General features: G+C 64.9%; 49 protein-coding genes and 1 tRNA gene (1 of these 50 running past the window's edge). 5 read left to right on the top strand and 45 right to left on the bottom strand.

Annotation, left to right across the window (positions count from 1 at the left end):
- Window positions 1–27, top strand: the end of a protein-coding gene (locus PO883_RS19785) for a GNAT family N-acetyltransferase (RefSeq protein WP_289311272.1). The gene continues 465 nt to the left of window position 1, outside the view; 27 of the gene's 492 nt are visible here — the last part of the coding sequence; the start codon falls outside the window, past its left edge; the stop codon is at window positions 25–27.
- Here PO883_RS19785 and PO883_RS19780 read toward each other — a convergent pair whose 3' ends face one another.
- Window positions 28–666: a glutathione S-transferase family protein gene (locus PO883_RS19780; RefSeq protein WP_289311271.1), complete on the bottom strand. Its 639-nt coding sequence runs from the start codon at window positions 664–666 to the stop codon at window positions 28–30.
- A gap of 133 nt (window positions 667–799) precedes the next feature.
- On the bottom strand, window positions 800–2,866 hold the full coding sequence (locus PO883_RS19775; RefSeq protein WP_289311270.1) for a S8 family serine peptidase: 2,067 nt from the start codon (window positions 2,864–2,866) through the stop codon (window positions 800–802).
- 269 nt (window positions 2,867–3,135) lie between these two features.
- Between PO883_RS19775 and PO883_RS19770 the strand changes: the two genes are divergently transcribed.
- A complete protein-coding gene (locus PO883_RS19770) occupies window positions 3,136–3,861 on the top strand; it encodes a sterol desaturase family protein (protein ID WP_289311269.1) in 726 nt (241 codons plus the stop codon).
- A gap of 127 nt (window positions 3,862–3,988) precedes the next feature.
- On the opposite strand, the gene icd is transcribed toward PO883_RS19770, so the two are convergent.
- Window positions 3,989–5,242, bottom strand: a complete 1,254-nt coding sequence (icd, locus tag PO883_RS19765; protein WP_289311268.1) for an NADP-dependent isocitrate dehydrogenase — start codon at window positions 5,240–5,242, stop codon at window positions 3,989–3,991.
- A gap of 233 nt (window positions 5,243–5,475) precedes the next feature.
- On the opposite strand from icd, the gene PO883_RS19760 reads away from it, so the two are divergent.
- Entirely contained in the window at window positions 5,476–6,039 is a 564-nt protein-coding gene (locus PO883_RS19760) for a pseudouridine synthase (RefSeq protein ID WP_289311267.1), read from the top strand.
- 225 nt (window positions 6,040–6,264) lie between these two features.
- On the opposite strand, the gene rpsT is transcribed toward PO883_RS19760, so the two are convergent.
- A complete protein-coding gene (gene rpsT / locus PO883_RS19755) occupies window positions 6,265–6,528 on the bottom strand; it encodes a 30S ribosomal protein S20 (protein WP_054267030.1) in 264 nt (87 codons plus the stop codon).
- A 233-nt stretch (window positions 6,529–6,761) separates the two neighbouring features.
- Between rpsT and murJ the strand changes: the two genes are divergently transcribed.
- Window positions 6,762–8,315 carry a murein biosynthesis integral membrane protein MurJ gene (gene murJ / locus PO883_RS19750; protein WP_289311266.1) on the top strand — a complete coding sequence of 518 codons (1,554 nt, stop codon included), beginning with the start codon at window positions 6,762–6,764 and terminating at the stop codon, window positions 8,313–8,315.
- Window position 8,316: 1 nt separating this feature from the next.
- On the opposite strand, the gene PO883_RS19745 is transcribed toward murJ, so the two are convergent.
- From PO883_RS19745 to PO883_RS19545, 41 genes are all read right to left on the bottom strand, one after another.
- Window positions 8,317–9,147, bottom strand: coding sequence for a type II secretion system protein (locus PO883_RS19745; protein WP_289311265.1), 831 nt, complete (start codon window positions 9,145–9,147; stop codon window positions 8,317–8,319).
- Window positions 9,113–9,502 (bottom strand): type II secretion system protein, encoded by a 390-nt coding sequence (locus tag PO883_RS19740; RefSeq protein WP_289311264.1) that lies wholly within the window; start codon window positions 9,500–9,502, stop codon window positions 9,113–9,115. The genes PO883_RS19745 and PO883_RS19740 overlap by 35 nt, the downstream gene beginning before the upstream one ends.
- Before the next feature lie 5 nt (window positions 9,503–9,507).
- Entirely contained in the window at window positions 9,508–9,990 is a 483-nt protein-coding gene (locus PO883_RS19735) for a type II secretion system protein (RefSeq protein ID WP_167085485.1), read from the bottom strand.
- Complete coding sequence (locus tag PO883_RS19730; protein WP_373890087.1) at window positions 9,987–11,900, bottom strand: secretin N-terminal domain-containing protein; 1,914 nt, start codon at window positions 11,898–11,900, stop codon at window positions 9,987–9,989. The genes PO883_RS19735 and PO883_RS19730 overlap by 4 nt, the downstream gene beginning before the upstream one ends.
- A 56-nt stretch (window positions 11,901–11,956) precedes the next feature.
- Window positions 11,957–12,499 (bottom strand): hypothetical protein, encoded by a 543-nt coding sequence (locus PO883_RS19725; RefSeq protein ID WP_289311263.1) that lies wholly within the window; start codon window positions 12,497–12,499, stop codon window positions 11,957–11,959.
- Window positions 12,496–13,062 carry a hypothetical protein gene (locus PO883_RS19720; RefSeq protein WP_289311262.1) on the bottom strand — a complete coding sequence of 189 codons (567 nt, stop codon included), beginning with the start codon at window positions 13,060–13,062 and terminating at the stop codon, window positions 12,496–12,498. Before PO883_RS19720 ends, PO883_RS19725 begins: the two co-directional genes overlap by 4 nt.
- On the bottom strand, window positions 13,059–13,604 hold the full coding sequence (locus PO883_RS19715; protein WP_289311261.1) for a hypothetical protein: 546 nt from the start codon (window positions 13,602–13,604) through the stop codon (window positions 13,059–13,061). The genes PO883_RS19720 and PO883_RS19715 overlap by 4 nt, the downstream gene beginning before the upstream one ends.
- A complete protein-coding gene (locus tag PO883_RS19710) occupies window positions 13,601–14,425 on the bottom strand; it encodes a hypothetical protein (protein ID WP_289311260.1) in 825 nt (274 codons plus the stop codon). Before PO883_RS19710 ends, PO883_RS19715 begins: the two co-directional genes overlap by 4 nt.
- Entirely contained in the window at window positions 14,418–16,091 is a 1,674-nt protein-coding gene (locus PO883_RS19705) for a GspE/PulE family protein (RefSeq protein ID WP_167085683.1), read from the bottom strand. Before PO883_RS19705 ends, PO883_RS19710 begins: the two co-directional genes overlap by 8 nt.
- A 20-nt stretch (window positions 16,092–16,111) precedes the next feature.
- Window positions 16,112–17,299, bottom strand: a complete 1,188-nt coding sequence (locus PO883_RS19700; protein WP_289311259.1) for a type II secretion system F family protein — start codon at window positions 17,297–17,299, stop codon at window positions 16,112–16,114.
- Between the two features lie 30 nt (window positions 17,300–17,329).
- Complete coding sequence (gspG, locus tag PO883_RS19695; RefSeq protein WP_289311258.1) at window positions 17,330–17,773, bottom strand: type II secretion system major pseudopilin GspG; 444 nt, start codon at window positions 17,771–17,773, stop codon at window positions 17,330–17,332.
- A 237-nt stretch (window positions 17,774–18,010) separates the two neighbouring features.
- A complete protein-coding gene (locus PO883_RS19690; RefSeq protein ID WP_289311257.1) occupies window positions 18,011–18,619 on the bottom strand; it encodes an NF038129 family PEP-CTERM protein in 609 nt (202 codons plus the stop codon).
- Between the two features lie 9 nt (window positions 18,620–18,628).
- Window positions 18,629–21,676, bottom strand: a complete 3,048-nt coding sequence (locus PO883_RS19685) for an ExeM/NucH family extracellular endonuclease (protein WP_289311256.1) — start codon at window positions 21,674–21,676, stop codon at window positions 18,629–18,631.
- 219 nt (window positions 21,677–21,895) lie between these two features.
- Window positions 21,896–22,918 (bottom strand): TIGR03790 family protein, encoded by a 1,023-nt coding sequence (locus PO883_RS19680; RefSeq protein ID WP_289311255.1) that lies wholly within the window; start codon window positions 22,916–22,918, stop codon window positions 21,896–21,898.
- 49 nt (window positions 22,919–22,967) lie between these two features.
- Window positions 22,968–23,393, bottom strand: a complete 426-nt coding sequence (locus PO883_RS19675) for a hypothetical protein (RefSeq protein WP_289311254.1) — start codon at window positions 23,391–23,393, stop codon at window positions 22,968–22,970.
- 397 nt (window positions 23,394–23,790) lie between these two features.
- Entirely contained in the window at window positions 23,791–25,209 is a 1,419-nt protein-coding gene (locus PO883_RS19670; RefSeq protein ID WP_289311253.1) for a mannose-1-phosphate guanylyltransferase/mannose-6-phosphate isomerase, read from the bottom strand.
- Window positions 25,210–25,277: 68 nt separating this feature from the next.
- Complete coding sequence (locus tag PO883_RS19665; protein ID WP_289311252.1) at window positions 25,278–26,423, bottom strand: NDP-sugar synthase; 1,146 nt, start codon at window positions 26,421–26,423, stop codon at window positions 25,278–25,280.
- Between the two features lie 33 nt (window positions 26,424–26,456).
- The gene (gene galE / locus PO883_RS19660) at window positions 26,457–27,455 is read right to left on the bottom strand and encodes a UDP-glucose 4-epimerase GalE (RefSeq protein WP_289311251.1); all 999 of its coding nucleotides are present in this window, start codon (window positions 27,453–27,455) and stop codon (window positions 26,457–26,459) included.
- 45 nt (window positions 27,456–27,500) lie between these two features.
- Complete coding sequence (locus PO883_RS19655; protein ID WP_289311250.1) at window positions 27,501–28,241, bottom strand: hypothetical protein; 741 nt, start codon at window positions 28,239–28,241, stop codon at window positions 27,501–27,503.
- Window positions 28,229–29,509: a nucleotide sugar dehydrogenase gene (locus PO883_RS19650; RefSeq protein ID WP_289311249.1), complete on the bottom strand. Its 1,281-nt coding sequence runs from the start codon at window positions 29,507–29,509 to the stop codon at window positions 28,229–28,231. Before PO883_RS19650 ends, PO883_RS19655 begins: the two co-directional genes overlap by 13 nt.
- Before the next feature lie 63 nt (window positions 29,510–29,572).
- Complete coding sequence (locus PO883_RS19645; RefSeq protein WP_289311248.1) at window positions 29,573–30,325, bottom strand: WecB/TagA/CpsF family glycosyltransferase; 753 nt, start codon at window positions 30,323–30,325, stop codon at window positions 29,573–29,575.
- Window positions 30,322–31,446, bottom strand: coding sequence for a non-hydrolyzing UDP-N-acetylglucosamine 2-epimerase (wecB, locus tag PO883_RS19640; protein WP_308605959.1), 1,125 nt, complete (start codon window positions 31,444–31,446; stop codon window positions 30,322–30,324). The genes PO883_RS19645 and wecB (PO883_RS19640) overlap by 4 nt, the downstream gene beginning before the upstream one ends.
- A gap of 82 nt (window positions 31,447–31,528) precedes the next feature.
- Window positions 31,529–32,833 (bottom strand): hypothetical protein, encoded by a 1,305-nt coding sequence (locus PO883_RS19635; RefSeq protein ID WP_289311246.1) that lies wholly within the window; start codon window positions 32,831–32,833, stop codon window positions 31,529–31,531.
- Between the two features lie 19 nt (window positions 32,834–32,852).
- On the bottom strand, window positions 32,853–34,847 hold the full coding sequence (locus tag PO883_RS19630; protein ID WP_289311245.1) for a heparinase II/III family protein: 1,995 nt from the start codon (window positions 34,845–34,847) through the stop codon (window positions 32,853–32,855).
- Window positions 34,844–35,881, bottom strand: coding sequence for a glycosyltransferase family 4 protein (locus PO883_RS19625; RefSeq protein WP_289311244.1), 1,038 nt, complete (start codon window positions 35,879–35,881; stop codon window positions 34,844–34,846). Before PO883_RS19625 ends, PO883_RS19630 begins: the two co-directional genes overlap by 4 nt.
- A gap of 14 nt (window positions 35,882–35,895) precedes the next feature.
- Window positions 35,896–37,371, bottom strand: a complete 1,476-nt coding sequence (locus tag PO883_RS19620; RefSeq protein WP_289311243.1) for a hypothetical protein — start codon at window positions 37,369–37,371, stop codon at window positions 35,896–35,898.
- The gene (locus PO883_RS19615; protein ID WP_289311242.1) at window positions 37,361–38,554 is read right to left on the bottom strand and encodes a glycosyltransferase; all 1,194 of its coding nucleotides are present in this window, start codon (window positions 38,552–38,554) and stop codon (window positions 37,361–37,363) included. The genes PO883_RS19620 and PO883_RS19615 overlap by 11 nt, the downstream gene beginning before the upstream one ends.
- Window positions 38,555–38,724: 170 nt before the next feature.
- The gene (locus PO883_RS19610; RefSeq protein WP_289311241.1) at window positions 38,725–39,993 is read right to left on the bottom strand and encodes a glycosyltransferase; all 1,269 of its coding nucleotides are present in this window, start codon (window positions 39,991–39,993) and stop codon (window positions 38,725–38,727) included.
- Window positions 39,990–41,147 (bottom strand): non-hydrolyzing UDP-N-acetylglucosamine 2-epimerase, encoded by a 1,158-nt coding sequence (wecB, locus tag PO883_RS19605; RefSeq protein WP_289311240.1) that lies wholly within the window; start codon window positions 41,145–41,147, stop codon window positions 39,990–39,992. The genes PO883_RS19610 and wecB (PO883_RS19605) overlap by 4 nt, the downstream gene beginning before the upstream one ends.
- Window positions 41,148–41,163: 16 nt before the next feature.
- Window positions 41,164–42,648: a lipopolysaccharide biosynthesis protein gene (locus PO883_RS19600; RefSeq protein WP_289311239.1), complete on the bottom strand. Its 1,485-nt coding sequence runs from the start codon at window positions 42,646–42,648 to the stop codon at window positions 41,164–41,166.
- Between the two features lie 97 nt (window positions 42,649–42,745).
- Window positions 42,746–43,840, bottom strand: coding sequence for a glycosyltransferase family 4 protein (locus PO883_RS19595; protein ID WP_289311238.1), 1,095 nt, complete (start codon window positions 43,838–43,840; stop codon window positions 42,746–42,748).
- 56 nt (window positions 43,841–43,896) lie between these two features.
- Complete coding sequence (locus PO883_RS19590) at window positions 43,897–45,414, bottom strand: O-antigen ligase (RefSeq protein ID WP_289311237.1); 1,518 nt, start codon at window positions 45,412–45,414, stop codon at window positions 43,897–43,899.
- Between the two features lie 31 nt (window positions 45,415–45,445).
- Window positions 45,446–47,053: an exosortase B gene (gene xrtB / locus PO883_RS19585; RefSeq protein ID WP_289311236.1), complete on the bottom strand. Its 1,608-nt coding sequence runs from the start codon at window positions 47,051–47,053 to the stop codon at window positions 45,446–45,448.
- Window positions 47,050–47,928, bottom strand: coding sequence for a chain length determinant protein tyrosine kinase EpsG (gene epsG, locus PO883_RS19580; RefSeq protein WP_289311235.1), 879 nt, complete (start codon window positions 47,926–47,928; stop codon window positions 47,050–47,052). The genes xrtB and epsG overlap by 4 nt, the downstream gene beginning before the upstream one ends.
- A gap of 34 nt (window positions 47,929–47,962) precedes the next feature.
- On the bottom strand, window positions 47,963–49,372 hold the full coding sequence (epsF, locus tag PO883_RS19575) for a chain length determinant protein EpsF (protein ID WP_167085430.1): 1,410 nt from the start codon (window positions 49,370–49,372) through the stop codon (window positions 47,963–47,965).
- Window positions 49,373–49,446: 74 nt separating this feature from the next.
- On the bottom strand, window positions 49,447–50,235 hold the full coding sequence (gene epsE, locus PO883_RS19570) for a polysaccharide export protein EpsE (protein ID WP_289311234.1): 789 nt from the start codon (window positions 50,233–50,235) through the stop codon (window positions 49,447–49,449).
- Window positions 50,236–50,284: 49 nt separating this feature from the next.
- A complete protein-coding gene (locus tag PO883_RS19565) occupies window positions 50,285–51,289 on the bottom strand; it encodes an EpsD family peptidyl-prolyl cis-trans isomerase (RefSeq protein ID WP_289311233.1) in 1,005 nt (334 codons plus the stop codon).
- 239 nt (window positions 51,290–51,528) lie between these two features.
- A complete protein-coding gene (locus tag PO883_RS19560; RefSeq protein ID WP_289311232.1) occupies window positions 51,529–52,911 on the bottom strand; it encodes an undecaprenyl-phosphate glucose phosphotransferase in 1,383 nt (460 codons plus the stop codon).
- A gap of 8 nt (window positions 52,912–52,919) precedes the next feature.
- Window positions 52,920–54,164: an XrtB/PEP-CTERM-associated polysaccharide biosynthesis outer membrane protein EpsL gene (gene epsL / locus PO883_RS19555; RefSeq protein WP_289311231.1), complete on the bottom strand. Its 1,245-nt coding sequence runs from the start codon at window positions 54,162–54,164 to the stop codon at window positions 52,920–52,922.
- A 40-nt stretch (window positions 54,165–54,204) separates the two neighbouring features.
- Window positions 54,205–54,924, bottom strand: coding sequence for a CAAX prenyl protease-related protein (locus PO883_RS19550; RefSeq protein WP_289311230.1), 720 nt, complete (start codon window positions 54,922–54,924; stop codon window positions 54,205–54,207).
- A 49-nt stretch (window positions 54,925–54,973) separates the two neighbouring features.
- A complete protein-coding gene (locus PO883_RS19545) occupies window positions 54,974–56,881 on the bottom strand; it encodes an ATP-binding cassette domain-containing protein (protein ID WP_289311229.1) in 1,908 nt (635 codons plus the stop codon).
- A 181-nt stretch (window positions 56,882–57,062) separates the two neighbouring features.
- On the opposite strand from PO883_RS19545, the gene PO883_RS19540 reads away from it, so the two are divergent.
- Window positions 57,063–57,137: transfer RNA gene (locus tag PO883_RS19540), tRNA-Arg, on the top strand.
- Window positions 57,138–57,671 lie beyond the last annotated feature (534 nt).

Genomic DNA, 57,671 nt, shown 5'->3' with positions numbered 1-57,671 from the left:
CAGTGGGTGCTCGGCAAACCTTCCTGATCAGGTTTTGTCAAACGCCGCCATCTGGTCGCGCAAGGCTTTCTGGAAGGCCGGACGCGCCTCGCAGCGCAGCTGGTAGGCCTTGAGCGTGGGATAGTCATCGACCATCGTGGTGTGGCGCAGAATGCGCAGCACCGTGGTCATCATCAGGTCGCCCGCGCTGAACGCGCCGTCCAGGTACTCGCGCTCGCCCAGCCACGCGGCCAGCTGCTTCAGACGCAGGTGGACCTCCTCCACCGCGCCCGCGCGGCGCAGCCTGGCCCACTCTTCATCGGCGAAGAACAGGTCGATCGCGGCCAGTTGCTGGATCGGCACCTCGACGGTATTGAGCGCCGCGAACATCCAGGTGGCCGCGCGCGCCCTGCCCGCTTCCTCCCTGGGAAACAGGGCGCCGCTGCGCTGCGCGATGTGCAGCACGATGGCGCCCGACTCGAACAGCGTCAGTTCGCCATCCTGCATCATCGGCACCTGCCCGAAGGGCTGCAGCGCGAGGTAGTCGGGCGATTGCTGGTCCGCTGGACCGATCAGGCGGGTTTCATACAGCAGGCCGGCCTCTTCCAGCGCCCAGCGCACGCGCAAATCGCGCACCACGCCCTGGGCAAAGGGCGGAACGTATTGAAAAGCACTGATCGTCAACATGGCGGCATTCTCCGAAAATAGGATCCAGTTCAAGATCATAAACCGTTGCGCGCCGCCATGCGCCACCGTTGCCCGGCAGCGCCCGTAGCCAGAGGCGCGCCGCCACCCGCAAGCGGCGCGCCCCCTCTACTCCTTATTCGCCGTAGATGAACTGGAACGCGCGCGACTCGGGTGCGCCAGGCGCATTGCGATTAACGCAAACGGCAGTCCAGTTGTACTGGGCGCCGCTCACCGGTTTCAGCGGCTCCCAGCGCAGGGAGGTGGGCGCGTTCTTGTTCGCGTACCACGTTTCCCAGAACTCCACCGGCAGCCGGCGCGCAGCCTCGACCGTGCACGAGGTCGCATTCGTGGCCTGGTACGACACGGTGACGGGGACATTGGCCGGCATGATGAGACTGCCTTCGGGAGGCATGGCCACGCCATCGACGCTGAAGGTGATGACCGGCTCCAATCCGCGTGGCACGCGGGCCGAGGCGCTGGCGCTATTGGTCTCGCCGTTGGCGCCACGGCATTCCAGATCCCAGCGGTGCAGGCCCGGACCACGCGTCACGCTGCCCCAGTTGAAGGTGGTCGGGCCAGCCAGCTTCTGCTCGACCAGATTGTTGTCGACGTAAGCGCGCAGGTCGCAGCTTTGGGCACCGAGCGCCTCGTAGCGCAGCTCGAAGGCGCTGGTGGCGCTGAGCACCGGGTTGGGCGCCACGCCGAGCATGGGTGGATTGGGCGACGAGGCCTGGCCGCCGATCTTGAATTCAACCGTCGGCTTGGCCTTGTAAGCGGCGCCGGAGATGCTCGCCACCCGCAGCGGCGTGCCCTGGGTCAGCGCACCGCCGCTGGCCAGGCGCGCGCGAATCGCGTTTTCCACCTCGCCCGGGGTGCGCAGGGTAGGCGTGGTTTCCATCAGGCGCGCCGCCAGCGCGCTGACGTGGGGCGCCGCCCACGAGGTGCCGGAACTGACCACATAGGTGGAAGCGTAGCTATTCATCCAGGTCGACCTGACCGACTTGCCAGGGGCCCAGGCATCGACGCAATTGCCGAAATTCGAACCCATCTCGACCAGCCCCTTGGGATCGAGCGGCAGGAAGGCGCCGCTGCCATTCAAGGGCTGGGCCGGCTGGCCATTGCTATCGATCGCGCCGACCACCAGCGCGCCGTCGGACGGCAGGCGGTCGTTGAAGCTGTAAGCGCAGGCGTCGCGGTAGTTGTTGCCGGCCGACTGCACGAACACCGCGCCGCGATAGCCGGTGGCGCTGTTGGGTGCGATCAGGGAGCGCACGCTGGCCAGGAACGCGGCGGCAATAGGCGCGCGCGCGGGCGGAAGATTAACCAGCTGCGAGTTACTCGACAGATTGACCACGCCCATGCGGCCCTCGGCCTGGATGCGGCGCTTGGCTTCGTCCAGGGCGGCGATCACATTGGCCAGGCTGCCGCTGCCCACCGCGCATGTCGGGTCACCGTAAGCGAGCGAGACCAGCTTGGCGCCGGCATTGACCCCGGTCACGCCAAGCTGATCGTTCCTGGCCGCGATGATGCCGGCGACGAAGGTTGCATGCGGATACTTGCCGATCGAGCAGGCACCAGGCGCATTCCAGCGCGCGCTGACCGGCACGTCCACGTGGTTGCCGATGCCGCTGTCGATCACATACACGCTGGTGGCGCCGTTGCTGTTCGCGCTGCCGCCCACGGCTTGCACGCCCCACGGCAAGGTGCTCGCGCCGACCTGCACGTCCTGCCACACGGCGCTCGCGCTGGCATCGGCCTTCATGTTGGGCGCCACCGCCTTGATGCGCGGATCGCGCCGCAGCGCCGCTACTTGCTGCTCGGTCAGATAGGCGGCGAAGCCTTGCAGGGTGTGGCTGTAGGCATGGGTGGCGGCGACCCGGTGCGCCGCTTCGACCTCGTGCAGCAGGCGCATCACCTTGCCATCGTGCTCGGCGCCAAAGCGCGGATCGCTGACTGCCTTGGCGGAATAGCTTTGCGCGGCCGTGTCGGCGAACAGCACGATGTAATGGATGGTGCCGGCTTCATTGCGGATCGGCGCCTGCAGGGCCGCTTCCGCTTTCTGCAGCGCCGCCATGTTGCTTGCCGGCGTGCCTGGCGCAGCGCCGCCATTCTGGGCGCCGGCGAGGCCGGGCAGCGCAGCCGCACCGAGCACACCGCTCACGACCATTGCACACACACGTTTGCTCATCATTTTTGTCATTTTTTTTCCTTGTAGTGGTCAGCAGATTCCATCAGGTGAATATGCAGGTTGAGTTGTTTAAATATCAACAACAAGGAAAGTATAAACCGATTGCTATTAAAGCATTCTTACATTTTAGGAAATATATTATCAACGCGCGGGCAAGTCCTCCCCCGCGGCACCGCCAGCCGCTACCAAAGGTACTGCGGGGCGCCACCCGGCCAGCGCCACCTTTACTCCTTGCGCGGGCGTGCCAGACTGATTTTCCGACACCGCCAAGGAGCGTTACCGTGCTACCCACCATCTTCGCCGTCTTCGCGGCCTGCTTCGTGCTCGAACGCGTCATACCGGGCTGGACATTGCCCAAGATTCGCAGCTGGCCCCTGCGCGTACTCCTGATCAACGCCGCCCAGCTGGGCATCGTCGTGCTGGCCGGATTCAGCTGGGAGCGCTGGCTATCGTCCGTCTCGCTATTCCATCTGTCGCACTACCTGGACCCGGTCGCGGGCGCTCTGCTGGCCTACTTCATCGCCACCTTCGTGTTTTATTGGTGGCACCGGTGGCGCCATGAAGTCGACTGGCTGTGGCTGCATTTTCACCAGATTCACCACAGCCCGCGCCGCATCGAAGTGATCACCTCGTTCTACAAGCATCCCGGCGAGATGCTGGTCAACTCGATCATCGGCAGCCTGCTGGTCTACACCACGCTGGGGCTATCGCCGGAAGCGGGCGCGTATTACACGCTGTGCACGGCGCTGGGGGAGTTCTTTTATCACACCAGCGTGCGCACGCCGCGCTGGATCGGCTACGTCTTCCAGCGCCCGGAAATGCACCGCATTCACCATCAGTACGGACGGCACAAGAACAACTACGGCGATATCGTGTGGTGGGACATGCTGTTCGGAACCTACGAGAACCCGGCGCGCTTCGAGGCGAGCTGCGGTTTTGATGCGGAAAAAGAGGAACGCCTGCTCGACATGCTGGCTTACCGCGACGTGCACCGGGACGCACCGTAGCGACCGGGCCCGGTACGTTGGGCACGGCGCACCATGCAATGCCCATGCAAGCGCGCCAAAAATTAAAAAAGCCCCGCCCTCTTGCGAGAACGGGGCCATCGCGCCGCGCCTGAGCGCAGCGGCAAGCTTACATCTGCTCGATCATCACATCGCCGAAACCGGAGCACGACACTTGGGTCGCGCCTTCCATCAGGCGGGCGAAGTCGTAGGTGACTTTTTTCGAGGCGATCGATTTCTGCATCGACGAGATGATCAGGTCAGCCGCTTCCAGCCAGCCCATGTGGCGCAGCATCATTTCAGCCGACAGGATCAGCGAACCCGGGTTCACATAGTCCTTGCCTGCGTACTTGGGCGCGGTGCCGTGGGTCGCTTCGAACATGGCCACCGAATCGGACAGGTTGGCGCCCGGAGCGATACCGATACCGCCCACTTGTGCGGCCAGCGCGTCGGAAATGTAGTCGCCGTTCAGGTTCAGGGTCGCGATGACGCTGTACTCTGCCGGACGCAACAGGATCTGCTGCAGGAACGCATCGGCGATCGAATCCTTGACGATGATGTCGCGGCCGGTCTTCGGATTCTTGAACTTGCACCATGGGCCGCCATCGATCAGCTCAGCGCCGAACTCTTTCTGTGCCAGTGCGTACGCCCAGTCGCGGAAGCCGCCTTCGGTGTACTTCATGATGTTACCTTTGTGAACGATCGTCACGGAAGGCTTGTCATTGTCGACCGCGTACTGGATCGCCTTGCGCACCAGGCGCTCGGTGCCTTCGATCGACACTGGCTTGATGCCCAGGCCGGACGTCTCAGGGAAGCGGATCTTGGTGACGCCCATTTCCTTGATCAGGAAATCCATCAGTTTCTTGGCGCCTTCGGAACCTTGCTGGTATTCGATACCGGCGTAGATATCTTCCGAGTTTTCGCGGAAGATGACCATGTCGGTCTTCTCTGGCTCACGCACTGGCGAAGGCACGCCGGTGAAGTAGCGCACTGGACGCAGGCAGACATACAGGTCGAGCTGCTGGCGCAGGGCGACGTTGAGCGAACGGATGCCGCCGCCGACCGGAGTCGTCAACGGACCCTTGATCGACACAACGTAGTCCTTCAGCACTTCCAGGGTTTCTTCCGGCAGCCACACGTCCGGGCGGTACACGGTGGTCGATTTCTCGCCGGCATAGATTTCCATCCAGCTGATCTTGCGCTTGCCGCCGTAGGCCTTGGCCACGGCTGCGTCGATAACCTTGATCATGACCGGGCTGATATCGACGCCGGTGCCATCGCCTTCGATGTAGGGAATGACTGGATTATCTGGTACATTCAGCGAAAAATCGGCATTGACCGAGATTTTTTGGCCGTCAGCAGGTACTTTGATATGTTGATACATCGTGATCTCCGAAGTGGACGCATAGCAGGCAGCAACATCGTTGCGTCTGTCAGGCATGGTCTGCAATCTGAATTGGTTACTATAAAAACGACGAGAGTTGTAGTCTTCTATAAGACATAAGACGCGCGTTTCACATTATGCACCAGTATTTTACTAGGCGCTACGATTTTGCGACACTAACAATTGGCACGCCAGCCGAACGGCGGGCCCAACTTCTTCCCAACCACGCAATTATGCCCCTCATTCTATTTAACAAGCCGTTCCAGGTGTTATGCCAGTTTTCGCCCCAGCCGGGACGCGCATCGCTGGCCGACTACCTGCGCACGCCCAACATCTACCCGGCCGGCCGGCTGGACGCCGACAGCGAGGGGCTGATGCTGCTCACCGACGATGGCCGCCTGCAGCACAGCATCGCCCATCCCGATCACAAGCAAGCCAAGACCTACCTGGTGCAGGTCGACGGTGCGCTCGATGCGGACGCGCTGGCGCGGCTGCGGGCGCCGCTCGACCTGGGCGACTTCGTGACCAAGCCCTGCCGCGCGGTACAGATTGCCGAACCGGGCTGGCTGTGGCCGCGCACGCCCCCGATCCGGGTGCGCGCCGACAAGCCGACCAGCTGGATCGCGATCACTTTACAGGAAGGGAAGAATCGCCAGGTGCGGCGCATGACGGCCGCGGTGGGATTGCCGACCCTGCGGCTGGTACGCAGCAGCATCGGGCCGTTTTCGCTGGCGACGCACCCCTTGATGCCCGGGGAATGGGTGGAAGTGCCAGCCGGCGACATGAAGAAAATCTGAAGATTTTCTAACCGGGGTCAGAGTGAGCTGCACCGTGTTGACCACTGACTTCATAGCCGTCGCCCCCGCGCCAAGGCGCGGGGGCGACAGTTTTCATGCAAGCGCACACGCGCCTTTCAGGCCGAAACACACGAGAAAAACCCGCCGTGGCCGAAGCCAGGCGGGTTTTTTGACATGCTCACAAGCTCAGCCGGCAGACCGAAGTCCGCGCGGCGGCACGGGCTATTAAGCCAGCGCTTTCAGAGCAGCAGCCAGACGGCTCTTGTGACGCGCTGCTTTGTTCTTGTGGATGATTTTCTTGTCGGCGATGCTGTCGATGGTCGACACGGATGCCTGGAAGATCGATGCTGCAGCCGCTTTGTCGCCAGCCTGGATAGCCTTGCGCACTGCTTTGATAGCGGTACGCAGGGTCGAACGCTGCGACGAATTGTGAGCGTTTTGCTTAACTGCTTGACGAGCGCGCTTGCGTGCTTGTGCGGTATTTGCCATGGAATTTCCTAAATCGGGGTCAAGTTGCGTTTGCAAACAATAGCGTCTGTCAAACCAGTGTTTTTTCTACACCTTGTGTGTCAAACCAGTGCCTGCCAAACATTAGTGTCTGCGTAACAGAATTCTGTACAGCCTTCGATTATAGCGAAAACTTTCGGCAAGGGCAATTCAAAAATCAACATTTGTCCGGCGCCCCCCTCCGCGCCACTCTTGCCGGGCTATAATCCCGGCCCATGAACTTGCTCAAAACCCTGGCTGCCATCTCCAGCATGACCATGCTGTCCCGCGTCACCGGCCTGCTGCGCGAAAGCCTTTTCGCGCGCGCCTTCGGCGCTTCGGAATATACCGATGCCTTCAACGTCGCCTTCCGCATTCCCAACCTGCTGCGCCGCATGTTCGCCGAGGGCGCCTTCGCCCAGGCCTTCGTGCCGATCCTGGCCGACGTCAAGGCCCAGCATGGCGACCAGGGTACGCGCCCGCTGATCGACAGCGTGGCCACGGTGCTGATCTGGTCGACCCTGCTGATCACCATCGCCGGCATCATTTCCACGCCGCTGCTGATCAAGTGGGTCATGGACACCTCCAAGCAGACGCCCCAGGCCGGGCAGGCGGCGATCTTCATGACGCGCGTGATGTTCCCCTACATTATCTGCATGGCCTTCGTCTCGCTGGCCAGCGGCATCCTCAATACCTGGCGCCAGTTCAAGATTCCCGCCTTCACCCCGGTGCTGCTGAATATTTCCTTCATCCTGGCCTCGCTGTTCCTGGCCCAGCGCCTCGAACAGCCGATCTACGCGATGGCGTTCGCGGTGGTGGTCGGCGGCCTGCTGCAGGTGGGCATCCAGATTCCCTCGCTGATGAAAATCGGCATGCTGCCGCGCATCTCGCTCAATCCCATCGCCGCCCTGCGCGACCCGGGCGTGCACCGCATGCTCAAGAAGATGGGGCCGGCCGTGTTCGCCGTCTCCGCCGCCCAGATCAGCCTGCTTGTAAATACCGGCATCGCCTCGCGCCTGGGCGCCGGCAGCGTCTCGGCCCTGACCTATGCCGACCGCCTGATGGAATTTCCCACGGCGATGCTGGGCGTGGCGCTGGGCACCATTTTGCTGCCCAGCCTGGCCAAGGCGAATACCGAGGGCGACACCTCCGAATACTCGGCCCTGCTCAACTGGGGCCTGCGCCTGACCTTCCTGCTGGCCCTGCCCGCCTCGGTCGGCCTGGCCGCGCTGGCCGAACCGATGATCGCCACCCTGTTCCATTACGGCGCCTTCAACGTCAAGGCCATCCACGCGGCGGCCATGCCGCTGATGGCGTACAGCGCGGGCCTGGTCGGGATCATCCTGGTCAAGACACTCACGCCCGCCTTTTACGCGCGCCAGGACGTGCGCACGCCGGTGCGCATCGCCATCGGGGTGCTGGTCGCGGTGCAGCTGATGAACCTGGTATTCGTGCCGCTGCTGGAAGGCGTGGCCGGACTGGCGCTGTCGATCGGCATGGGCGCCTGCCTGAACGCGGCCGTGCTGTACAGCATGCTGCGCAAGCGCGCCATTTACGTGCCGCAGCCGGGCTGGCTGATGTTCTTCGCCAAGCTCGTGATTGCCGTGGCGGTGATGGGCTTGATCGCCTGGTACGGCAAGATCCAGTTCGACTGGGCCGCACTGCAAGCGCAGCCATGGCTGCGCGCCGGCGCCCTGTTCGCCATCGTGGCTGGCAGTGCCACGGCGTATTTCGTGGTGCTGTTCGGCCTGGGCTTCCGCTTCAAGGATTTCAAGCGCAGCGGGCGCTGAACTAGCGCTCGCGCCGGGGCTCGTTGCGGCGGCCCTCGTCGCGCTGGCGTTCATCGCGGCGGCGCTCCTCTTCCTCCGCCTTGTCCCTGTCCTGTTTGTTGGTGCCCGAGGGATCGTCCTCTTCCACCGGTTCCGCCGCCTTGGCGTCCGCAGCGGGTGGCTCGGCCGGCGGCTCCTCGGGCGGCGCGGGGGCTTCCTGGGGTTCGGCCGCCGGCGGCATCGCCGCCGCCGGCTCCCCGGGCGGCTTCATGGCGCCGTCCGGCGCCGGCGCGGCCGGCGCAAACAGCGGCGGCTGAGTGGGCGCGGGCGACGCCGGCGCCTCCTGCGGCGGCATGGTCTGCGACGACAGCGTGAACTTCCAGTCCGAAAACCGGGTCTTGTTTTCCATGTTCAAGAAGCGCGCATCGAAATTGCCGACCTTGAGCGGCTGCGCGTTCGACAGGCTGTACACGCCCAGCACGCCCTGCTTGTCGGTCAAATACATGATGCCCCACTCGGCCTTGCCGGTGATCGGGTCGACGAAAATCTTGCGCAGGTGGCGGCGCGGGTTGGGAAAGCGCGGGTCCTTGAGCAATTCCTGCAAGCTGGGCGGCTGCTGCGGCTGGCCGGGCGGGGTCGCGGCGGCGTAGCTGCGCAGCGCATCGCTGAAGGCGGCGCCGATATCGAGCAATTCTTCCTCGGCGGCGGCGCGCTGCATGAGCGCGCCGACCTTGAGGCTGGCCGCGCCGACCAGCCCGACGATGGTGACCAGGATGATCAGGCCCAGATAGGTAAAGCCGCCGGCGCGCGGCGGCCGCCTACCAGTCGAGATACGGTTTGCCGTTGCGGTCATTGCCGGGCGCCCCACTCTTGATGCTGTACAGATTGCCCCGGGTGGTGTCTTCGGGCGGCACCAGGATCCAGCTGGTGCTGCTGTCGGCCACCGGGTCGACCGGAATCGCGCGCAGGTATTTTTTCTCGACCAGCTGTTCCAGCGAATCGGGATAGCGCCCGGTGTCGGCGTAATACTGGTCGATCACGGCGCGGACATTGCGCAGGTTGTCGGCCAAGATGGTGTCCTTGGTACTGTCGATGCTGGGAAAAAAGCGCGGCACCGCGAGCGTCAATAGCAGCGCGATAATGCCCAGCACCACCAGCAATTCGATCAGGGTGAAGCCGCGCGCTGTGCGGCCAGGTTTCGCTTGCATCTTGTTCACCATTTGCGGTACGGCACATCATTGAGGCCAACCCGGTCCGAGGTCGAATACACATCGTACACGTCCTCGCCTTCGCGCGGGTCGCTGGCCTCGCTGGCGTAGCTGCGCTTGCCCCAGGTCTGGGCCCCGCTCAGGTCGCTGTTGGGATTGAAGGGATCGCGCGGCACGCGGCGCAGGAAAAAAATCTTGGCGCGCTTGGGGCTGCGCATGTCGGGCGCGCCTTCGACCAGCTGTTCGAGCGACTTGGGGTAGCCGTTGCTGTTGAGGGAGCGCGCGATGCGCCCTTCGTCGTAGGCACGCTTGTAGGCGTCGATGCCCTGGCGGATTTCGCGCAGCGAGCGGCGCAGTTCCTGCTCTTGCTGGCGTTGCATGGTCACTTGCGTCACCGGCACCACCAGGGTGCCGAGCAGGGCCAGAATCGCCAGTGTCACCAGCAATTCGATCAGCGTGAAGCCGCGGCCCCGCCCTTGCGCCATCATTGCTGCGGCACGGGCGTGGTTTCCGGGACCGGGATCGGGGTCACGGCGGCGCCAGGCGCCTCGGGTGCGGCCGAAACCGGGGCCGGGGCAGGAACCGGGGCCGCGGCCGGCACCGGTGGACGCGCACCCGGCGACGGCGGCATCAGCACCGGTGCGCGCGCCGCGCTGTCGGGACGGCGCCGGAAGCTGGTCTCGGTGCCGGCGCTGAACTCGGACGCGCCGGCGGGCGGACGCTGGATGTTGCGGATCAGGTGAGGCGTAATCGACAGCACGATCTCGGTGCGGTCGGCGCCATCGGCGACGCGGCCGAACAGGCGGCCCACGATCGGCAGGCTGCCCAGGCCGGGAATCTTGGTGCCGTTGCTGCGGTCTTCGTTGTTGATCAGGCCCGCCAGCACCTGGTTCTCGCCATCCTTCAACTGCAGCATGGTGGTCGCTTCGCGGTTGCCGATGCGGTAGGCGATATTGCCCGAGGCGGTAGTGATCGCCTCGCCCAGGGAGCTGACGGTGAGGCCGACGCGGATACCGATTTCATTATTCAGGTAAATGGTCGGCTCCACGTTGAGCGTCAGGCCGACGTCGAGATAGGTGATCGATTCCTGCGAAAAGCCGCTGGCCACGCCGCCGCCCGACAAGGTGGTGGTGATGTTCGGGATCTTGTCGCCGATGACGATCTTGGCTTTTTCCTTGTTGCGCACGCGGATGCGCGGATTGGCCAGGGTGTTCGAGTCGCCATCGGTCTTTTTCGCGGTGATCGTGGTCGACAGCGACGACAGGCCGATATCGGCGCGTCCCAGGCCGCGCACCGTGTCGAGCGTGAGCTGGCCGCCGTTGCTGCCGACCAGCGGCGCCAGCGTCAGCGAGGTAGGCCAGGCCACGCCCAGTTCCAGCAGGCGGCTGCGCTTGATCTCCAAAATCTCCACTTCGAGCATGACTTCCGGCTCGGCCACGTCTTGCAGCGCCACCAGCTTGGCGGCCAGCTTGATCGCTTCCGGGTTGTCGCGCACGATCACGAGATTGAGCTTTTCATCGATCACCACGTCGCGCGACTTGAGGATGGTCTTGAGCGTGTTGGCCACCACCTTCGCATCGGCGTTCGCCAGGAAGAAGGTCTTGACCGTCATCTCCTGGTATTCCTTGAGCTTGGCGGCGACGTTCTGGTACACCAGCAGGGTATTGCCGTCCATGACCTGGTAGTCCAGCTGGTTGGACACCATCAGGTAGTAGATGGCCGCTTCGACCGTGCTGTTTTTCAGGAAGATCGAGGTCTTCTGGTCGGTCTTGACGTCCTTGTCGAAGATGAAGTTCAGGTTCGAGCGGCGCGCGATCACGTCGAGCACCTGCTTGAGCGGGGCATCGCGGAACTCGATGCTGATCGGCGTCTTGTAGGCGGCGGCCAGGCCGGTTTCGGCGGCCGGGCCGGCGGTCTTCTCGGTCACTTGCAGCAGCAGCTGGCGCGCCGGCTCGTACTGCGGGCGCTCGACCAGGATCGCGGCGGCGCGCGCGCGCGCCACATCGTAGTCCTTGCGCTCGAAGGCGGCACTGGCGTCTTCCATCACCTTGGTGTGGCGCTCGTCCATCTCGATCAGGCGCAGGCCGGCGCGGGCGCGTTCGTTGGCCGGGTCGATCGCCAGCACGCGCTGGTAACCCTGCAGCGCGGGCGCGGCCTTGCCGGCCCCCAGCGCACGTTCGGCCTGCTCGACCAGGCGCGTGGTGGCGCGGTCGCGCGCGCGCAGGTAGGCCGCGCGGTAGACCGGGTTTTCGGGCTGGGCATCGATCGCCTGGCGGTACTTGAGCAGGCTGGCCTCGACCTGGTCCTTCTCGATCAGCGAATTGCCTTCGAGGTAGGCGGCCTGTCCGGCGCAGCCGGCCAGCACCAGCGCCATCAGCGGCAGCGCCGCGCCGCGCACAAGACGGCTCCAAAGTGGCAAATACAGGCAGCGTGTGCCAATCCGGTGACTAGCCATCAGTCGAAGACTCCAATGTTGAGCTGTTGAACCTGGTTCAAGGGCAGATAGGTAAGGGTCAGCGTGGGCGGCGCGATTGCGTCCACCCGGTAAGTGCCGTCGATTACCATCTTGTGACGTACGATATAGGTCTTGTCGCCGCGCGCGAGGAATACTTCCCACGCGCCCTCGCCCACCGCCTTGCCGATAAAGACAAACGGCAGCGGCGGCGCGCTGGGCGGCGGTGGCGGCGGCGGCGTGTTGTCGACCGGCGGCGGGGGCGGCGGCGGATTGAGGTTCTGGCTGCCGAAGACGGTGTTGGCGCCGAAGGCGTCGTCATCGTCGCCGATCAGCGTGTCGCGCGCGACCAGGCGCAGGATGGCCGGTTCGGCCGCTACGGCCGGCATGGTGCTGGTGGCGGCACTGGTGCGGGCGGCAGCCGCTTTCGGCGCGCTGCGTTCGACCGCTTCGCTCACGCCGGAATCAGGCGTCTTGTCGCCGAACACCAGCAGGCCGGCGGCGAGCAGCACGGCCGCGCCCATCACGAGGTGGCGCGGCGTCATTGCGCCACTCCCGGCTGGTCGGCCAGGTAGAAGGTCATGCGCACGCGCGCCTCCAGCGCAGGCTCGCCGATATTGTCGCGCTTGAAGCTGATTTCGTCGAGCGAGGCAAAGGGAATGGCGCGCAGCGACAGCATGGTGAACTTCCAGATGGCGTTGTAGCTGCCCTTGACCGGCAAGGTCACCTGGTAGGTATGCAGGCGCGCATTGCGGTCGAAAGCCCCCTTGTAGTCGCCCTGCGAGAGCGACAGGCCGCTCTTGGCGGCGATCCCGAACAGGGTCTTGACCTGCTGCTCGGCGTAGCGCTTCTCGCCCAGGGTGGCGTAGAACAGGGCCAGGTTTTGGTTGGCAATCACGGGAGCCGGCTTGTCGACGTGCGCCGGGGTGCGCGCCATCTGCAGCGCGACGGCGTGGTTCTTCGAGCGCAGCGCGGCCTGCGGCAGCAGCCAGGCCACGGCGGCGGCGGCGCCGGCCAGCAGCACGCAGGCGCCGCACAACAGCGGCCCGCGCGCGACCACGGCCAGGCGCGCGCGCAGCAGCAGCACGGAGAAGGCGGGCGCGTTCATGGCGCCACCCATTCGGCTTCGAGCTGGAAGCGGATCGGCTTGGCCGGGTCTTGTTCGTTGATTTCGTGACGGATCAGGGTTACTCCGGAAAACAGTTCCTCGTGCTTGAGCAGCTCGACGTATTCGATCATGGCGTCGCTGCTTTTCGCTTCGGCGGTGATTTTCATGGTGCGCTTGCGCGCGTCCGGTTCCAGCGCCAGCATGCCGATGGTCGGCGGCGTGGCGGCGCCGATGGCGTCGTACAGCGCGCGCCACGGCAGGTTCAGTTGCAGCACGGCGGCGTTGACGGCGGCGGCCTGCGCTTCCGAAATGCGCGGCCCCACGGCGACCGGCGCCACCGCCACGGGCACCCGTGCGCGCAGTTGCGCGGCTTGCAGTTCGGCGGCCTGGGCGCGCTGCTGCGCCATCAGGCGCCAGCCCAGGGTGGCCGCGGTGGCGCACAGCGCCAGCGCCAGCACGGCCACGATCCAGGTGGCAGGACCGGCGCGGTGCAGGGTACGCTGCAGGCTCGGCGGCGCAAAATCGATGCGGACCGGCTTCATGACAGGCTCCCGGTGGCGGCCAGGCGCGCGCAGTCGGACCAGCCGGCGCCCTGCCCCTGCCCCTGCCCTTGCCCCAAAAGATGGCAGGCCAGGGTCGCATGGGAGGCTCCCTTGTTCCAGGTGGCCGGTGCATGGCCCGACACGGCCAGGCGCGCCGGCGCGGCCAGGTTCAGGCGCAGCGCTTCGCGCGCCACGTGCGCGGCCAGCCAGTCCAGGTCGGCCCCGTCGGGCAGCGCGCTGGCGCGCACGGCGCGGATGGCGCCGCCGTCGATCATGCCCAGGGTGAGCACGCGCTGCTGCACCAGGCCATACCAGGCGCCGGCCTTGAGGGCGCCGCGCCACTGGTTGAAGCCGGCCACGAATTGCGGCACCAGTTCGACGATGGGCGCGCGCTGGGCGGCGCATACCTGTTCGATCAGCGCCAGCAAGTGGCGCGGCAGCGCGGCTGCCAAAAACGCTTGCGCCGGGTCCCAGCCGGCCGACAGCGTCCAGGCGCCGGTCGGTTCGCCGAACAGGGTCTGGAAGCGCAGCGCGGCGGCCGCCTCAAGGTCGGCCAGGCGTGCGCTGCCGGCCGGCGGCGCGACCTGCCAGATGCGCACCAGTTCGTCCGCCAGCACGATGGTCACGGGCCAGCTGGCGCAGCCGGCGCCCTGCAGCAGCTGGCGCAGGGCCAGGCCGATCGCTTCGGGATGGCTGCCGCCGTCGAACGCGAGTTCGCCCACGAGTTCGGGAGCGCGGCTGCCCCAGCGGCTGGTCTTGAGGAGCGCGACCGCGCCTGGTGCCACGCCGACGCGCAGCGCTTGTCCGAAACGTCTACGCATGCAGGGTCACCCGCTTGATTTCGCTGAGGGTGGTGGCGCCGCGCTTGACCAGGTCGAGCGCGGCCAGGCGCAGGCTGCGGGTGCCGTTGGCGTGGGCCGCGGCCTTGATCTGGCGGATCGGACGCTTGTCGACGATCAGTTCGCGGATTTCGTCGTTCAGGGTGAGGATTTCGGCGATCGAGCGCCGCCCCTTGTAACCGGTGCCACGGCAGTCGCCGCAGCCCTTGCCCTGCATGAAAAGATAATCTTGCACGTCCTTGCGTTCCAGGTTGACGCCATCGAGTTCGGCGTCGCTCGGGGTGAACTGCTCGGCGCAATGCGGGCAGTTCATGCGCACCAGGCGCTGGGCCCAGATGCCGTTGAGCGCCGAGACGAAGGCGTAGGGGTCGATGCCCATGTGGGTAAAGCGGCCGAACACGTCAAACACATTGTTGGCGTGGACGGTGGTGAGCACCAGGTGGCCGGTGAGGGCCGACTGCACCGCGATTTCGGCGGTTTCGCGGTCGCGGATTTCGCCGACCATGATCTTGTCGGGATCGTGGCGCAGGATCGAGCGCAAGCCCTTGGCAAAGGTCAGGCCCTTCTTTTCGTTGACCGGGATTTGCAGAATGCCGGGCAGCTGGTATTCGACCGGGTCTTCGATGGTGATGATCTTTTCGCGCCCGTTGTGGATTTCGGTCAGGGCCGCGTACAGGGTGGTGGTCTTGCCCGAGCCGGTCGGCCCGGTCACCAGCAGCATGCCGTAGGCTTCCTGCGCCAGCATGCGCAAGGACACCAGCGAGGGCGCGTCGAAACCGAGCGCTTCGAGCGTGAGCGCGCCGTAGGCTTCGATCATGGCGCGCTTGTCCAGGATCCGGATGACCGCGTCCTCGCCGTGAATGCTGGGCATGATGGAGACGCGCAAATCGATTTCGCGTCCGCCCGATTCGACCCGGAAGCTGCCGTCCTGCGGCACGCGGCGCTCGGCGATATCGAGTTCGGCCAGCACCTTCAGGCGCGAGATGATGTGCTCCGCCACTTCGATGCCATTGACCGAGGTGGCGTGATCGAGCACGCCGTCGACCCGGTACTTGACGGCCAGGCCGCTGGCGGTGCTCTCCAGGTGGATGTCGGAGGCGCCGGCCTTGAGCGCGTCGTACAGGGTCGAGTTGACCAGCTTGACGGCCGGACTGGCCGCTTCCGACACCGAGGCGAACGACAGCACGGCGGCGGTCTTGCCGTCGCGCCGGGCGTCGCCCACGTTGGCCACCAGGGTATCGACCGCGCGCGCGGATTCCTCCTGCTTGGACAGGTAAGCCTGGATATCCGATTGCAGCGCCAGGCGCAGGTGCAGCGGCGCGCTGGGCGTGGCCCGGGCGCAGGTGGTGAGCCAGGTTTGCAGGTCGACGTCGAACGGGTCGGCGATCACGCCCGTGACCCGCCCGCCCGGCTCGCGCAGCAGCACGCAGTGGCGCGCCAGCGCCTGGGCCAGCGGCAGCAGGTCGAAGGCGGTGGCGCAGCTGAGCATTTCAGCCGTTTCCATCACCGTCAGGCCGAACGGGTCGGCCAGGGCTTGCACGATCTGGCGCGCATCGAGCCCGCTGACCGCTTCCAGTTCGGCCACCAGTGGGCGCTGCGATTGCAGGCTCTGGGCGCGGGCGCGCGCCAGCAGGGACGGGTCGAGCATGGGCGGGTTCGGCACGGCGTTCAAGACATGTCTCCCGCCAGATCGAAAATCGGCATATACAGCAGCACCACAATGGCGCCGACGACCAGCCCGATGGCGGCCATCAGCAGGGGTTCAAAAGTGCGCGTGAAGCGGTCGATCCAGCGGCTGATTTCGCCGTCGTAGAACGCGGCCGACTGGGTCAGCATCGGCCCCATGTCGCCGGTACGCTCGCCCACGCGCAGCATGCGCAGCGAAATCGGGGTGGTCAGGCTGTTCGCTTCGAATGCGCTCGACAGCGGCAAGCCCGATTCGATGCTGGTGCGCGCCGCCGCCAGCGAGGCGCGCATCGACACCGACACCATGGCTTGCACGGTATCGATGGCGTTGACGATGGTGATGCCGCCTTCGCTGAGCATGCCGAGCGTCAGGTACAGGCGCGACAGTTCATAGATGCGCACCCGCTCGCCGATGCCGGGCAGGCGCGTGATCAGGCGCGTCAGGCCGCCGTTGCGGGTCAGGTGGCGCCACAGCAGCACCAGCGCACTGGCGAGCACGGCGACGCCGCCCAGCAGCAGGCTGGTGTGGCCGCTGGCGAACTGGCCCCAGCCGAGCAGCATGTGCGACATCCATGGCAGGTTGCGGCCGGCGCCCTGGTAGACCTCGGCAAAGCGCGGCACCACGTAGGTAATCAGGAACATGCTCACGCCGCCGCCGACTGCCAGCAGGATCACCGGATAGATGGCGGCGCTGACGATCTTGCTGCGCACCACGTCGATACGCTGCTGGTAATCGATGTAGCGCGCCAGCGAACGCGGCAAGTCGCTGGTGCCTTCGGCGGCACGCACGATGCCGATGTAGAGCGGCGAAAACAGGTCGGGCTGGTCGGCCAGCACGCTGGAAAAGCGCTTGCCTTCGCGCAAGCCGCCAAGCAGGCGTTCCAGCACGCTGCGGGTGGAGAGATTGGTTTCTTTTTCGAGCAGGGCTTCGAGCGCTTCGACGATGCCCAGGCCGGCCGTCAGCAGGGCCAGCAATTCCTGGCTGAACAGCACCAGCGACAGGCTGGCGCCACGGCTGCGGCGCAGGCCGGCCGCGCGCACCGGTTCGACCGCGCTGACGAACAGCCCGCGCGCTTCGCACTGGCGGCGGGCATCGGCCTCATCCTGGGCGTCGACCACCTGGCTGCTAATGCTCAGGTCAGGCGCGAGGGTACGGACAGCAAACTGCATGAGGCCTTTACGGGGGGATGGGTCAGGAAACTATTGGGACGTGATGTCGGCGTTTTCGCCGGTGCCGCCGGGCTGGCCGTCCTTGCCGGTCGACAGGATTTCATACTCGCCCTTGCTGCCTGGCGCGCGGTACTGGTACGGGCGGCCCCATGGGTCCAGCGGCACCGCCTTTTTCAGGTAGGGACCATTCCACTTGACGCCGGCGGTGGCGGGCGCGACCAGCAGCGCGGCCATGCCTTCTTCGGTGCTCGGGTAGCGGCCGACGTCGAGGCGGTAGGTGTCCAGCGATTTTTCGAACGCTTCGATCTGGGCCTTGGCAACCGTCACTTCCGATTTGCCGAGCTGGGCGAAATACTTCGGTCCCACGTAGGCCGCCAGCAAGCCGATGATGACGATAACGACCAGCAATTCGAGCAAGGTAAAGCCGGCGTGGCGCTCACGTCGGGCACTGTTGAATTTGGTTGCTGCAAACATCCGTTCGACTCCTCAATGCTGAATTTGGCGTGCAAGGCTACCATGCCGCCGACGGTTGCGACAACTATTCTTTCATAGAGGACGCGGGGAGATTTGACATGCTTTGGGGCAAGGTTTTTCGGGGTGCTTACGGATCGATTACGGCTATGCGGCGTGGGCAAAAAAAAGCACATTTGCCGTCGCCGGACAAATGTGCAATGCATGCTGGCGGGCCGTGACGGCCCGCCAGGACACTGCTTAGCGCGGCGCCTTGGCGGCGCGGCGGCGTACGAACGCGACCAGGCCCAGGCCGGTCATGACGAGCAGCATGTCCGATGGCTCAGGCACCGACACGCGCACGTTACGGGCAGCCGTGTAGCTCACGCTGGCGGCATCATCGATCGTCGGCGGATTGAGGCTGAACTCGAGCAGAAAGTTTGGCTGCACCAGGTAGTTGCCGAGCGCATCGTACATGGCAATGCTGAAGGTCGATGCAAAGCCCGGCACGGTCAGGAAGTCGCCGCTGAAGTTCACGTCGAAACCGAATTTTTCGCCCAGGGTGACACCATGCGTTACCGAGCTGAAGTCCTCGCTGTTATCGAATTTTGCCGAGGCAGGCAAGGCACCGCCAACGCTACCGAAACGGAAGGTTTCCGCGCCCAGATTGCCGGTGAAATTGCTCACCGTGGCCATGGCACCGCTGGCGCCGGTGAAGCTGGACAGCCAGAAATCCATCGAACCGTTACCGGAATAATTGGTGGTGTCGATATCGACGTGGTAGGTCGGTCCTGCCGTTGCGTTACCGATGCCGAAAGCAAGGGTGGCCGCGAGTAACGCTTGTTTGACGAACGTCTTAAAATTGAACATGTTGCTCCCTTAGAGTGAACCACTTAAAATTTTACTGACGAAACCAATGCCTCGCCGTGCCGGGTTGCTGAAGACAACTCTCAGTGTGATTTTTTCCCCGGCTTGAATTGTAGCATTGTTAACACTCACATAAGGTTCATTTCCGACAACACCTGATTTATTCTCCAGGATGACGCCCTCGGTCAGGCCGGTCAGCACCAGGTGCACGGGGCCGGTGATGGCCGCGCCGGAGGTGTTGGTCAGGGTGATGGTGGCGCTGAACTTGTTGGCCAGGCGGTCCACGCTCAGGCCGGAGCGCTGTTCGCGGAAGGACGCCGTTACGTCGAGGTAGGTCGGGGCCAGGTTCAGGGCCACCACCACCGGATCGTGATCCGAGGAGCGGAAGGCATCGTTCCGGTACAGGGCTGCCGCGGCGGCGCTCTTGGCGTCGGTGTTGTAGTCGATCACGGTCGGTTCATCCGCATTGGTATGCCATTCGGTGGCGCCGGCGACCTGGGCGTCGAGCGAGGCGCTCGCCAGTGCATGGTCGAGGTAGCCGCTTTCGCCGTCGAAGACGTAAGAGTAAGGAATGCCCGACGGACGCACGAAGCGTTCCAGCTCATTGACCAGGCCAGCCTGGTTGAGCAGGTGGATCGGATCTTCAAAGCCGTGCGCATTCATGTCGCCGATGACCAGCACGTCCGGGTCGCCGGCGCTGCTGATCACGTGCGGAATGAAATACGTGGCCAGGCGGGTCGCCTGCAGCACGCGGGTGGCATTGTTGCAGCTCTGGCCATCGCCCAGGTCGGCATTGGCGCCGCTACCGCAGCCGCCCTTCGACTTGAGGTGGTTGACGATCAGCGAGAATTTGGCGCCATTGCCGGCCTTGAAGGTTTGCGCCATCGGCGGACGGTTGTTGACCGCGTCGCCGTCAGACAGCGCGCCACCGAGCATGGCCAGCTTGGCCGGCTTGTAGATCATCGCCACGCGGATCGCGTCGGTGCCGGTGGTGGCCGGCTTGGGTACGTAGGCATAGGCCGGATAACCGATGGCCGCGTTGAGCTGCTTGACCAGGTAATCGACCGCAATGTCATCGTTGTTCTGGATTTCCATCAAGCCCACCACGTCGGCGTCGATGCCCTTGAGTTCACCCACGATCTTGTCGCGCTGGCGCACGAATTCGGCGCTGTTGTCGGCGCCACGGCAATTCGAGGCGCGCGTGGTCGAGCCGACCGTGCAGCCCTGTCCCGTGCGGCCCCAGGCGTCGGTGCCGTCGAGGAAGGTGGTGAAGAAATTCAGCACATTGGCGCTGGCCACCTTGATGTTGCCAACTGGCAGTTCCGGCGCCAGCAGGCGCGGATTGCTGCGGGTGAACGATGGCGCGGCGGTCGGCTGGATCTTGAAGGCCGCGCCGCCGCCGCCGATGGCGCCGAAGTCGACCACGCCGACCAGGTTGCCCACCGTGTCGCCGGCGCGCACCGTGCCATCCTGGCCGAGGTAGGGAATGCCGGAGCAGACCACCACGTCGGCGCACGGCGGGGTGGCCGCGGGCGGCGCCACGAACCAGCTGTCGTCGAGCACCAGTTCGTTGCCGGCATTGGCCTTGGCCAGCGCCAGCGCTTCCGGCGTGCCCGGACGGTAGCGGTTGGTCGCGGTTTCGCGGCGCCCGACCGACAAGGTCAGTTCGCCACGGTCGCCCAGGTAGCTGGTCTGGTTGACAGTCAGCGCATTGGTGATATTGACCAGCATCGCTTCATGGCGCGCCAGGTCCATGCCCGGCTCGAACACGATATTGGCCGGGGTGACGCTGTGGCCGGCGCCGAGCACGCTGGTGGCCGTCACGTCTTTCATTTCGGTGTAGGTGCGTGCGGCGCCGGTCGGCTTGTACTCGACGATGGTGCCTTTCACGCGCACCAGGTCGCCCACGGCGACCAGCGGGGCGGTAGCGGTGAAGACGAACAGGCCGTCCGAGGTGGCCGGATCGCCATCGCCGCTGGCATCCTGGATGAAGTAGCCGTTCGACACCTTGTGGGTGACCACGCCTTCGGTGCTCACGCTGGCATTGACGAAGGGGCTGGCCGCGCCGGCGCCCTGGATCTGCGGAATGGTGGCGGCGCCGGCGACGCTGACGCTGACCGGGCAAGTCGCTTCCTGGCCGGCATTGTTGGTGAAGCGGATGACGACTGGATAGCTGCCGGCCACCAGGGCCGCGCTGGCCTGCAGGTTGACGCTGGCGCTGCCGCCATTGGCGCTGGCGGGGCTCAAGCTGCCGAGGCTGATGCCGGGCACGTTGCCGCTGGCGATGACGGCACCGTTGACGATGCTGTCTTCATCCGAGGCGCTCAGCGGCACCGCACCCGGCTTGCCCTGTTCGATGGCCATGCTGGCCGGGCAGACCGGGATGATCGGCTTGGCTTGCGGAATGGTGTTGCCGCAACTGTTGCGGGCCGAGGCGCTGGTGCGCGGGGCCGGGGCAGCGGTGGCGAAGTCCATGCTGTTGTCATCGGTGTCGGCACAGCCGCCGTTGGCGCGGAACAATGCCAGCGCGGCCGACATGGCCGGCGCGCGCGTGCCTTCGGCGCCGTTGGCGGTGCCGAATCCGATCAGATCGGCGACGTTGTCGCCCGCCGGGGTGGCGCCGCTGAGGGTGACGCTATCGCGCACCAGGGCCACTTTGCCGTTCGATGCCGACATATTGAAGCCGCTTGCCGGCACGATCAGCGGGTTTGGCAGCGATGGCTGGCCTGCGCCGCCGCTCTGCTCCTGGATCAGTACATACTGGCCAGGCTCGACGGTGAAGGTCGGCAAGGCCGATTTGCCGCTCCAGGCGCCGGTACTGGTAGCCGAGCCGTACTGCACGCTCCAGCCTTCGGCGGTGACCGCGGTCGTGCCGCGATTGAAGATTTCGATGTAGTCGTGGGTGAAGAAAGTGGTACCGGCGTTACCGCCCGCACCATACACCTGGCTGATCACGAGGTCAGGCGACACGGCCATGGCGGGAGCGGATAAACCAGCCATCAACGCGGCGAGCACGGTAAGCCGGCCGGGGACAGGCATGGTTGCTACGAGCTTTTTCATCGAAACTTCCTGAAGGGAGGAGATTGGAATCGTCATGATCATATTGACTATGGACGTTGGAGTTCTATGTTAGCAAAAAGTATTCTTCCATAGTAAATTTCATCATAATTGTGATAAATGACAACATGATGACGCGGCAGGGGGCTTGCCGGTTTAGTCGGGACGGGCGCGCCGCACTGCCAGCATCAGGATGGGCGCGCTGTCACCGCCCCGGCGCGCTTAGCGGCCGTACGGCGCGGCCAGCGGTTCGCCGATGAACAAGCCCTGGGTCGGCCAGGCCACGCTGCGCCAGTAAGCTTCGATGACGCTGCTGCCGCCCAGGTAATGCTTGAGCAGGATGGCGGGATGGGGGAATTTCTGCCAGTGATTGCAGGGCTCGCTGACGCTGCCATAGCTGGCCGTGGCGCCCGCTTCCAGCCAGCGCAGGCTGCTCATCTGGCCGGTGCCGAGCAGGTCGCCGCCGAAGGACGTCAGGTGGTCGGCCAGGGCGCCGGGCAGGAAACCCAAGCCGTCGAGCTTGTCCACGCGCGCCATGCCGGTCTGGTAGATCATGATGTCCTTCACCCCCTCAAGGGCGTCGGCATGCAGGGTCCTGGTGCGGATTTTTTTGGCGGCCAGATAGCCGTCGCGCGGGAACAGCTCGGCCCGCGAATTGCGCGCCGCCTGCGAAGTCACCAGGTAGTACGCCGTCGCGTTCGGCACCCGGAAGCCGCTGGCCACGCCGCGGTCGATCACGGCCTTGGCCTGCGCCACCGATTCGGTCGGCAGCAGCATCGACAGGCGCATGCGGAAATCGGCCACCGGATGGGCCGAGCTGGCGTTGAAGTAGGCGCTCGGACGGCTGGCGGCGCAGGTGTTGCGGCACTGGCCGGCGTCGAAGCCCATGGTGTAGGCGGCCGTGATGGCATTGCATTCGACCGCGTAGGGCGCGGTCCAGACCATCAGCACGGCTTCGATGCCGGCCGGCAACTGGCTGTCGATGCTCTCCTTGAGCTCGCTGAAACGCGCTGCGGCTAGCCGCTGCGGCTTGCCGGGAATGCTCACGTGGATAATGTTGGCGGCCGGAATCGAGCGCGCCTTGCGGTAATACTCGGCGATGGTGACGCTGTTCGGTTCGGCATCGTTGACGACCAGCGCCAGCTGGCGCGGCAGCAGGCGCGTGGCCGGCGCGGCCTGGGCGGCGGCCAGGCTGGTGGCGCCCAGCAGGGCAAGGGACACGAACAGGGCAGCGCGCAGGGTCATGGAATCAGCCGGTTGTCGGTTGGGCGCGGCGTTTGCCGCGCGCCGACGATTATAGCGCCTGGCCGCCAGCCTGGACCGGGACGCCCGGCTGGCTGGGGATGCAGTCGGCGGGCCGGCCCTGGGCGGCGGCGTCGCACGCCTGCCCCATCGCTTTCACCGGCTCGGCCGGCTCGCGCAAGTGTTCGGGACGCTCGCGGGCGCGGCGATGGATTTCGAAGGAGAACGATTGCTCGTATGGCACCATGCGCAATTGCTCGGCTTCACGCTCGGCCGCGGTGGCAAACCGGGGCGCCCCCCCCGGGGCGGCGGGCGGCGCGTCCGGGGTGGTGGAAGCGGGATTGGCTTGCTGCACAGGCGCTGCCGGACTCTGGCGGACAGCGGGCAGCGGGTCGTTGGCCAGATCTCCACCGCCGCAAGCGCTCAGTGCAAAGATCCCGGCGCACAGCAGCCCCCGGTTGAATACGTTAAAAAACATACTTCCTCACATCAGATGAAATCGGATAACGGTCCGAATTCTATGCGTGGGGAAACAATTCTGCCGTGGAAATTTATTTCAAAATTTCACAAATTGCCTATCTTCATCATCTTTATCTGATGATGCGCGAGGAAGGGAGTACAAAGCCAGAACATGTCTAGCAGGAAACGTAAAAAATTTTCGAGAAACGTCAATTCCAGGACACGAAAAAAGCACTAAGTTGTAATAAAATGTATTTAGCAACATTTTCGACGAACAGCGCTGTAGAAATCGGCAAAACTGTTTTATTGCACCGCCGCATTTGACTTGGCAGCTCACCAATGCCCATATGATATAGCTAGCCGGCGGCCCGAAAAAAAGGGGAGCCGCGGCTCCCCTTCCCTGCCCAGCCCTGCGCTTACGCGCGCTGGTAAATATCTTCGAAGCGCACGATATCATCCTCGCCCAGATAGCTGCCCGACTGCACTTCAATGATGTGCAGCGGCACCTTGCCCGGGTTTTCCAGACGGTGATTCATGCCGATCGGGATGTAGGTCGACTCATTTTCCGACAGCAAGCTGACTTTTTCACCGCACGTTACGCGCGCCGTACCGCTCACCACCACCCAGTGCTCGGCCCGGTGATGGTGCATTTGCAGCGAGAGTTTTTCGCCCGGCTTGACGGTAATGCGCTTGACCTGGAACCGGTCGCCCGCATCGATGCCCTCGTAATAACCCCAGGGGCGGTACACCTTGGTATGGTGCAAGTGCTCGGTGCGTTCCTTGGACTTGAGATGGTCGACGATCTGCTTGACGCGCTGCACCTGGTCCTTGTGCGCGACCAGCACCGCGTCCGGGGTTTCCACCACCACCAGGTCGTTCACGCCGATCACGGCCACGATGCGGCTTTCGGCGCGCACCAGTGAATTGGTGACGCCGTCCAGATACACATCGCCGCGCTGCACATTGCCCTGGGCATCGCCCTGCTGCACTTGCCACAGTGCCGACCACGAGCCGACATCGCTCCAGCCGATGTCGGCCGGCACCACCACCGCGTGGCGGGTGCGCTCCATCACGGCGTAATCGATGGAGTCCGACGGGCAGCTGGAAAACGCCGCTTCGTCCAGGCGGCAGAAATCGAGGTCGCGGTAGCCCAGCCGCACGGCCGCTTCAGCCGCCTGCGCGATGGCGGGCGCGAATTCGCCCAGCTCGCGCAGATAGCCTTCGGCGCGGAACAGGAACATGCCGCTGTTCCAGTAATAGCCGCCATCGGCCACGAACAGCTCGGCGGTGGCGCGGTCGGGCTTCTCGACGAAACGGTCGACCTGGTAGGCGCTGTCCGACCCGCCGGCGCGTGCGCCGCGGTGGATATAGCCATAGCCGGTTTCCGGCGCCTGCGGCACGATGCCGAAGGTGGCCAGGGCGCCGTCGGCCACCAGCGCGCTGGCCTGGGCCACGGCTTGGGCGAACGGGACATTCTTGTCGATCACATGGTCGGCCGGCAACACCAGCATGACGGCGTCCGGATCGATGGCGCGCAGATAGTTGGCGGCGGCCGCGACCGCCGGGGCCGTATTGCGCCCCACCGGTTCGAGCAGGATGCCGAGCGGCGTGACGCCGATTTCGCGCATCTGCTCGGCCACCAGGAAACGGTGCTCATTGCCGCACACCACCAACGGCGCCATCAGCTCGGGCCAGCCCGACACACGCAGGACGGTATCCTGCAGCATGGTTTTGTCGGTGACCAGCGCCAGCAGCTGCTTGGGCAAGACTGCGCGCGACAAGGGCCACAGGCGCGTTCCCGCGCCACCGGACAGGATCACTGGGTAGATTTTCATGGCGTCTCTTTCAGGTATTTTTGTACCACTGTTTTTATAGGCGTCGTCGTGTTCCAGCTGATGTCAGCTTATTTGGCCGCTTCCAGCGCCACGTCGGTGCGCCGGGTGAAGCGGCGGTCGCGCGCGTTGACCCATTCGTCCGACGCGTATTCGGACACGTGCTTCATTTCGCCGGCCCGATCCACACTGTAATCCTTAAACACGATCATTTCATCTAAAGTTACATCGCGCAAGACCCGTGTGTACTCGAACAACACGCTGCGCACCACCTTCGCGCCCGCGCAAATATGGCTGCCGTGGCCGATCCAGCTGGGGCCGATGATGGTCGCCCCGGCCTCGACGCAGGCGCCGGAACCGATGTAGACGGGACCTTCGATGGTCGTGCCTTCCCACTCGATGCGGGTATTCAAGCCCACCCACAAGCCATCTTCGACCTGGATGCCGGGCACGTCCATGTGGGCGACTTCGCCCAGCAGCACGTTTTGCAGGGTCTGCCAATAGTCGGAGACGCTGCCGATATCGATCCAGTTGAAGCCGCGCGTCTGCGCGTAGAACGGCAAGCCTTCCTTGGCCAGCAGCGGAAACAATTCCGAACCGATATCGAACGGCACGCCGCTGGGAATCATGTCGATCACGCGCGGCTCGAAAATATAGATGCCGGTGCTGATGAAGTTCGATTTCGCTTGCGCTTCGGACGGCTTTTCCTGGAATTCGGTGATGCGGCCATCCTTGTCGGTGACCACCACGCCATAGCTGGACACCTTATCCCACGGCACTTCCTTGGTGATGACCGAGGCCAGCGCGCCCTTGCGGCGGTGCTCGAACAGGGCCGATTTGAGATCGAGGTCGATCAGCGCGTCGCCGCACAGCACGATGGTGGTGTCGTCGAAAAAGCCGCCGAATTCCTGGATCTTCTTCATGCCGCCGGCCGAGCCGATCGGCTGCGGCACCACGTCGCCATCGTCGTTGGTGTAACCCTCGAAGGAATAACCGATCTGGACCCCGAACTGGTGTCCTTCGCCGAAATACTCTTCGATCTTTTCGTGCAGATAGCTGACGTTGACCATGATTTCCGTCACGCCATACTTGGCCAGGTGCTCGACCAGGTAAGCCATCACGGGTTTGCCCAGGATCGGGATCATCGGCTTGGGCAGATCATAGGTCAGGGGACGCACACGGGTGCCTTTACCAGCGGCCAGGATCATCGCTTTCATGGGAATTCTTCCTTAGTATTGACGGTTCAAGCCTTACTTGGGCAGGGATTGCCAGCGCCATGCATCGACGCACATCTGGGCCACGCCGCGCTCCGCTTTCCAGCCCAGCTCGTTTTCGGCGAGGGCCGGATCGGCGTAGCAGGCGGCGATATCGCCGGGGCGGCGCGCCACGATCTGGTAGGGCACATTCTTGCCGCTGGCCTGCTCGAACGCGCGCACCATTTCCAGCACACTGTTGCCGCGCCCGGTGCCGAGATTGTACGTAACAATGCCGGGAGCTGTCGCCAGCTTGCTTAAGGTTTTGACATGTCCGATGGCCAGGTCGACCACGTGGATGTAATCGCGCATGCCGGTGCCGTCGGGGGTCGGATAATCGCCGCCGTACACCGACAGGCATGCACGCCGTCCCTCGGCCACCTGGGCGATGTAGGGCAGCAGATTGTTGGGGATGCCGTTCGGTTCTTCGCCGATCAAGCCGCTTTCGTGGGCGCCGACCGGATTGAAGTAGCGCAGCAGCGCGATGCGCCAGCCCGGTTCGGCCTTGGCGATATCGCGCAGCATGTCTTCGATGATCAGCTTGCTGCGGCCGTAGGGATTGGTGGCCGACAGCGCAAAGTCTTCCCGGATCGGCACCGAGACCGGGTCGCCGTAGACGGTGGCCGAGGAACTGAACACCAGCGAGGTGACGCCGTGGCGCTGCATGGCCTCGAACAGCGCCAGCGAACCGGCCACGTTGTTGTCGTAGTAGCGCAGCGGCTGCGACACCGACTCGCCCACCGCTTTCAGGCCGGCGAAGTGGATCACGGCGCCGATCTGGTGCGCACTGAAGGCGGCGTCGAGGGCGGCCGCGTCGCGGATATCGCCTTCGATGAAGGTCAGCGGCTGGCCGCTGATGCGCGCGACGCGATCGAGCACGCTGCGCTGGCTGTTGGACAGGTTATCAAAAGCGATCGGCTCATGGCCGGCCGCGATCAGTTCGACGCAGGTGTGCGAGCCGATGTAGCCCAGACCGCCGGTAACGAGAATTTTCATGGGTGTGACTCTTTCGGAAACAGATGGGGGTGGCCAGAGGCCGCCCTACTTGCCCTGCAGCAAGCTGCGTGCAAGGCTCATGCGGTTAAACAGGATGCCCACCGGGACCAGCACCAGCTGGTCGTCGAATTCGCCGCCGGCCAGGCTGGCGTCGCGCTCGCGCGCGCGCTGGACAAACGTGGTGCTGGCGCCGGCATTGACGCGCTCATCGGCATTGCTGCTAGATGTGTCCGGCTGGGGCACGCCATGCACGCTGATGCCCCCATGCTCGCGCCCGTGCGACAGCACCACGGCGGCGGCGCACTGGGTGGCCATCGAACACTCGGCGGCGCCGGCCAGGAAAGCCAGGCGGCCGGCGCGGCGCGTGAGCACCGACTTGGTGCCGAACGCCACGGTGGGCTGGATCGGTGCCGCGCTCAGCGCGGGCGAAACGCTGTAGCGCAGCAGCTTGCCCCAGCCATCGCCCGGCACCAGCCCCAGGGTGACCCAGGGCAGCAGGCCGGTGCAGTGCGCGTCGCTATCGCAGCGGCCCTCGAATTCACGGCCGCCGCCCTGCTCCAGCGCCGGCCGCGGCAGGCGGCCATTGACCAGCGCAAAGCCGATCAACGCTTCGCGGGCCTGGGCCAGCGCGGCCGCACTGCGCCGCTCGGGAGCGGCATACATATCGGTGTTCGCCATGCCGGACATCAGCAGCGAGGCGGCACCCATGCCGGCCACGGCCAGCAACAGCAGCAAGGCGGCGCCCTGCTGGCGCGGCCTTGCCATGGCGCCCTTTACAGGCGCCATACCTTGATGCCGGCCTCGACCAGGGCAGCCTGGTCGAAGCACGCCTTGACGTCGATGAACACGCCGCCCTTGATCAGCTTCTTCTGGAAGTCCTCGATCGAGGTGGCCATCAGCTGGCGGTGCGAGACGGCGGCCACGAGCGCATCGGCGCGCGGCAATTCATCCCAGCTGACCAGCTTGACGCCGTACTCGTGCATCGCTTCGTCGGCATCGGCGTACGGGTCGTGCACGAACACTTCGACGCCGTAGGTTTTCAGTTCGGTGATCACGTCGGCCACCTTGGAGTTGCGCAGGTCGGCGCAGTTTTCCTTGAACGTCAGGCCCAGCACGTTGACCTTGGCGCCCTTGATGTAGCTGCCGGCGGCGATCATGTTCTTGATGGTCTGCTCGGCAATGAACTTGGCCATGCCATCGTTGATGCGCCGTCCCGCCAGAATCACTTGCGGGTGGTAGCCCAGCATGTCGGCCTTGTGGGTCAGGTAGTAGGGGTCGACGCCGATGCAGTGGCCGCCCACCAGGCCCGGGGAAAACTTCAGGAAGTTCCACTTGGTACCGGCCGCCTTGAGCACTTCCGAGGTGTCGATGCCGATCTTGTCGAAGATGATGGCCAGTTCGTTCATCAGCGCGATGTTCAGGTCGCGCTGGGTGTTTTCGATGACCTTGCACGCTTCGGCCGCCTTGATGCTCGAGCAGCGGTGCACGCCCGGCTTGACGATCGATTCATACATTTTCGCGACCTTTTCCAGCGTCTCCGGAGTGTCGCCGGCGACCACTTTCAGGATCGTGGTCAGGGTGTGCTCCTTGTCGCCCGGGTTGATGCGCTCAGGGGAATAGCCGACAAAGAAATCCTTCATCCAGGTCAGGCCCGAGGCTTTCTCGAGCACGGGAATGCACACTTCCTCGGTCGCGCCCGGATACACGGTGGACTCGTAGATGACGGTGGCGCCCTTCTTCATGTGCTTGCCGACGACCTGGCTGGCGCCGATCAGCGGGCCGAAATCGGGATTGTGGGCGATGTCGACCGGGGTCGGCACGGCCACGATGATCAGGTCGGCGTCGGCCAGGCGGGCCGGATCGTTGGTGTACTCGGCGTGCACGGCCGCGGCCATCTGCTCGTCCGACAGTTCGCGCGACGGGTCGACCCCGCGCCGGCAGGCTTCGACCTTGGAGACCGAAATATCGAGGCCGATGGTAGGGCCCAGTTTCGCGAACTCGACAACGAGGGGGAGTCCGACGTAGCCGAGACCGATGACGCCAATTGTGCTCATAAAACTGCCTTTGAATGAATAGTGTAAATAGGGTTCAGCAAGCGGGGATGCGGCAAGCCGGGTTCAGCGAGCGGCCGGTTTGCGCCGGGTCGCTTCTTTGAGGAACAGCCAGATGAAGCCCATGTCGTCGATAAAGTAGCGGCGGAACATGCGGCGCGGTTCCTGCAGGAAGCGGTAGAACCACTCCAGGCCGCTTTTTTGCATCCACAGCGGGGCGCGCTTGACCCTGCCGACGGCAACGTCGAAGGTGCCGCCCACGCCCATGGCGAATGGAATCTTCATCTGCGCCTGGTACTGGCCCAGGAAATGTTCCTTTTTGGGCGAACTGATCGCCACGAACAGCAGGTCGGCCCTGGCGGCGGCGATCTGCTCGACCACGCCCGCTTCTTCTTCGGGTTTCCAGTAGCCGTTGCGGTAGCCGGCCAGGGTCATGCCGGCGTATTTTTTCTCGTAGATGCGCTTGACATCGGAGACCACTTCCTCGCGCGCGCCCAGCAGGTAGACGCGCCAGCCTTTTTCGGCGGAACGCTTCATCAGCGCTTCGAACAGGTCGACCCCGGCCACACGCTCCTTGAGCGGTTTTCCGAGCAGGCGCGCGGCCCACACCACCGGCATGCCGTCGACGTTGATCAGCGCGCATTCGTTGATGATGCGGCGCAGTTCGGGGTCGCGGTTGGCCTTGACCAGCTTGTCGACGTTGACCACCACGTGCTGGTGGGGCGTGCCGGCGCTGATGAAGCCTTCCACTTTTTGCAAGGTTTCTTCCATCGTCAGGTTGTCCATCAGACAACCCATCATTTCGATACGCTCACTCACGCCAATTCCTTCGTCGCCAGTTCCTTGCTTAAGACGGCGACGATGCGCTCGGCCGCCTTGCCATCCCACAGGTGCGGACGGCGGCCCTGCTTGCCTTCGCCGCGCAAGACCTTGCGCGCCTCGGCCACGATGCGCGCCGGATCGGTGCCGACCAGCACGTTCGAACCTTCGTCGACGGTGACCGGGCGCTCGGTGTTTTCACGGATCGTGATGCAGGGCACGCCCAGCGCGGTGGTTTCTTCCTGCAAGCCGCCGCTGTCGGTCAGCACCACCGCCGCGTCTTTCCACAGGTTGAGGAAGGCCATGTAGGCTTGCGGGCCGACCAGGGTCACGTTCGGTCCCAGGTCGATGCCGAAGCTGTCGAGGTTGGCCCGGGTGCGCGGATGCACCGGGAAGATCAGCGGCAGCTCCTGCGCGATCTCGCGCAGGGCGCCGGCCAGGGTGCTCATCATGGCGGCGTCGTCCACATTGCTGGGACGGTGCAGGGTGACCACGCCGTAGCGCGCGCCATTGGCGCTGTTCGCGGCCTTGATGGCACTGGTTTCGTACGAGGAGGTATCGGCGGTGCCCAGCTTGTCCGCCTGGAACAAGACGTTATCGACCATCACATGGCCGACATAATGGATCGCCGACTCGGCCTTGCCTTCGCGCCGCAGGTGGGTCACGGCGCTCGGCTCGGTGACGAAGAACCAGTCGCTGATGCTGTCGGTGACGAGGCGGTTGATTTCTTCCGGCATGGTCATGTCGCCGCTGCGCAAGCCCGCTTCGACGTGGGCCACCGGAATGTTGAGCTTCTTGGCGGCGATCGAGCAAGCCAGGGTGGAATTGACGTCGCCCACCACCAGCACGGCGGCCGGGCGCTCGGCCTGGCACAGCTCTTCGAACGCGACCATGATCTTGGCGGTCTGCTGGGCATGGCTGCCGCCGCCCGCGCCCATGAAGATATCGGGCTGGGGAATGCCCAGTTCTTCGAAGAACACATCGTTCATCTCGCGGTCGTAGTGCTGGCCGGTGTGGATGATCTTGAACGTGAGCGCATCCTGCTGTTGCAAGGCGCGCACGATCGGTGCGATTTTCATGAAGTTGGGTCGAGCACCGGCAACCAGATAGATCAGTGGCATAGTCATCCAGATTTATAAAAAAGGCAATTATAATCGGAAAGGCAAATCCGTTGTCCGCACATTATCGAATGTGCGCGCGTGCTCAGCAAGCGAGCGTCTCGCCCAAGGCCTGTTCGACGTTGTCGACACGCATCACGAAGCGGTGTTTGCCATTCTTGATGGCAACAAATGGCTGGTTGACGGCGAAACGGATGGTGGCGAAGGCCAGCGCCGCGGCAATCCGTTCCAGATACGGCGGATGGGCAAAGGCGGCATCGGCGCAATGGACGATGATCACCAGTTCGCGCGCGTCGTAGACCACCTGGAATTCGCTGATGCGCCTGTCCTCGCGGAACAGATGGGTGAAGAACTCGGAGTGGACGGTATTGCCGGCACTGTCTTCGACCAGGTCGTTGGCCCGTCCCACCACATTCTTAATCAGTGGAAAGCCACGGCCGCAGGGGCATGGCGCCGCCGCCATCTCGACCAGGTCGCCGGTGTCGTAGCGCGGCAGGAAGAACGCATCGTTCGCCATGTCGGTCGAGACCAGGCGCCCGCCGGGCAGCACCTCGAAATACGAGCGCTGGGTAATCAGGTGAAAGCCGCTGCGCCGTTCGCACTCGTAGGCGGACACGCCGGCATCGTTGCAGCCGTACTGGCTGAAGCACGGCACCCCGAACGCCTGTTCGATGGTTTCGCGCATGGCCGGGGTCAGCACTTCGGCGGTGCAGACCACGCCGCGCAGGCGGAATGGGGGGCGCCGGCCCGACTTGTTGATGTGCAGCGCCAGCTGGTGGATGGCCGAGGCATAGCCGTACACCAGGCGGCAGCGCTGGCGCGCGATGTCGGCCGCATAGGCCTCGAGCCGGGCGGCGCTCATGTCGAAGGCCGAATACATGTGCACGTTCATCAGCGCGTAATAGATTTTTTGCTTGTAGCCGGTGCCGAACAGCGCGGTGCCGGCGATGAAGGCGACCGGTTCGCCCAGCCGGTAGCCGGCCACCCGCCAGCTCAGCAGGATGGCGGCCCACAGGTAGGACTGGGCCTTGACGCCGGTGGCGTAGACGAAGGGTTCGCCGGTCGAGCCACCGGTTTTCTTGCTGACCACCTTGCCGCGGTAGCCAGGGTTGACCAGCCCCGCGCGGTTGGCGTTGGCAAACGCCTTGTCGATCACGGGGAACTGGGCGAACCCGGTCAAACGCGCGTACAGCGGACTGGCCTTGCGCACCAGGTCGACATAGCCTTGCAGCAGCGCCTGCTGGCGCTGCTGCAATTGAGGGGGAGACTCGAATTGAATGGCTTCAAGTTCGTGCAGGATGGACACCGTGCTGGTGCGCCTGATCAAGTCGATCAAGCCGAAACGCACACGCCCCACCACGCTTTGTACTACCGATCCTACACCCCCCATTGTCCATCCCTATGCATGATTAGTTGACCGTCACATCCAGGTCGGTCACCGAGATGACACGTCCACCAACCGCAATCTTAGCACTTGTACCACTAAAAGTGATGTCCGGCTTAACAATCAAGCAATTCGAGCGCAGGACCGAGACGAAAAAGCCGCGGTTCTTGGCCGTCGAATAGTTAAATTTATTCCAGAAATGCGGTCCCGCCGGCACGGTCGGTGCCGGCATGTAGCCGACCGAGGTGCTCATCGTAAACGGGTCGGGCGAGGCGACCGTGCCGCACAGCTCGGCCGGGGCCAGGTCGGCGCGGAACGCGGCCGCGGTGCCGCTCAAGGCCGCCACGGTGTGCAGGTTGTACTCGTATTTGCGCGGCGTAGCGCTGTTGAGCTGGTCGATCGTCACCAGGGCCGACGGACGGATGAAGACCACGGTGCGTTTCGCCTGGCTCAGCTTGCCCGCATAGGCGGCGGTGGCGTCGCCGGTGGTGATGTCGTAGGCGGCCGCCTGCAGGAACTTGGTCAGCTTGCCGGACGCGGAGCGATCGCCCAGGCCGCTGGCGCCCAGGTACTGGCCCTGGCCGCCGTCGAAGGTGATCGCATTGTGCGCCTTGGTCTGCTTGTAGTAGTCGCGCCAGTGCGGCGAGTTGTAGTAATCGTAGTAGCCGCTGTCCATGGCCAGCACCTTGCCCTTGGAGTACATGACAAAGCTGTTCTGGTCGGCATGCGAGTGGTTCACCGAGCCGAACGGGCTGCTCTTGAAGAACACCGAGGTGCGGGCGCGGTCGGCCAGCGAGCTGTGCATGGCGGCCCAGCCGATCGCCGGGAAGTAGGCGCCGTTCGGCTGGGTGCTGGGCAAGGTGACGGTGCCGATATACTCGCGCGGGCTGAGCAGGATGTGCAGGCGCGCATAGTCTTCGCCGGTCTGCTGCTTGACGTACCAGCGCGACAGTGTGGTGTCGGAGCGGTTCATGATGGCCTTGCCGAAGCGGGCCCAGTCTTCGATCCGGTTCACTTCGGCGCCGTCGCCGAACACGCCGACCGGCACGCCGGGCGGCAGCGCGTACACCATGAAGCGGGCGAATTCGGCCAGCCAGGGCTTGCGGTAGAACGGCACCCCGAGCACCCGCTCGATCAAGTCCCACATCACCAGCGATTCGCCGGCATCCCAGCCGGCATAGCTTGAGCCGTTGGCAAAGCCGCCGTCGTCGCCGCCCCACGGGCTGGTGCCGCTGACATACACCGGCAGCGCGCTGCGCAGCCAGGCATTCATTTCGGGCATGTCGCCGCGCACGATCAGCATGGCGCCGATGAATTTGCCCAGGGCATTAAAGGCAATCCCGTTTTCCGGATACAGCTTGACCGTGTCGGCCACCTTGTTCAGGCCCGAGTTGCCGCAGGCGAGCAGGATATCCTTGACCATCTGCTTGTCGGCGCTGGTCAGGGCGGGATAGGCAAAATCGTAGGCCAGGGCATAGAACCAGGCGTAATCGCGCGTTTCGGAGACGTCGCCGGCGCATTTGCGCGCCAGGATGCCGGGCGCAAACAGCTGCATGCGGGCCCGCATTTCGGTCAGGAACCAGGTATTCTTGGTCATATGGTAGGCCACAGCCGCCTCGGCCATGCCTTCCAGCAAGCGGTCCTGCTGCCACCAGCTTTCCATGCGCGTTGCCGTATTGGTCGAATTGATCTGCGTCTTCAGGGTGCTGGTGACATTGGCCACCGAATTGCGCTGCAAATAGCCGGTCAGGGCCACGATGGACGAGGTCCGCTCGGCCTTGGTGGCCGCCACGATGCCCAGGTAATCGGGCTGGCCCTTGAACAGGCGCGGGTGGCCCATCGGCGCGGCGGCGTCGAATTTATCGATGGCGCTGGTCAAGGACGAGGCGGTCAGGGCGGTGGCCGTGGCCGTCACTTCGGCGGCCGTAAACCGCGGCGTGGTGGCGGTGAAATTCTGCGCCGAGGCGGGCAGGCACAAGGCCGCCGTCGCCAGGGAAAAAACGCTTATTAATCTTATCATGCTGCCAACTCCTCATAACGGTGCCGAAGACGTCGCAAGACGGTCCCGACAATGTATTCGGACTTGACACGCGCAAGTCCGCGCTCGGAGATCGTATCCGCCAAGATATTATCGTCCAAAATGCGCAAAATTGAGGCAGACAATTCGGGTATATTGCTCACTTGGACCAGAAAACCACAATTTCCTTGATTCAACATGTGTGGCACTGCACCAACATCGGTGGCAACCACCGGAACACTTGCCATCATGGCTTCCAGGATTGACATCGGCATCTGTTCCTTGTGCGATGGCAGCACGAAAACAGCCGCTTCGGCCATCAGGGCCGCGCGCGCCTCGGCATCGACCCAGCCCGGCAGGCGCAGGCAATCGGCCACGCCGAGTTCGGCCGCCAGCGCGCGCGCGCCGTCGGCGTCGCCGTCACCGGCCAGCACCAGGCGCGCGTCGGGCGCCTGGTGCTGCACGGCGGCGAAGGCGCGGATCAGGTCGAACACGCCCTTCTTCTCTTCCAGCCGTCCCAGGAACAGCACGCTGCGCCCGGGCCGGCGCGCCAGCGGCGCGGCGCCGGCGATCGGGTTGGGAAACAGCTCGACCGCCTTGAGCCCGGCGCGGGTGCGCAGCCAGGCCGCCGACACCTCGGTCAGGGCGAAGGCGGCGGCGGCGCTGCCCAGCAGGTCGAGCGCCAGGCGCTGGCGCCAGCCGGACAGGCGCACGTCGATGAAGTCGATGAACTCGCCGCCATGCAGGTGCAGCAGCACCGGGCGCCGGAACAGGCGCGCCGCCGCGATGAAGGGCGCCTTGCGCCAGAAGCTGACCCCGGAGGCCAGGTGCACATGCAGCAGCGAAACGCGGCCGCACACCAGCAGCGCCAGGAACTGCAGCAGCGCGGCCAGCGCGCGCCGCGCCTTGCGCAGCGCGCCGCCGTCGACGTGGGTGGCGATGAAGCGGCAGCGCCCGCCCTCCTCGTAGCCGTGCGCCAGATAGGTCTGGACCACGCTGCCCATGCCACCGCGCGAAGCCGGCGACGGTCCGATCATGATGACCGACTTCATCAGTCGGACCCGGCGCTGTCGCTGTCGCTATCAATATGGGCCGCGCCCAGGTAGCCGGACAGGTCGAGGCGCTGCAGCAGCAGCTTGTGCTTGCCCGAGACCGAGCGCGGGATGGTGTCGACCCGCACGATCTCCACATCCAGCCCGCCCTGGGTCTTGGCCAGGATACCGGCCGCCAGCGCGGCGCGCGCGCGCGGGGTCAGTTCGGTGTCGGACATGACCTTGAGGATGGCTTTTCCGGGCGCGTTCTGCTCGAACTGCATCATGTCGGCGCTGGCAAGCTGCTCGAAGTGGGCCGCGCCGATGGTGCAGATCGACACCAGGCGGTGATCGCGGCACACCAGGAATTCCTGCAGGCGCCCTTCGATCCGTTCGACCACCGCAAAGCCCGGCCGCAGCGGATTGGGGGCCGCGCTCCACATGGCCAGGTCGCCGGTGCGGTAGCGGATCAGCGGCATGACCCGGTTGTCGAAACCGGTGGCGACGATTTCGCCAAGCACGCCCGGCTCCTCGATGGCGCGCCCGGCGCTGTCGACCAGCTCCACCTTGCCGTACAGGGGCCAGAAGAAATAGCGCCCGTCTTCGGGCAGCGAGATGGCCTTGACGGCGCGCTCGGAGTGGCCATAGTCGAGCAGCACCGGGCAGCCGAACACTTCGCGGATCAGCTCGACCTGGTAATCGTAGACATTTTCGGAAAACAGTTGCACCGCCTTGATGCGGGCGCAGATCTCGGGCGCCGGATTGGCCTTGAGCCAGTGCGCCAGCGGCACCAGCGCCGACGGAAAGGCGTGGATGAAGGTCGGCTTCCACCTGGCGATGGCGGCCACGTAGCCGGGCATGTACTGCGCCTCCAGGTGGTCCGACGACAGATGCAGGTAGCGCTTGATCGGGTCGTACATCCACAGCGCGCCGCCCGGCTTGCCGGCACCCGGCACGCTGCGCCCGCGCAGCGCCAGGATGATGTCGCCCTGGCCGACCCCGGCGACCGTGTCGAACATGCTGTTATAGGCAAAATCCTTGGAGCGCGACACGTATTTTTCCAGGTACAGCTTCATCGGCACCGAGGTCGAGCCGCCGGTAAACGCCATCAGGTGGGTTTCCGGCCCCATCCGGGTGGACAGGTAGCGCGTGCTGTCGGCCTTGATCGATTCCTTGTCAAGCAGCGGAAAGGCGGCCAGCAGGCGCGCCGCGTCGGAAGGATCGCGCATCTGGTCGAGGGCGCCTTTCAGGCCGGCGTAGGCCGGCACCGTCTCGATCGCCCAGCGCAGGGTGGCCAGCAGTTTTTCATCGGCGCGGCGGGCGCTCCATGCCGGATCGCCGCAGCGGGCAATCTCGGCGGAAAACTCGTCGTACTTGGCGCCGTAGCGCAGGCGCGTCGGCGCCAGCGAATACAGGTGGCCGACCGAGCTCTTGACCCATTGCGGGGCCGCCGTATAAAACTTCAGGAAAGGATGGACAATGTCTTCAATCGGCATGCTGCTGGGCTTTCTGTGCTGTCGTGGTCGTAGTCCCGGTGGTGCTGGCGCTGGCGCCGGCCAGCCCCCGGAAGATGGTCTCATAGCGCGCGATCATGTGCTGCACGTCGAAGCGCGCGCGCACCGACGCCAGCGCGCCCTGCCCCAGGCGCGCGCGCAGCGCCGGGTCGCCGACGCGGGCCAGCGCGGCGCTCAGCGCGCCGACGTCGCCGGCCGGATACAGCAGGCCGTTGACGCCGTCATCGACCTGCTCGCGCATGCCGCCGACATCGCTCGCCACCAGCGGCTTGCCGAGCGCCATATATTCCAGGGTGGCGATCGGAAAATTCTCGTCGTGCGAGGTCAGGGTCATCACATCGCACATGCCGATGAAGGGACGCACATCCTGCTGGAAACCGGCCAGCAGCACCGCCTCGCGCAGGCCGAGCGCATCGATGCGGGCCTCGATCTGGGGCCGCATCACGCCGTCGCCGACCAGCACCGCGCGCGCCGCCACCCCGTCGCTGCGCAAGCGCGCCAGGGCCTCGAGCAAATCGCCGTGCCGTTTTTCCTCGCGGAAAATCGCGCACAGGCCGATCACCAGCTCGTGCGCGCCGATGCCGTGCTGGGCGCGCAGCGCGGCGGCCGGCTCGGCCACCAGCGCGGCCGAAAAATGCCCCAGGTCGACCCCGTTGTGGACCACTTCGCTGCGGCGCAGCCCGACCCCCAGCTTGGCAAAAAACCCGCGCTGCAGCTCGCTGATGAAGATGACACAGCTGGCCATCCGATAGAATTGACGATAGACGATAAAGCGCAGGCGCGCGCTGCCGCCGCGCCGCACCACCCCCATGCTGTGGCAAATAAACGCCTGCGGCGGGCGACGCCGCGCGCGCAAGCCGGCCAGGGTGGCGCACATCTGCGAATACTGGGAGGTGGCGATCACCAGGTCGGGCGCCAGCTGGTCGGCCAGGTCGGCCAGGCGCTTCAGGGCGCCCAGGTCGACCCCGCCGCGCGAATGGCAGCAGACGATGGGTGCGACCCCGCCCCGTTCCAGCTCGGCGGCCAGTTCGTCGGAATCCTTCAGGTAGGCCACTGCCACCCGGTGGCCGCGCTGCGCCAGGCCGGTCGCCAGCGCCACCAGGTGGCGTTCGGCGCCGCCGAACTTGAGCTGGTCGGCGACGAACAGGAGGGTCATTGGCGTCATCTGGGCTTTCAAGCAATCATAGTCAAGGTTGAGGCGCCCGCCGCGGCGGGGCCGACAGCGGGTTCAGGTCGGGCCGGGCCGGGCCGCGCCGGGCCGCGCAGGCCGCGCCGCGCAGGCCGGGCCGCGCTAGGCCGCGCAGGCCGGGCCGGGCCGCGCTCGGCCAAGCAGGGCTAGGCCGTGCCGCGCCCGATCGCCAGCGCGATCTGGGCCTTCAGGGCGGCGGCCACGCGCGGCGCGGCGAAGCGCTCGGCCACCGCTTCCGGCCCGCCCCGCTCCGCCCCGCCGTCCAGGGCGTCCAGGCCGGCGCGCAGCATGCGGGTGACCGCTTCGATATCGTCCGGCGCGGCGCAAGCGTCGGCGTTGCCGGCCCACTCGGCGATCAGGTCGGCCGAGGTGCCCGGCGGCGTGATGCCCCAGACCGGGCGCCGCGCGCCGATGTATTCCACCAGTTTACTCGGCAGGAACACGCTGGGCAACTGGCTGGGCGCGTCGATCACCAGCAGCGCGTCCGAGTCGCGCGCCAGCTGCAGCGATTCGCGGTAGCCGACCTGGCCGCGCATGCGCACCAGGCCCGCCGGCAGCGCCTTGTAGGCTTCCGATGCGAGCAGCTTGGGCGAGACGTGGCCGACGAATTCGAAGGCAACCGTCTCGAGCGCGGCCGGCTGGCGTTCGGCGATGCGCGCCAGCGCCGCGAACAGCGGCTCGGGCGAGCGGGCGCCGTAGCAGGCGCCGATGTGGCGCACCACGTGGCGCACGCCGGGACGCGCCGCCGCTGCCTCGGCCGGCGCCAGGGCAGGCGCCGGCCCGGCGAAATTATCCATGTCCCAGGCGTGCGGCAGCACGGCGGCGCGCGCGCGCCAGGCCGGCGGATACTTGGCCATCACCAGCTCCAGCGTGCGCTGCGAGGTAAACAGCACGCGGTCGGCGGCACCGATCACGCGCCGCTCCAGCGCCGCGTTGACCCGGTGTTCCAGCCAGGTATTCGGATGGAAGGGATTGTCCGACCAGGGGTCGCTGAAATGCGCCAGCCACGGCAGTCCGGTGCGGCGTTTCAGTTCCAGCGCCAGCAGGTGGTCCGACATCGGCATGCCGAAGCTGACCAGCGCCTCGCTGCCGCTGGCCGCGATCCGTTCCAGCGCCGGCCCGAGCGCGCGGCGGCGCCACGGACCCAGGCCGTCGGGAATGGTGTTATACAGCGGCAGCAGGCGGCGCGCGACCTTGTGCAGGAAGCCCTGGAAAAAGGTGCCGGGGCTGGGCACGCACAGCGAGCCGATGCGCTCGAAAAAATCCGGATACTGGTCGTAGGCGTCGGAAAATTGCGGATCGCTGCCGTGCAGCAACTCCACCCGGGCGTCCAGGTGGTATAACTGGCGCCCGATCTGGATCGCCTGCGGGGTCAGCTTGGGCGGCGCGTAGTAGCAGATTGCAAAAATCTTCAAGCGCGCTCTCCGAAGCCGGCCAGCGAATCGAGGATGCGCAGCGAGGCGTGGCCATCGCCATAGAAATTGCCGCCGCTGCCGGCGCGCAGTTCGCTGTCGAGCAGGCCGGCCACGGCCGCCACGATGCGTTCGCGGTTGGGGCCGACCAGGTGCACCATGCCGGAGGCGGCGCCTTCCATGCGCTCGGTGACGTCGCGCATGACCACCACCGGTTTGCCCAGGCTGGGCGCTTCTTCCTGGACGCCGCCGGAATCGGTCAGCACCACGCTGGCATTGATCATCATCGCCACGAACGGCAGGTAGTCGAGCGGCTGGCACAGCACCAGGTTGGCGAAGCCGGCCGGCACCAAAAAGCGCTCGACGGCGCCGCGCACGGCCGGGTTCGGATGCACGGGGAACACAAAATCGATCGCGGGATAGCGCGTGCACAGCTCGCCGATGGCGGTGCAGATCGCCTCGAAGCCGGCGCCGAAGCTTTCGCGCCGGTGCGCGGTGACCAGCACGAAGGGGCGGGCCGGCCCGATGAAGCGGTTCAAGCCCTGCGGCTCGAGCGCGGCGGCGACCTGGGCGCGGCAAGCCGGGTCGGCCTGCAGGCGCTCGCGCACCAGGTACAGGGCATCGATGCCGGTGTTGCCGGTGACCAGGATGCGCGCCTCGGAAATGCCTTCGCGCAGCAGGTTGGCCTGGGCCGGCGCGGTCGGCGGGAAGTGCATTTCGGCGATGGCGCCGACCAGCTTGCGGTTCATCTCTTCCGGGAAAGGCTCATAGATATTCCCGGTGCGCAAGCCGGCTTCGACGTGGGCCACCTTGGCCTTGGCGTAGAAGGCGGCCAGCGCGCCGGCAAAGGCGGTAGTGGTGTCGCCCTGCACCAGCACCCAGTCCGGGCGCACTTGTTCCAGCACCGGCGCCAGGCCCTCCAGCACCCCGGTGGTGAGACCGGTCAGGGTCTGGCCCGGCTTCATCAGGTTCAGGTCATGCTCGGGCACAATGCCAAAAAAGGCCAGCACGCTGTCGAGCATTTCGCGGTGCTGGGCGGTGACGCAGACCACGACCTCGAAGCCGCCGTGGGCGCGCGCAGCCAGCACCACCGGTGCCAGTTTGATGGCCTCGGGGCGGGTGCCGAAGACGAAGAGCAGTTTTTGAAGTGCGGGCATGGTAATCCTGGGATGGTTAGTCGTGTTTGGTAAGAGATGCGGGAGATGCGCTGGGCGCCTGGGGCAGGAACAGGGCGCGCGCCTCGGGCAGCGCGCCGGCCAGCTTGAGCATGGCGACATATGCGATGGCGAAGGCGGCGCCGATCAGCAGCGCTTCGGGCAGCGGCGCGCGCACCAGGTCGGCCGCATCGAGCAGCGCGGCCAGCGCGCCGGCGCCAATGCAGGCGGCCAGGATGCGCAGCAGCGCGCCCCACTGCTGCAGGCGGCGCAGCGGCACCCCGGTCACGCGCGAGACGCGCCAGAAGCTGAAGGCGTTGCCGGCGGCCAGGGTCAGCACATTGCCGAGCGCGGCGCCGGGCACGCCGAACAGCAGCGCGCCAGTCACGCCGGCGGCCAGGCTGACCAGCAGCAGGCAGGCGTCGGCGGCCAGCAGGAAGCGCCCCTGGTTGAGTACCACCGTGAGCGTGCTGACCTCGACCGCCACGCCCAGCAGGGCCAGGCAATTGATGCGCATGACGTCGGCGGCGAGCAGGTATTTGTCGGTATAGACCACGGTCACGATGTGCACGGCCAGCACGGCCGTGAGCATCAGGGTCGGCAGCAGCACGAAGGCGCTGGCCAGGTTGGCGCGCTGGTTCAGGCGCAGCATGCCGGCCTGGTCCTTGTTCGATTCGAGCGCGGACAGGCGCGGCGCGATGGCGTTGCTGACGCTGTTGCGCACCAGGGCGACCACCGGCATGATGACCGCGCCGATCGAGAAGGCGGCAAAGGCGGCGGCCGGGAACATGGCGGCCGCGACCCACTGGTCGGCCTGGCCGCGCAGCAGGTACAGGGCGGAAGCGAAGCCGAACGGCAAGGCGTAGGCCAGCTGGGTACGCAGCACCGGCATCTGCAGCGGAAAGACGCGCCAGCCGTAGTGGCGCCCGATGTGCAGCAGCAGCAGCCCCACCTTGATGGCGGCGTAGGCCACCAGGGCCCCGAACACCACGTCGGCGCGCCCGGACCAGGCGGCGGCACCCACCATCAGCACGCGCAGCACGGACAGCGCGACGATGGTCCTGGCTTGGCCGGCCACGTCGCCGCGCGCATTGGGCAGGAACTCGATCAGGTTGGCCGCCACCCACAGGGTCAGGAAGGCCGGCATGAACCAGGCCGCGCTGTGCATGGCGCGCAGGCTGGCCGGCAGCAGCGGATTCCACGGCCCCAGCGCCAGGCCGGCGCAGGCGCCGGTAAACAGCAGCAACAGCAGGGTCTGGTGCACATAGGGCGCGCGCGCCGCTCCTTCGTTGCGCGGCAGGAAATAGAACAGGCTGCGCGGCAGCGCGAAGGGGGCGATCGCCATGGCCGTGCCGATCGCCAGCCAGGCCAGGCGGTAATCGGCAAAGGCGCTGGTCGGCAACAGGCGCACCAGCGCGACCGGCATCAAAAATTGCAGGGCGAAATCGAGCATATTGGCGGCGGTCAGGGTGATCGCGCCGCGTTTCAGGCTGGCGCCGCTCATCGCGCGCTCCGGCCAGGCATGGCGATCAGCGCCCTGGGCGAGGCCAGCGTCGCGGCCCCCGGCCGCGACGGCCTTGGCGGGAATGCCGGCCGCGCCTTCATGCGAGCAGCGCCGACAGGTAGGGAGCGGAGACGGTCTCGGGCGCCAGGCGCGCGCTGGCGTAGGCGCGGCAGCGCGCGCTGCAGGCGGCCAGCTGGGCCGGATCGGCCAGCAGCGCGCGCACCGCCGCGACGGCGCCGGCGACGTCGCTCACCGCCACGCCCAGGCCCAGGCGGGCGATGATGCCGTCCGGATCGAAGGTGGCCACCACCGGCACGCCGTTGGCCCAGGCTTGCAGATAGGTATTGGGAAAGCCCTCGAAGGACGAGGTATTGACAAAGATGCGGGCGCGCGCGAACAGGCTGCGCGTGGCGCCGAACTTGACCTGGCCGTGAAAGCGCAGATTCGGCAAGGCGCGGCTGCCCTGCTCGGCGCGCGTGTACAGCTCGCGCTCGGGCGGATGGGCGCCGCCAGCCATCTCGCAGACCAGCTCGGGCAGCTCGCGCACCATCTCGATGAACCACTCGGGACGCTTCATCGAGCGCATATTGGCCAGCCACAGCAGGTCGGTGGCGCGCTCGGCGGGGGGGACGATGGTCTCGGGCAAGTCGGAAAACATGCCAGCCACTTCCGCATGCAAACCATAGTTTTTCAGCAGCAGCTCGGCTTGCTTGTCGGTTTGGGCCAGGATCGCGTCGGCGTGGCGCAGGCCGTAGTGATACAGCATGCGGTCGCGTGCGTTGGTCAGCATCAGGGTATCGGGCGCGCAATCGGCGTCGGAGGCGATGCGGAACACCAGGCGGCGCCGGTGGCGCCGGCAAAAGGCGGCCAGGATGCCGACGCTGGCGCCGGCGCAGCTGACGTAGTAGACCTCGGCGTCGGCCGCCTTCAGGCCGGCCCAGGTGGAGGTCAGGCGCGGCGCGAAAAAGCGCAGGCCGGGCAAGCCGGCGCCGAGGGCGAAGGTCTTGCGCACGGTCACGCCGCCGACCTGCTCGACCGCCTTCTGGCCGAAGTCGCCCACCAGGGAGGTGACCTGGTGGCCGCTGCGCGCCAGGTAGCGCGACATCAGCGCATGCTGCACTTCTTCGCCGCCGATGTGGACGTTTTTTCCATCCAGGTCGGCGATGACGCCCCAGGCGTTATAGTTCAGCATGCAGATGCGCGCCGATGTGCGCTGCTTTGCATCGCGCTGCGTTGAATCAATATCCGTCACGTTGCCAGCTCGTCTTTCCGTAGGTCAAAGGGCTTGTCATGCCAGGGTGCCGGTTCCCGATGCCGGTGCCTGTCCTTGGTGCGGTACACGCCGCCGCAACCGATCAGGACGCCAAGCAAGATCCAGAAATACGATTGCGAAAAAGTGGGGGTGAACATATCGTCGGTGAAGCCCTGGATGAACCACACGGGGATCAGCACGGCGCCGCCGGCGAACATGCCTTGCAGGCTGGCGTTGGGATGCTCGCGCGACAGGCGCAGGAATTCGCGCCGTACGAACAGCAGGAAGGCGAGCATGAAGCCGAAACCGATCAGGCCCATGTCCATCAGGCCGCCCAGCCAGGCGCTGTGGGTCTGCGCCACCGGCAGCATCTTGTTCAGGCGCACCGGCGGGCTCCACAAGAGCGAGCGCACGCCGTGCGGCAAGAACGGCTCCTCCAGCACATACGGCAGCAGCGGCAGCCAGATGCCATCCAGGCGGCCGGCCGTGACCGCGCCGCGGTCGCCGTTGCCGACCCCGGTCAGGGCACGGTCGAGGATCGGTTCGATCACCAGCGGGCCGATGCAGCCGGCCACGATCACGCCGATGATGACGGTCTTGACGCTGATGCGCTTCCAGAAGTAAATCAGGTTGACCAGGACGAAGCCGACGAAGCCGCCGCGCGAGAAGGTCATCAGCACGCACACGGCGAACACCACGGAAGAGACGAACAGCAGGCGGCGCTGGGCGTTGCCGGCCCCGCGCAGCGAGAACAGGGTCACCGCGTAGAGCATGTTCAACAACAAGCTCATCTCGTTGGCGTGCATGCCGAGGCTACCCAGGAAGTCGCGCGCCAGGGGCGAGGCCAGCTGGCGCAGCGACATGCCAGAGGATAACAGCCGCCAGCCCACCAGGGTGCAGAACACCCAGCCGGAAGCGAGCATCAGGTAGAGGAATTTTTCCGGCTTTTTACTGTGGCGCACGGACAGCCCCACCAGCAGCGTCAGCAGCACCAGGAATTGCGGCTTGAGGAACATATCGCGCAGATAGCCGATGCCATCCTTGTACTGGATCAGGCGTTCAGCCTCGAAGCGCGGCGGAATCAGGCTGACGTTGGACATGCCGACCAGGCAGGCGATGGCGATCGGCAGCACATACCAGACGAGCAGGCGCATCGGCGCGATCGGATCGCGCCAGCGCCGCAGTCCGGCATGGACGACATAAGAGACCATGGTCAGGAACAAGATCAGGTTGAGCGGATTGAGACCGCGGATGCCCAGCATTTCATGCGGAAAGAAGGCCAGCGCCGAGAGCGGCATGATGACGATGGCGGCGGCCACCCCGACCCGGAAATCGAGCATGACCCACAAGCCGAGGGCGGCCAGGATCACGACCGCCGGCACCAGCACGCCCAGGGTCGGCACGACGGCCCCGAACACGGCCGCCAGCAACAGCAGCGCGGCGATGCCGGCTACCGCGCCCGCCTTGCCGCGGCCCTGGTAGCGGCGCGAGTGGGGAACCGGGTGCTCGATCATGCCGGCCCCTGTGCGTTCAATCCGCCGCACATCACGCAGGAGCGCCGATCAGCTTGGCGCGCACGGGTGGCGCAACGTGCTTCATCAGGTCGTTGACAAACGCATCCTGGGCGGCAAACGCGGCCTTGTCATCGGTTTCGATGGCCGAGACGCGCACCAGGTAGCCGTCGGGAATGAAGTCCGACAGCGCGTACTTGAGCTGCACCACCTGGCGGTCGAGGTAGCTGCGCACCACGCTGCTGCCCATGGTGAACCAGTAGGTGACCGGCTCGACCCGCGGGCCATTGCTGGCGACCATGCGCGTGACCGGCACCGGCAAGCCGTCGATGACGATATTTTCACTGTGCAGGTCGCGGATCTGGAAACCCTGGGCCGCGTAGCAGACTTCCTGGCGGTGCGCGCGCATCGACTGGGTCTGGTTGGAACCGTAGGCGATGGTCAGCATCACGCGCTGGCCGCGGCTGTTGATATAGGTGCGCGAGAGGGTCTGGCTGTAGATGGCGGCCACCTTTTCCTGCTGCACCGACGAGGGCACCATGGCCACCGCATCGGGATCGACCTTCCAGTCGCCGAAAGCGGCCGGCACGCTGGTTTCCAGGTTAATCGCGGGCATGCTGTCGGCCAGCATTTTCTGCGGCTTGATGGCGATCGTCCCCAGCAGGGCCGCACCCATCAGCAGCGCGGCCGGAATCGCCATGCGCAGCGGGCCGTAGTCGGCCGCCAGGGCTGGCGGGCCGCCTTCGCTGGCGAACAGGGGCAGCGCTTCCTTGTCGGAGGCGCCGAAGCGCAGCAGCGAATCAGTCGCGATGATCAGGAGCAGCGCCGAGACGAACAGCACCATGCCGGCGAAACCGTGCAGGAAGCCCTGCCCGGCCGCGTCGCCCAGGTGGTAGGTGATCAGGGTGAGCACCATCACGCGGATCACGTTGGAGATGAACGAGATCGGCACGATCAGGATGGCCAGCGTGACATTGCGGAACAGCGAGTTGTGGCGCACCACGTTCAGGTACAGCAAGCCCAGCGCTTCCAGGGTGAACAGGGTGTGCAGGCCGGCGCAGGCGTCGGCCACGAGCAGCTTGTACTGGCCGATCTGGAGAATGACGCCGCTGCGCGAAATCGGATAGCCGACCCAGTACAGCACGTTGCCGACCACCCAGGAGACCGCGGTCTTCATGGGCATGGTCAGCATGTCGACCAGGGAACCCGGCAGCGGCAGCATGAACAGCATGAAGAAAAACGGGAACCACAGCACGCGCAGCGCGCGCGTGCCGCGCATGAGCAGGATCAGGGCCATCAGGGTGCCGAGGTAAGACCCGATCTCGAAGATGGCGATGCCTTGCGAACGGCCGAGAAAGTACACGAAGACGGACAGCACCAGCAACGGCCAGCCCAGCCAGCTACCGCGCTGGCCTTCGCTGGCGGCCAGCATCTGGCCCCAGTTGCGGAACAGCAGCCAGTGCGCGATGCCGAGGATGATCGGGCCGTGGGCCTGCTCTTCGGTCGCCCACAAGCCGGTGAACATATCGTAAAAGCTCGGCACATACATCAGCAGCACGCCGAGCGCGAGCGGTGCCCAGGACGGTAGCGGGCCGTTGCCGGACAGGCCGGCCGGCAGGGTCGACTTGGCCTGCATCGTCATTTGAAATCCACGAGCACGGAACCGACCACCACGGCGCCGTTCTGGGCAACCTGTTCGGCCAGGGCATTGACGTCGCCCATATGGGTCTTGTTCTTGCGCGCGACAATCAGCACGCCGCCGGTGCGGGCAGCCAGCACCAGGGCGTCGAGCCCGGTCTGGCTGGCGGCCACGTCGTACAGGGTGACGTCGTAGCGCGATTCGAGCTGGGCGTTGAGCCCGGCGAAATTGCTGCGGCTGAGCAGTTCCTGTGGATTCGGCGGCAAGGTGCCGGCGCCCAGCACCGACAGGTCGACGAAGGAACCGACATGGGCGGTGACGTCGAGGTCGGCGCGGCCGGCCAGCACGTCGGACAAACCTTGTTTGCCGGGAATATTGAAAATGCTGTGCTGGGCCGGCGTGCGCAGGTTGGCGTCGACCAGCAGGGTGTGTTCGCCGAGCTGGGAAAACACCACCGCCAGGTTGGCCGCGAACAGGCTGGCGCCATCGCCGCGGTCGATGCCGACCACGGTGAGCGATTTGCGCCCGCGCGCGAACCAGCGCAGCATCAGCTGGCTGCGCACGGCGCGCAGGGTTTCGACCTGCGGGCTGAAGGGATCGTAGGCGGCCACCAGGTGCGGCGAGTAACTGCCCTCGCCCGGCTGCAGGTAGGGATAGTCGAACTGGCGCGCCAGCACTTGCTGGATGTCGGCTTCGTTGATCAGGCCCAGGCGCTGGGCGGCCTCGCCGAAGCGGATCCCCAGTTCCTTCTGCATGCGCAGCACGCGCTCGGCGTTTTCGGGGGTGATCTTGCCCGATTCCAGCAACATATGGCCGATGCTCGAATCGGCGCGTTTTATTTTCTCGGAAGCGGCGAGGGAAAGCTCGGTCTGCGTCATGGTGTTTCCTCTTGTTGGTTCAGGCGCGGGCTTGCTAGCCCAGGCGCAGGCGGCGCGGCAGCAGCGAATTGATCGCGCTGTAGCGGCGCCGCTTCGGCGCGGTCCAGTCGATCATGCCGAGCACCGGCATCTGCAGCACTTCGGCCATATCGGTTTCGGAACGCACGCGGCGGTCGATCATTTCGGTCAGCAGGGCAAAGCCCAGGCCCAGCATGACGCCCAGGAAGGCCGACAGCATGGTGTTGAGCATCACGCGCGGGCCGCTGGCGCCCAGCGGCGCGGTGGCCGGATTGAGCACGGCGATGTCGGACTGCTCGGACGCGCCTTCGATGCGGGTTTGCGAAAAGCGCTGCGAGGTGGCATCGAAGGCGCGCTGGGCGCTCTCGACATCCTTGACCAGCACGCCCAGTTCATCGCGGCTGCGGTTCAGTTCCAGTACCTTGGCCTTCTGGGCCGCCAGCGCGGCGCGCACGGCGGCTTCGCGCTGCTGCAGGATGGCGGCGTTGTTGCCGACGCTGCTGGATGCGGAACGCTGCTGGGAAGCCAGGTTGGCATGGATCTTGTCGACTTCGGCCTTGATGCTCAGGTATTGCGGATGGTTCACGCCCAGGCGCTGGCCCGCTTCGGCCAGGCGCGATTCGGCACCGGCCAGTTGCACCTTGATGTTCTGCACCAGCGGATTGGCGGCCACGTCGGGCGAATCGGCGCCGCGCGAACCCTGCGCCATGCCCTGGCGCGAATTGGCTTCCATGGCCTGGCCCTGGGCCGCGACCAGTTGCGCCGACAAGTCGTTGAGGCGGTTCGATTCGACGTCGAGACGGTTGTCGACGCTGACGATGCCATTGTCCTGCTGGTACTTGGAGAGACGGCTCTGGGCCGCTTCCACGTTACCGCGCAGCATTTTGGTCTGCTCATTGAAATAGGCCGCGGCCTTTTTCATCGGCTCGACCTTCAATTCGATGCTCAGCCTCTGGTATTCCTCGGCGAAGGCATTCGCCACGCCCGCCACGAATTGCGGGTCGGCGCCCTTGAAATTGATTTCGACCACGCTGCTTTCGCGCGATGGCACCACGTCGAGCTTGTGCAGCAAGAGGTCGGCCAGCCAGTCGCGCACGGTGCCGCGCCCGCCGGTGGCTTTCTTGAACTGCTCGACCACGGTGGGGTTTTCAGCCATCTTGAGCTGGTCGACCACGCGTCCGGCCACGTTTTTGCTGCTGATGATATCGATCTGGGTTGCCATGTACCCCGGCAGCAGCTGGCTCGGCATCGCCATGCCGGTCAGCGGATCGACGCCTTTGTAGTTGAGCAGCACGGACGCCGTGGCCTGGTAGGTCTTGGGCATCGACAGGCTGACCATCAGGGTCAGGGTGACGGTGACCAGCAGGGTCGCGAGGATGATGTACTTGCGCGCATACAAAATCAGCAAAAACTGGGATAAATTCATTTAGCAACTCTCGATATGGTGCGGCGCCCTGGGGCCGCGGGCCAGGGCCGCAGGCCACGGCCCCGGCCAAAAAATTAGAACCAGCTTTCCTTGACGAAGACGACATCGTCGACTTGCAGCATGTCATCCTGCTTGGCATCGATCAGGCGGATCTTGCCGTCCGCATCGCGGCGCTTGATCACCAGGCCGCGCTCGGTGCCGCGCATGGACAAGCCACCGCCAGCCGACAGGGCTTGCACCACGGTCATCGCACGTTCCAGGCGGAACGCGCCCGGACGCTGGACTTCGCCGTAGATATAGAATTTCGGCGCGCGCTCGACGTACAGCACGTCGTTGCCCGACAAGGCGTAATCCTTGGACAGCTGGCCGGCGCGGACCATTTCGATGACATCGATTTCCTCGCGCGTGGTCTTGCCGTCGCGGGTGCGGATCAGGCTGACGCGGTCGCCGCCTTCGCCGTTGATGCCGCCGGCCATGGCCAGCAAGTCGATCAGGCTGCGCTTGCCTTCGATCGGATAGCGGCCCGGGCGGTTAACCTGGCCCAGCACCGATACCTGCTGGCTCTGCACGGCGGTGACGATCACGTTCACTTGCGGCTTCTTGACGAAGTTGCCCGCTTCCAGCATGGAGGCGATTTTCTTTTCCGCCGCCGCCGCCGACAGGCCGGCCACCGGCACCTGGCCGATCAGGGGGAAGCTGATATTGCCGCCTTCGCTGACCCGGGCTTCCAGGGTCAGGTCGGGACTGCCGTAGACCGAGACCTTGAGCACGTCGCCCGGTCCGAGCTGCAGGTCGGCGGCCATGGCCGCACCCATCGTCATGGTCATCAGGAAAGCCATCAGGCCGTGTACCAGTTGTTTCATTATTTCACCTCTAATCAGTTTCAGTTGTCGGGATGGCGGCCGGGGCCGCTTATTTCAAGCCTGCCACGCCGCGCGCGGTAGCCGCATCGTCGGTGGCCGGGGCCGCTTCTGGCTGGGCCGCCGCGGGGGTGGCCGCGACCGGCGCCGGGGCCGGGGCCGGCGCTGGCGCTGCGGCCGGGGCGTCGGCCGGGGCCGCGGCCAGGGTCGGGGTTTTCAGGTAATCGATCTTGGCGGCGGCGCGCAGACGCTTGAGTTCGGCATCGGCGGCATCCTTGGTGCGCTTGTTGAACAGGAATTTCTCGATCTGGGGCGACGCCACTTCGAGCGTGGCCGGGTTGTCGCGCACGTCGACGATCAAGACCAGCATGCTGCGCTCGCCTTCCTTGACGATGAACAGCTGGTTCTTCGGCATGCTCTTGAGCTTGGCGGACATTTCCGGCGCCAGGTCGGAGGTGGTGCGCGAGGCCTGGGCGCGCATGTACTTGATCTTGTTGGCGTCGAACCAGACGGCCACGTCGTCCAGCGACTTGGCGTTTTCGGCCACCTTCTTGACTTCCTCGCTCAGGTCTTTCGACTGGATCACCAGCTGCTTCATGTCGAACTGCTTGCGGGCGGCGAAGAAGTCGGGATTCTTGGTGTAGTAATCGCTGATTTCGGCGGCGCTCGGGCGGGCCACGGTGCCGACCTTCTTCTGCATATAGTATTGGGCGATGATCAGGGCCTTGGCCCGTTCGATCGCCTGCACCACCTTGGGATCGCGGTCGGCCTTTTCCTTGGCCGCTTCATTTTGCAGCAGCTGGCGGTCGATCAGGGCTTCGACCAGCTTCTTGCTGGCCTCGGCCTGCTGGGCCGGCGGCACATTGGCCAGCATCAGCTCTTCGCTCAGCTGCAGCTCGGTGATTTCTTCTCCATTGACGCTGACCAGCGCCTGGCCCACCTTGGGTTTGCTGCCTTTGTTGCCGCAGCCGCCAAGTGCGGCGAGCGCGACCATGAGCGCGGCGCACAGCAAACGTTTGTGGGATGGCGCCGACATGGCCAGGGTGGAGTTGTTCAATTTATTCCTCAATTTTGTTAATAAAGCTTGATTAATACACAACGAGATTGCCGGGATTATTACACACATCGGCAAATCGATGCGTTTAAATGGTACTGTTATTCCGCCCTGCATGATGGCCGGCGGGCAGCCCGGGGCGCCCGCGCCGGCCTTCATTTTAGCGCGTTGCCGATGACGACGAAACAACTTTTGCTGCACTGCGGTAGAGCATTAAGGCCGGCTTAATACGCCGTGTTGTATTAGTGCGCATTCTCGCGGCTGAACACCACCTTGACCGTCTTGACGATGATCCACAGGTCAAGCCAGAGCGACCAGCTGCGCAGGTAATCGAGATCGTACTGGATCCGCGCTTCCATCTTGTCGAGCGTTTCGGTTTCGCCGCGCATGCCGTTGACCTGGGCCCAGCCGGTGATGCCGGGCTTGACCTTGTGGCGCAGCATGTAGCCCTTGATCAGCTTGCGGTATTGCTCGTTGTGCGCCACCGCGTGCGGACGCGGGCCGACGATGCTCATGCGTCCCTGCAGCACATTGAAGAACTGGGGCAGTTCGTCAAGCGAACTCTTGCGCAAGAATGCGCCGACCCGGGTGATGCGCTGGTCGCCCTTGCGCGCCTGCACCACGGTGTCGCCATTTTCGGTCACGGTCATCGAGCGGAACTTGTAGACGATGATTTCCTCGCCATACAGGCCGTAGCGGCGCTGGCGGAAGATCACCGGCCCCGGCGAGGTGAACTTCACGGCGCAAGCGATGACCAGCATGATCGGCAGCAGCATCAGCTGGATGATCAGGCCGAGCACGATGTCGCTGGTGCGCTTGACCATGCTGTTCAAGCCCATGAACGGGGTTTCGCAGATGGCGATCACGGGCATGCCGCCAACGTTGTCGAAACGCGCCTGCATCAGGTCGAACACATAGATATCGGGCAGGAAGTAGACCGAGGCGGTGGTGTCCTGCAGTTCGTCGAGCAGCTTGCGGATGCGCGGCTGGGCCGAGATCGGCTGGCTGATGAAGATCATCTTGATGTTATGTTCGCGCACATAGGCGGCGATATCGGCCATCTTGCCCAGCATCGGATGGCGCAGGTTGGCCGGGTGGCGGTCTTCGGTGCGGTCGTCGAAAAAGCCGTGCATCTGCATGAACAGGTTCTTGTGGCGCTCGCAGATGCCGGCGAACTTGATGCCGACGTCGTTGGCGCCGATCACCACCACCGAGCGCATTTCGGTATTGTTGCCGGGGCCGACGGAGACGCGGCGCACCGCCAGGTGGCTCACCAGCATCACGATCGGGGTGGCGATGAACCAGGCCAGCACCACTTTATTGTCGTAATAATACGACAGTCCACTGGCCGAACCGAGGAACAGCAGCACGCACACGGTCAGGATCCAGCCGAACACGGTGTCGCGCATGTAGGCGAACATGCGCCCGCTGCGCCAGGTCCGGTACGGATCGACGTGCTGGTAGACGGCCGACGAGACGAAGAAGGCGAGAATCATCAATACCAGCGAATACCCCGTGAACGGTTCATGGAAGAACATCGACGAGACGTACAGGGTCCCCATGATGATCAGGGGATCGAGCACGCGCTGGAAAAACGAAATTAAGGGGATGTCATTGACCGTCATGGGCACCTTTAGAACTGCGCATTGGCGTTTACCGAAACTGTGTTCGCCTTGAAGCTTCCATTACCGAGGAATTGCGCGCCGCTGCGCTCCTGGTGGATGAAAGAGGTGGAAAATTGCACTGTCTGCAACGGAACCCAGGTGGCGCCGAAGGTGGCCGTGCGCAGCGTGTCGCTCAGGTCGCCCGGCGAATTGGGCAGCAGGCGGCCTTCATATGAGCGCTGTTCCACGCTCAGCGTGCCGTCGAAGCGCACCTTGGCCATGGCATCCCAAGCGCTGCCGAGACTGGCGCCGCGGTTCAGGCTGAAGGTATAGTAATAGTTATCGATGGGGGCAAACTCGCGCCACAGCGCGGTATTGAAGCGCAGCTTCTGGCGCGGGCTGAAGTCCGCCGTGACACGGCCGTTAAAGCCGCTCACGTCGTGCGGACCCGATTCGGCATTCTTGCGCTTGGCGTAGCCTGCCAGTCCCTGCACGGTAAGGATGGGCGTGGCGCGCCAGACCACGCGCGCCTTCAGTTCATCCTGCTGGTAATCGTTGTTGCGCACCTGGCCGCCGATAATGCGCCGGTTCAGGTACTTGCCGCTCAGGCGGCGCGCCACCAGGCCGGCGCTGCTGCCGCTGCGCGGCAGGTAGTCGAAGCCGGCTTCGACCGTGTCCTGGGTGCGGTCGTTATAACGCTGGGTCGACAGCTCATAGGTAAATTTGTCGCGCGCGACGGCGCTGCGCACGCGCCAGCTCGGATGCATGCGCCAGGCGCCATCGGCGAACTGGCGGCGCTGCACGCGCAGGTTGCGTTCGCGGCTCTGGAAATCGGTGTACGGCGCCAGGCTCTGGGCATAGGTGGCGCCGAGGCTGCCGTCCAGGTGGTTGCCGAGCTGCCAGTTCCAGGTGCCCTGGAAATCCTTGCCGTCGTAATCGAGCTGCTGGAAGTGCGAATACGCCACTTTCGACAGCTTGCCCTGCAGCTCGATGCGCTGGCGGCCATAGGTTTTGTCGAAAATGACCCCGGCCACGCTCTGGCGCGCGGAATCGCTGCGCTGCTTGTCGTAACCGGGCGCGGCGTCTTCCAGGCGAAACAGGTTGTCGTCGTAGAAATAGCCGAGGCCGCCGTAGACGTGCAGCGCATCGGACGGCCCGGCCCAGGCCGGCGTCGCGGCTGCGCCCATGGCCAGGGCCAGCGCTACGGCGCCCGGCACGATGGCGCCAGGCGCCAGGCGCGGGCGATGTGGATGTGTTGGCAAGGTGGAAGGCATTTGTTAGTCTTTGTTCAAGTCATTTCGAATTGGCGAGATATTACCAGTATGTCCAATTTCCCGTTCGCACAATCCACAGCCCGAGAAGGCCGTTGGTGACGGCGTGCGCGAGGATGGATGACCACAGGCTGCGTTGTTTCATGTACAACAGGGAATAGGCGGCGCCGGCGACGATCCCGGCCAGCCACAGGTTATGCTCAAATCCAAACAGGACCACGCCGATCACAAAACTTTTGAGGCTTATTTGTGCTGGATCAAGCGAATCGAAGTGGTCCGAATCGATCCAGCGCATCAAAAACGAGCGCCAGAACAATTCTTCCATGACGGGCACGACCAGGGCGGCGCCGGCGATGCGCACCGCCACCATCAGCCAGTCGATCCGCCCGCCCGTGGTGGGATTGAAGCCGTCGGGCGCGCCGATCACCATCCAGTCCGCATTCAGGCTGACCCACAGCACCAGCACCACCACCCCGGTCAGGGCGGCGATGACGGTCGCCAGCGCGCCGGCGCGCCAGGCATGCAGTTCGGTGTAATCGCGCCAGAACCAGGCCAGCGTGGCCAGGACGGCGCCGATCTTGAGGGCGTACATCCAGCGCAGCGCCTGGGCATCGACGCCCAGGCGGGTCAGGACATCGACCGCGATGATAAAGAAGATATACACCAGGAAGGGCAGGATGCGGGCCCAGGCCGAGCGACTGAACATCGGAACGTTGGCAGCGGCAGGCGCCGTCAGGTCGGGTTGTTCATTGCGTTCGGACATGGTTCTTCATCTGCCAGGCAAACGCCTGCTCCTGTTTAATCTATGGTGATCATCCCTTTGAACGGGCTTCGATCAGTTCCCACTTTTCCAGCGCATCGCTCAGTAGCTGATCGATTTCGGCAAAGCGCGTATTGAGGCGCTTGGCATCGGCCGGGTTGGTCCTGTAAAAGTCCGGTGCGTTGAGTTGCAGCGTGATGGCCGATTGCTCGTCCTCCAGGCTGGCTATCAATAATGGCAGCTCTTCGAGCTCCCGCTGTTCCTTGTTACTTAATTTTACCTTTTTAGCAACAGGAACGCCAGAGGATGTTGTAGTAGTTTTAACAGCCGCTTTCGGTGCCGCGGCGCCGCCCTGGGCCTGGATCTGGCCTTTGACGCGTTCCCAGTCGGTATATCCGCCCACGAATTCGCGCCAGTTGCCCTCGCCTTCGGCCACGATCACCTGGGTCACGACATTGTCGAGGAAGGTACGGTCGTGGCTGACCAGGAACACGGTGCCGGTGTAGTCTTCCAACAACTCTTCCAGCAATTCGAGGGTATCGATGTCCAGATCGTTGGTCGGCTCATCGAGCACCAGGCAGTTGGCCGGCTTGGCGAACAGGCGCGCCAGCAGCAGGCGGTTGCGCTCGCCGCCGGAAAGCGACTTGACCGGCGAACGGGCCCGTTCCGGCGCGAACAGGAAGTCGTTCAGGTAGGTCATGACGTGCTTGCGCGCGCCATTGATCTCGACCCAGTCGCTGCCCGGGGCGATGGTTTCCATCAGATTGGCTTCTTCATTGAGCTGGGTGCGCATCTGGTCGAAGTACGCGACCTGCAATTTGGTGCCGAGGCGTACGGTGCCGCTGTCGGCCGCTTCTTCTCCGAGGATCATTTTCAGCAGGGTGGTCTTGCCGGCGCCGTTGGCGCCGATCAGGCCGACCTTGTCGCCGCGCAGGATGGTGCCGCTGAAATTGCTGACGATAACTTTGTCGCCATACGCCTTGTTGACGTTTTCCAGCTCCGCCACGATCTTGCCCGAGCGTTCGCCCGAGGACACTTCGAGCTTGACCTGGCCTTGCTGGTCGCGGCGCGCGGCGCGCAACAGGCGCAGCGCTTCCAGGCGGCGCACGCGGCCTTCGTCGCGCACGCGGCGTGCCTTGACGCCCTTGCGGATCCAGACTTCTTCCTGGGCCAGGAATTTATCGAACTTGGCCGCTTCGACCTCTTCGATTTCCAGCTGTTCGGCCTTACGCGTCTGGTAAGCCGTGAAATTGCCCGGATAGGACAGCAGCTTGCCGCGGTCGAGCTCGATGATGCGGGTGGCGACGTTGTCGAGGAAGCTACGATCGTGGGTGATGAACAGGACCGAGCCCTTGAAGTCGCGCAACAGGCTTTCCAGCCACAGGATGGAGCGGAAGTCGAGGTGGTTGGTCGGCTCATCGAGCAGCAGCACGTCCGGCGCGGACACCAGGGCCACGGCCAGCGCGACGCGCTTTTGCATCCCGCCCGACAGGGTGCCCATCAGCGACTCGCCGGCAAGGCTCAGGCGGTCGAGGGTGGTGTCGACCTTGTTTTGCATGCTCCAGCCATCGGTGGCGTCGAGCTGGACTTGCAGGTCGTGCATGCGCTCCATCAGCGCATCGTCGTCGCCCTGGCCGAACTGGCCGGTCAATGCTTCGTATTCGGCCAGCATGGCAGCCTGGCCACCCATGCCGGCGGCGACCGCGTCGAACACCGACATGGCCGGGTCGAAGGTCGGTTCCTGCTCGACATAGGCGATTTTGATGCCTTGTTGCATCACCAGCAGACCATCGTCGAGCTTGAATTTGCCCGAGATGGTTTTCAGCAGCGAAGACTTGCCGGTGCCGTTACGCCCGATCAGACCGACGCGCTCCGTGGTTTCAAGGGAAAATTCCGCGTGATCGAGCAACGCGACGTGGCCGAACGCAAGTTGCGCCGACGAGAGTGAAATGACAGCCATAGAGGGTAAGTGCGCAGGCGGGAAAACCCGCCAGATGAATGAATGAAGCACGCATTGTACCGACTTGGGAGAGGTGGCACCCAATTTGCCGCCATTTAGGGGGCGAACCTCGGCTATAATTGCGGTCGATTCACGACACCGGGCCGCCTCAGGCGGAGGCCGATCGCCGAATCACAGCGTCCTCTCCGTAGCACAATGGATAGTGCACATGCCTCCTAAGCGTGGGATACAAGTTCGATTCTTGTCGGAGGGACCATAAAACGCTTAATAATCAATGACTTATATTTTATTTGTGACACGGTTGTGACGCAGGGCGATGCCACCCATAGAGGTGGCTTTTTTGTACCCGCTCGATCGAACCCGTCCCAGTCAACGTAAAATTCCAGCGCGCAGGATTCACCACGCGCGACGCCGTCAGGACCGCCAGACCGCCGCCGTCTACGTTGCCGATAGGCTTACCATAAAGCACGCCTTCGGCGCCGTTACTGAAACGCGGGTCCGATTCCCGCCGCCCCACCACTAAACACTTTAAAATCAATGACTTAGAAATTTTTACTAGCATTGTTTTGGGGTTATTTGGGGCTGTTTAGGCACCAGAATGACAGCAAAATGACAGCCTGTGACGTATGAAGAAGCCGCCCTCCAGCGGCTTTTTTACGCCTGTCGACGTAGCGTGAGGCTCAGTGCAGACATCTGCACCTCGTGAACGACACGCAAAAATGCCCGGTCTCGCGCTGGGCATTTTTGCGTCTACGGGTTGAATGCGGCTTCGGCGGGAGAGGAGGTCTAG

It is taken from the genome of Massilia sp. DJPM01, assembly GCF_030348125.1.
Classification (GTDB): Bacteria; Pseudomonadota; Gammaproteobacteria; order Burkholderiales; family Burkholderiaceae_D; genus Telluria_A; species Telluria_A frigida.
Note: the sequence above shows the minus strand (reverse complement) of the source record. Positions and strands in the feature narration are given on the sequence as shown.

Excerpts from the sequence above, each read along its gene's own strand:
- PO883_RS19760 (WP_289311267.1), top strand. The coding sequence starts at position 5,476 with ATGCCCCTCATTCTATTTAACAAGCCGTTCCAGGTGTTATGCCAGTTT.
- PO883_RS19615 (WP_289311242.1), bottom strand. The coding sequence starts at position 38,554 with ATGACGCCAATGACCCTCCTGTTCGTCGCCGACCAGCTCAAGTTCGGC.
- galE (WP_289311251.1), bottom strand. The coding sequence starts at position 27,455 with ATGAAAATTCTCGTTACCGGCGGTCTGGGCTACATCGGCTCGCACACC.
- xrtB (WP_289311236.1), bottom strand. The coding sequence starts at position 47,053 with ATGACGATGCAGGCCAAGTCGACCCTGCCGGCCGGCCTGTCCGGCAAC.
- PO883_RS19775 (WP_289311270.1), bottom strand. The coding sequence starts at position 2,866 with ATGACAAAAATGATGAGCAAACGTGTGTGTGCAATGGTCGTGAGCGGT.
- PO883_RS19545 (WP_289311229.1), bottom strand. The coding sequence starts at position 56,881 with ATGGCTGTCATTTCACTCTCGTCGGCGCAACTTGCGTTCGGCCACGTC.
- PO883_RS19675 (WP_289311254.1), bottom strand. The coding sequence starts at position 23,393 with ATGTTTTTTAACGTATTCAACCGGGGGCTGCTGTGCGCCGGGATCTTT.
- PO883_RS19665 (WP_289311252.1), bottom strand. The coding sequence starts at position 26,423 with ATGAAAGCGATGATCCTGGCCGCTGGTAAAGGCACCCGTGTGCGTCCC.
- PO883_RS19635 (WP_289311246.1), bottom strand. The coding sequence starts at position 32,833 with ATGGGGGGTGTAGGATCGGTAGTACAAAGCGTGGTGGGGCGTGTGCGT.
- PO883_RS19600 (WP_289311239.1), bottom strand. The coding sequence starts at position 42,648 with ATGAGCGGCGCCAGCCTGAAACGCGGCGCGATCACCCTGACCGCCGCC.
- PO883_RS19680 (WP_289311255.1), bottom strand. The coding sequence starts at position 22,918 with ATGACCCTGCGCGCTGCCCTGTTCGTGTCCCTTGCCCTGCTGGGCGCC.
- wecB (WP_308605959.1), bottom strand. The coding sequence starts at position 31,446 with ATGCCACTGATCTATCTGGTTGCCGGTGCTCGACCCAACTTCATGAAA.
- icd (WP_289311268.1), bottom strand. The coding sequence starts at position 5,242 with ATGTATCAACATATCAAAGTACCTGCTGACGGCCAAAAAATCTCGGTC.
- PO883_RS19710 (WP_289311260.1), bottom strand. The coding sequence starts at position 14,425 with ATGCGTAGACGTTTCGGACAAGCGCTGCGCGTCGGCGTGGCACCAGGC.
- murJ (WP_289311266.1), top strand. The coding sequence starts at position 6,762 with ATGAACTTGCTCAAAACCCTGGCTGCCATCTCCAGCATGACCATGCTG.
- gspG (WP_289311258.1), bottom strand. The coding sequence starts at position 17,773 with ATGTTTGCAGCAACCAAATTCAACAGTGCCCGACGTGAGCGCCACGCC.
- PO883_RS19740 (WP_289311264.1), bottom strand. The coding sequence starts at position 9,502 with ATGCAAGCGAAACCTGGCCGCACAGCGCGCGGCTTCACCCTGATCGAA.
- wecB (WP_289311240.1), bottom strand. The coding sequence starts at position 41,147 with ATGCCCGCACTTCAAAAACTGCTCTTCGTCTTCGGCACCCGCCCCGAG.
- PO883_RS19735 (WP_167085485.1), bottom strand. The coding sequence starts at position 9,990 with ATGATGGCGCAAGGGCGGGGCCGCGGCTTCACGCTGATCGAATTGCTG.
- PO883_RS19550 (WP_289311230.1), bottom strand. The coding sequence starts at position 54,924 with ATGTCCGAACGCAATGAACAACCCGACCTGACGGCGCCTGCCGCTGCC.
- PO883_RS19620 (WP_289311243.1), bottom strand. The coding sequence starts at position 37,371 with ATGCCGATTGAAGACATTGTCCATCCTTTCCTGAAGTTTTATACGGCG.
- PO883_RS19700 (WP_289311259.1), bottom strand. The coding sequence starts at position 17,299 with ATGCAGTTTGCTGTCCGTACCCTCGCGCCTGACCTGAGCATTAGCAGC.
- PO883_RS19590 (WP_289311237.1), bottom strand. The coding sequence starts at position 45,414 with ATGATCGAGCACCCGGTTCCCCACTCGCGCCGCTACCAGGGCCGCGGC.
- PO883_RS19655 (WP_289311250.1), bottom strand. The coding sequence starts at position 28,241 with ATGGCGCCTGTAAAGGGCGCCATGGCAAGGCCGCGCCAGCAGGGCGCC.
- epsF (WP_167085430.1), bottom strand. The coding sequence starts at position 49,372 with ATGAATTTATCCCAGTTTTTGCTGATTTTGTATGCGCGCAAGTACATC.
- PO883_RS19715 (WP_289311261.1), bottom strand. The coding sequence starts at position 13,604 with ATGAAGCCGGTCCGCATCGATTTTGCGCCGCCGAGCCTGCAGCGTACC.
- PO883_RS19690 (WP_289311257.1), bottom strand. The coding sequence starts at position 18,619 with ATGTTCAATTTTAAGACGTTCGTCAAACAAGCGTTACTCGCGGCCACC.
- PO883_RS19560 (WP_289311232.1), bottom strand. The coding sequence starts at position 52,911 with ATGACGGTCAATGACATCCCCTTAATTTCGTTTTTCCAGCGCGTGCTC.
- PO883_RS19745 (WP_289311265.1), bottom strand. The coding sequence starts at position 9,147 with ATGACCGCAACGGCAAACCGTATCTCGACTGGTAGGCGGCCGCCGCGC.
- PO883_RS19720 (WP_289311262.1), bottom strand. The coding sequence starts at position 13,062 with ATGAACGCGCCCGCCTTCTCCGTGCTGCTGCTGCGCGCGCGCCTGGCC.
- PO883_RS19650 (WP_289311249.1), bottom strand. The coding sequence starts at position 29,509 with ATGAGCACAATTGGCGTCATCGGTCTCGGCTACGTCGGACTCCCCCTC.
- PO883_RS19625 (WP_289311244.1), bottom strand. The coding sequence starts at position 35,881 with ATGATCGGACCGTCGCCGGCTTCGCGCGGTGGCATGGGCAGCGTGGTC.
- PO883_RS19595 (WP_289311238.1), bottom strand. The coding sequence starts at position 43,840 with ATGCTGAACTATAACGCCTGGGGCGTCATCGCCGACCTGGATGGAAAA.
- PO883_RS19725 (WP_289311263.1), bottom strand. The coding sequence starts at position 12,499 with ATGACGCCGCGCCACCTCGTGATGGGCGCGGCCGTGCTGCTCGCCGCC.
- rpsT (WP_054267030.1), bottom strand. The coding sequence starts at position 6,528 with ATGGCAAATACCGCACAAGCACGCAAGCGCGCTCGTCAAGCAGTTAAG.
- epsE (WP_289311234.1), bottom strand. The coding sequence starts at position 50,235 with ATGAAACAACTGGTACACGGCCTGATGGCTTTCCTGATGACCATGACG.
- PO883_RS19705 (WP_167085683.1), bottom strand. The coding sequence starts at position 16,091 with ATGCTCGACCCGTCCCTGCTGGCGCGCGCCCGCGCCCAGAGCCTGCAA.
- epsG (WP_289311235.1), bottom strand. The coding sequence starts at position 47,928 with ATGACGCAGACCGAGCTTTCCCTCGCCGCTTCCGAGAAAATAAAACGC.
- PO883_RS19685 (WP_289311256.1), bottom strand. The coding sequence starts at position 21,676 with ATGAAAAAGCTCGTAGCAACCATGCCTGTCCCCGGCCGGCTTACCGTG.
- PO883_RS19670 (WP_289311253.1), bottom strand. The coding sequence starts at position 25,209 with ATGAAAATCTACCCAGTGATCCTGTCCGGTGGCGCGGGAACGCGCCTG.
- PO883_RS19630 (WP_289311245.1), bottom strand. The coding sequence starts at position 34,847 with ATGATAAGATTAATAAGCGTTTTTTCCCTGGCGACGGCGGCCTTGTGC.
- PO883_RS19780 (WP_289311271.1), bottom strand. The coding sequence starts at position 666 with ATGTTGACGATCAGTGCTTTTCAATACGTTCCGCCCTTTGCCCAGGGC.
- epsL (WP_289311231.1), bottom strand. The coding sequence starts at position 54,164 with ATGCCTTCCACCTTGCCAACACATCCACATCGCCCGCGCCTGGCGCCT.